Raw genomic sequence first — 57,098 nt, forward strand, 5'->3', positions numbered from 1 at the left:
CGGTTCCCGCGACGGGACCGTCGACATCGTCCCCACCGACTGGGTGGCCGACACCCTGGTGGAGATGCTCGCGAGGCCCGCCCTCGCCCACCGGACCTACCACCTCTCCGCCGGCACCTCGAGCCGCACCCGCTGGAGCGAACTCGGCCGCATTCTCGACCGCGTCGACCCGGCCGAGGGTCCGCGCCACTACGAGGAATTCTCCGCCCGCGACCGGGCGACCCTCCACAGGCGCTTCACCGAGGTCTTCGGCATGGACGAGGCGATCAAGGTGGCGATGTTCCGGGCGCTGCAGGCCTATTACCGGTTCTGCGAACTCGACGTGACCTTCGACAACACGCGCCTTCTGGCGGAGGGCTTCGCCTCTCCCCCCTCCCTTGCGCAGTATATCGGCCGCTGCATCGAGACCTCCGGCGAGATCGTCGACCAGTTCCGGGAGGATTTCGGGCAGTTCGCGGTCGGGTCTACGCCGCGGCGAGACGCGGCCCGCCCTGCGCCTGCGCTGCCCGAGACGATGCCGGCGCGGGAGATCAACACGCGACCGCCTTCCCAACGTCGCGGATCGATCTCCTCGTGACGTGCCCGTAATGGTCGGCCCGGCCCGGCGCGCGCCGGGCCGCGATGTCTCGCGGCGGACACTTGAGGTGAAAGACGGTGTTCCGAACGCGTGGAAGGTGCCATGAGCGGCGGTGACGCGGAACGTCTCGGCGCAGAAGGGAGCACCCGGCCAATGACAATGATCGAGTTCGTCCAGGACGGTGTTCTGAAAAAAACCTCCGGCAGTTACTTCCGCGGCGAGAATCCGAGCTTCTATCCGACCGACTCATCGCTGCAGCGCGACGACGCCGTAGCCGAGTATCTCGTGAAAGGCCTGATGCCCGAGCGGCCGTTCATCGACAAATCGGCGCCGATCGTCGCCTTCGGCTCCTGCTTTGCTTCGCACGTGGCGGATTATCTCCACGAGGCCGGCTACAACGTCACAAGTAAGAAGCGCAGCAAGGCCTATGTGACACAGATGGCGGATGGGATGGTCCATACCCACGCGATCCGCCAACAATTCGAATGGGCCTGGCTCGATCGCGTGCCGAGGCAGGCGCTCTGGCACGGCTACAAGTCGGAAAATTTCGGCTACGACGAGACAGCCCGGCTCGAGACGAAGCAATTGTTCGATGAGGCCGATGTCTTCATCATTACTTTCGGTTTGAGCGAGATCTGGTACGACGACGTCACCAAGGAAGTCTTCTGGCGGGCACCGCCGCGGGAGGTCTTCGATGGGACGAGACACAAATTCCGCGTCAGCGAGTTCGGGGAAAGTCTCGACAACATTCGAGCCATCCACGCGCTCATCCGGCGCTTCCGGCCTTCTGCGACGGTCATCTTCACCCTGTCGCCGGTGGCGTTGGCGGCGACGTTCCGTCCCCTTGCCTGCGAAGCCGCGAACTCCGTCTCAAAGGCGATCCTGCGCGCCGCGATCGACCAGCATTATCGCGAGACGAAGCCGGAGGACGACAAGCTGTTCTATTTTCCGAGCTACGAGATCGTCACGAGCAATTTTCTCAGACCGTTTCGGTCGGATCGGCGTCACGTCTGCCTGCCGGTGGTCGATCTCAATATGAAGATCTTCGAGAACTACTTCTGCCTGAACGACTTTCCTCAGGATTTCGTCGATGAGGCGTTCCGCGCGGCACTCCGCGAAGACAAGGGCATGGCCGGCAGCGATCGGACCTGGGACGAGATCGATCAGGGCAGGATCGACGACATCATCGAGCGGCGCCGAGCGCTGAGGATCGAGCTTAGGGCAGCCGAAGCCCAGCAGCGACGGGCCAAACGGATTCAGGAACGTCAGGCCGCCCGGCGCAAAGCTCCATGACCACCGCATGGCGAGCCGGAGCAGGTCGGTTCGACGGCTCGTCGATCCCGGGGTAATCGCTCCACCGCGCTCCCCCCCCCCCGTTTCTCGTGCCGGCCTCGATCTCCCGCGCCCGCCTCCGCGGCCTCAGGGCTTTCGTTTCCCTCGACGCGCGAGCCCCTCAGCGTTCGCTCTCCTCTCCCTTTGACGTAGCCAATGGGCCGGTCGGCCATTAACCTGAGCGAAGGGCGTCCGGCTCGGGCGCGGATCCAGGGTCACCACCATGCGGAAACGATCGAAGCTCGGCCTTGCGGCTCTGGCGGTGGTGCTTCTCGGCGGAGCGGCGTTCCTCCGCTTCGTCATCTACCCCGAGAAGGCCAGTCTCGAAGCCTCGGCCGGCATAGGACCCAACCCCACCCTGCCCGCGCCGAACCCGACGCTGATGCCCACCGTGAACATCGCCCGCGTCGCCCGCTGGGAGAACGGCGCCAAGCCGAAGGCGGCGGCGGGGCTTCAGGTCGCGGCCTACGCGGACGGGTTCGACCATCCGCGCTGGATGTACCTCCTGCCCAATGGCGACGTGCTGGTGGCGGAGGCGAACAAGCCCAAGACCGACGACCCCTCCACCGGCATCGCCGACTGGGTCGCCGACAAGGTGAAGAGCATGGCCGGCGCCGGCGTGCCGAGCCCGGACCGGATCGTCCTGCTGCGCGACAAGGACGGCGACGGTGTCGCCGAGGAGCGCCACGTCTTCCTCTCCGGCCTGCATTCGCCCTTCGGCATGGCCCTGGTGGGCGGCGACCTCTACGTGGCCAATGCCGATGCCCTGGTGAAAGTGCCCTATGCGCCGGGCCAGACCGAGATCGCGGCCAAGCCCGAGACCGTGGTCGCGCTGCCGTCCGGCATCAACCACCATTGGACGAAGAACGTCATCGCGAGCCCGGACGGCACCAAGCTCTTCGTCACCGTGGGCTCGAACAGCAATGTCGGCGAGAACGGTCTCGACAGGGAGACGGGCCGCGCCGCGATCTGGGAATACACGATCGCGACGAAGCAGATGCGCGAGTTCGCCACGGGGCTTCGCAACCCCAACGGCCTCGCCTTCGCGCCCAACGGCGGTGCCCTCTGGACGGCGGTGAACGAGCGCGACGAGATCGGCAGCGACCTCGTGCCCGACTACGTCACCTCGGTGAAGGAAGGCGGCTTCTATGGCTGGCCCTACAGCTACTGGGGCAAAAACGTCGACGAACGGGTGTCGCTGCAGAAGCCCGACCTCGTCGCCAAGGCCATCGCGCCGGACTACGCTGTCGGCACCCACACCGCGTCTCTGGGCATCGCCTTCTCCAACGGCTCGGCCCTGCCGGAGGCGTGGACAAGCGGCCTCTTCGTGGCCCAGCACGGCTCATGGAACCGCCGCCCGAAGAGCGGATACAAGGTGATCTACGTCCCCTTCAAGGACGGCAAACCCACAGGGCAGCCGGTGGACGCGCTCACCGGCTTCCTCGATGCCGACGAGAAGGCGCAGGGGCGCCCGGTGGGCGTGATCCTCGACAAGACCGGGGCGCTGCTCGTGTCGGACGATGTGGGGAAGGTGATCTGGCGGGTGAGCGGGGTGTCGCGGACGCAGTGATGGCGGCTAATGTAAAGAGCAACGACCGCTGTTTCAGACCTCGTAACTTGGTTGATTGAACTTACTAGCGGATGCTCGTGCCAGAGCGGGTCATCCCAGCATACCACCTCATCCTGAGGTGCCCTTTGCTTGAGCAAGGGGCCTCGAAGGAGCCTCCAGATGCCGATGCGATACCTGGAAGCCTCCTTCGAGGCCGCTACGCGGCACCTCAGGATGAGGTAAGGCTTTGGAAATACAAATCAAACAGGCTCTCAAAGCCCTCCGTTGCAGCGGGGGAGCACCATGGAGGCCGGCCAGACATGCCGAGTCGCCCTGCCCCTGCCCTACGCATCCTTATCGTGGGTCAATCGCAACTCGGCCGAGGCTGACAGGCGGGGAATGCACCGGCGGGGGCGCGCTTCGAGCGATGTGGTCTGCTTAACCCGCGTTTCAGCCCCTGAGGGCGGAGCGGACATAACCCCGCGAAATCAACCGGCTGGTCTCGCGCGCCCGGCGCTCGGCCTGCATCAGGTCGGACAGGGCGTCGGTGATGGCGCAGCGGAGGGCGATCTGCGCGTCCCCCGCCGTGCTGGTGAGATAGGCCTGGGCGATCTCCTCCACCGGGCAGTGAAGGCCCAGCGCCGCCTCATCCTCGTTCCTGATCCTGGTCAGCGTCTTCGGCATGGCCCGTCTCCGACTCGCGTTGAGAACGAAGACAGAACACGCCACGAGGGTTAACGGATCCTTAACGGGATCGATAGAAGCCTGTGGACATCCGCGAGACGGGTGTCCGAGCTCAGCTGTGGATCACCTTGCCGTAGGCATCGAGCACGCTCTCGTGCATCATTTCGCTCAGGGTCGGGTGTGGGAAGACCGTGTGCATCAGGTCTTCCTCGGTGGTCTCAAGGTTCATGGCGACGACGTAGCCCTGGATCAGTTCGGTGACTTCCGCTCCCACCATGTGGGCGCCGAGCAGCTGGCCGGTCTTGGCGTCGAACACCGTCTTCACCAGCCCGTCCGGCTCGCCGAGCGCAATGGCCTTGCCGTTGCCGGCGAAGGGGAAGCGGCCGACCTTCACGGAGAAACCCTGCTCCTTGGCCTTGGCCTCGGTGAGGCCGACGCTGGCGATCTGCGGCTGACAATAGGTGCAGCCGGGGATCTTGGCCTTGTCCATGGCGTGGGTGTGGAGACCCTTGATCGTCTCGACGCAGAGCACGCCCTCGTGCTCGGCCTTGTGGGCCAGCATCGGCGGTCCGGCGACGTCGCCGATGGCGTAGATGCCCGGCACGTTGGTCCGGCCGAGGCCGTCGGTGACGACGATCCCGCGCTCGATACCGATTCCGAGTTTCTCGAGGCCGAGATTCTCGATGTTGCCGACGACGCCCACCGCCGAGATCAGCTTCTCCGCCGTCAGCTGCTGGCTCTTGCCGTCCGTGGTCTCGATGGTGGCGGTGACGGAATCGGCCGCCTTCTCCACCTTCGTCACCTTGGCGCCCGTGAGGATCTTGATGCCCTGCTTCTCGAAGCGCTTGCGGGCGAGGCCGGCGATCTCGGCATCCTCCACCGGCAGGATCTGGGGCAGCAGCTCGATCACCGTCACCTCGGCGCCCATGGTGCGGTAGAACGAGGCGAATTCGATGCCGATGGCGCCCGAGCCCATGACGAGCAGGCTTTTCGGCATCGTTTCCGGCACCATGGCCTCGTAATAGGTCCAGATCTGCTTCTTGTCCGGCTCGATGCCGGGGATCGCGCGGGGGCGGGCGCCCGTGGCGACGATGATGTGCTTGGCCGAATAGGAGCCGGCGGCGAGCGCGCCCTTCGGCGCGGGCGCGCGGCTCGTCTCCTTCACCGTGACCGTGCCGGGCTCGTTACCCTTGGCGGCCGATTCGATGACGGCCTCGCCCCAGATCACATCGACCTTGTTCTTCTTGAGCAGCATGCCGACGCCGCCGTTGAGCCGGGTCGAGACCCCGCGCGAGCGCTTGACGATGGCGGCCGTGTCGAACCCGACCTTCTCGGCCGACAGCCCGTAATCCGAGGCGTGCTGCATGTAATGGTAGATCTCGGCCGAGCGCAGCAGCGCCTTCGTCGGGATGCAGCCCCAGTTCAGGCAGATGCCGCCGAGATGTTCGCGGTCCACCACCGCGGTCTTGAACCCGAGCTGCGCCGCCCGGATCGCGGCGACGTAGCCCCCGGGGCCGGCGCCGATGACGAGGATGTCGTAGGTGTTGGACATGGCGCGCTCCTACTCCCCTCCCCCTTGTGGGGAGGGGCCGGGGGTGGGGGTGGTTCCGCCAGACTGGCGGGCGACGGACGAGGCAGTGGCGAGGGCGGCGAAGACCGTGTCGAGGACGGTGTCGATCCGCTGCATCACATCGGCATTGGTGAATCTGAGAACGCGGAAACCTTGATCTTCGAGAGCGAGCGTGCGGGTCTCATCGTAAGCGGCAGCGTGGTCGTGGCTATGCTGCCCGCCATCGACTTCGACGATCAACCGTGCCGACAAGCAGCAAAAATCGGCGACGTACCGCCCCAGTGCAACCTGACGACGGAAATGCGAACCTTCGATCGGAAGGCGATCCCTCAGGTGCCGCCACAATCGCCTCTCCGCATCTGTCGACGTTCGGCGGAGGCTCTTCGCATTCAGTGCGGCGCGCGGAGAGACAGAGTGCCGAGGCGGTTCCTTCCATGGCATCGGCCGTCGCCTCCCGTGAACCCCACCAAGCTCGCGCACCTCCCTCCCCCTTGTGGGGAGGGATCGAGGGTGGGGGTGGTTCCACCGGACTCCGCAGTGGGTCACCCAGTCACCCCCACCTCCAACTCCTCCCCACAAGGGGGAGGAGGGCCAGTTCAGCCTTCCACAACGGTCACACCAGCATCCCCATCGGGTTCTCGATCAGGTTCTTGAAGGCCGAGATGAGTTCGGCGCCCAGAGCCCCGTCGAGCACACGGTGGTCGCAGGACAGGGTGGCGGTCATCACCTGAACCACCGCAGGCGCGCCGTCCTTCACCACGACGCGCTTCTCACCGGCGCCCACCGCCAGGATCGAGGATTGCGGCGGGTTGATCACCGCCGTGAAGTGCTTGATGCCGAACATGCCGAGGTTCGACACCGAGGTGACGCCGCCCTGGTACTCTTCCGGCTTCAGCTTCTTGGCCCGCGCCCGGCCGGCAAAGTCCTTCATCTCGTTGGAGATGGTGGACAGCGTCTTCTGGTCGGCCTTGCGGATGACGGGCGTGAACAACCCGCCGTCGATGGCCACCGCCACGCCGACCTCGGCATTGTTGAAGCGCAGGATCCGGTCCTCTGCCCAGACCGCGTTGGCGGCCGGCACGCGCATCAACGCGAGGCCCATCGCCTTGATGACGAAGTCGTTCACCGACAGCTTGAACAGCGGCTTGCCGTCCTTGGTGGTGCCAGCGCTCTTGTTGAGCTGTTCGCGCAGGGCCATCAGCGCGTCGAGCTCGCAATCCACCGTGAGGTAGAAATGCGGGGCCACCTGCATCGCCTCGGTGAGGCGCTTGGCGATGGTCTTGCGCATGCCATCGAGGGGAACCTCCTCGAAGGTACCCTTCTGGTAGAATCCGCGTACCTGATCGGTGGTGAGCCCCTGTGCGGCGGCCTTTGGTGCGGGCGCTGGCGCAGCGGGAGCCGGAGCGGTCGCAGGCGCTGCGGCGGGGGCGGTTGCCTTCGGCGCGCCGGCCTTGGCCGAGCCGCTGGCGATGGCGGCGCGGACGTCGCGCTCGATCACGCGGCCATGCGGGCCGGAGCCCGAGACGGCGGACAGGTCGATGCCTTCGAGCTTGGCGATGCGGCGCGCCAGCGGCGAGGCGACGATGCGGCCGCCCTGCCCGGCCTGCGGCGCGCTGTCCGGCTTGGCGCCGTCCGGCGCCGCGTCGACCCGCGCGTAGGATTTGTGGCCGTCGCCCGGAGTGGTGTTCAGCGCGGGCGTGTCGCTTTTGGGCGCATCGGCCTTGGGAGCCTCCGCTTTTGCGCCGCCATCGCCCGCGGTCCCTACGGTCTTCGGGTCTTCGCCCTCGGAGGCGATGATGGCGATGAGATCGTTCACCGGCACGTCGGCCGTGCCCTCGGCCACGACGATCTTGGCCAGAATGCCCTCGTCGATGGCCTCGACCTCCATCGTGGCCTTGTCGGTCTCGATCTCGGCGAGGACGTCGCCGGATTTGACGGCGTCGCCCTCCTTCTTGAGCCACTTGGCGAGGTTGCCCTTCTCCATCGTCGGCGACAGGGCGGGCATCAGGACGTTGATGGGCATCGTTGTGAATCCTGATCGTCAGCGGATGGGCGTGGCGGGGCGGTCAGTTGAGTGTGCCGCCGGGCGGCAGGTCGGGGTCGAAGCTCTCGGAATCGAGACCGGCGCGGATGCGCTCGAACGCCTCTTCCTCCGACATCTCTGTCTCCAGCGCGTAGACCCGGGCGGCCTGACGGGCGAGGTCGATGAGAAGGCGGCCCCAGGTATAGGGATCGTCGAAGGAGCGGCGCAGGGCCACGCTCACCGCGCCGTCCACCACGCTGGCACGCACGACCTCGATGCCGCCATTGTTCAGGGCGTCGGGGGGAGCGGAGAGTTCCTGGAACTTGTCGGTCATGGTGCTGCTCTACTCTCCTCCCCCTTGTGGGGAGGAGTTGGAGGTGGGGGTGGTTGGGCGATCCTCGACGTGCGGAGGCTGGCGGAAGCACCCCCACCCTCGATCCCTCCCCACAAGGGGGAGGGAAGTTGGCGTGGTAGGCTCACCGATAGCAAACCGCCTTCACCGCCTGGATCACCTCGGCGACGTTGGGCAAGGCAAGCTTTTCGAGGTTGGCGGCGTAGGGCATCGGCACGTCCTTGCCGGTGACCCGCAGGACGGGGGCGTCGAGGAAATCGAAGGCGTCAGCCATGAGGCGGGCGATGATCTCCGCGCCGATGCCCGATTGCGGGAAGCCCTCCTCGACGGTGACGCAGCGGCCGGTCTTCTTCACCGATTCCACGATCGTGTCGGTATCCATCGGGCGGAGCGTGCGCAGGTCAATGACCTCCGCGTCGATCCCCTCTTCGGCCAAAGCCTGCGCCGCCTTCAGCGCGTAGGTCATGCCGATGGAGAAGGAGACGATGGTCACGTCCTTGCCAGTGCGGTGGATGCGCGCCTTGCCGATGGGGAGCACGAAATCGTCGAGCTTCGGCACCGGGAAGCTCTGGCCGTAGAGGATTTCGTTCTCGAGGAAGATCACCGGGTTCGGGTCGCGGATCGCGGCCTTGAGCAGGCCCTTGGCGTCCGAGGCGGTATAGGGGGCGATGACCTTGAGGCCGGGCACGTTGGAGTACCAGGCCGAGTAATCGTGGCTGTGCTGGGCACCGACGCGAGCGGCGGCGCCGTTGGGACCGCGGAACACGATGGGACAGCCGAGCTGACCGCCGGACATGTAGAGGGTCTTGGCCGCCGAATTGATGATGTGGTCTATCGCCTGCATGGCGAAGTTGAAGGTCATGAACTCGACGATGGGGCGCAGGCCGGTGAAGGCGGCACCGGCCGCGATGCCGGCGAAGCCATGCTCGGTGATCGGCGTGTCGACCACGCGGCGGGCGCCGAATTCCTGCAGCAGGCCCTGGGTCACCTTGTAGGCGCCCTGGTACTCGGCGACTTCCTCGCCCATCACGAAGACGGAATCCTCGCGGCGCATCTCCTCGGCCATGGCGTCGCGGAGCGACTCGCGCACGGTCATGGTGACCATCTCGGTGCCGGCGGGGAACTCTTCCATCACCGGCGCGGGCGCCTTGTTGGTGATGACGGCCGGGGCGGCGGGAGCGTTCGCCTTGTCGTCGCCGGATTTCGCCGTGGCGGCCGGTGCCGAGGCCTGGCCCTCTGCCTGCATCGTCGGCGTGGGGGCCGATTGCGCCGGGGCCGAAGCCTCGGGCTTCGAGCCTCCGCCCGCCGCCGCCGCGGCCACGTCCTCGCCCTCACCGGCGATGATGGCGATCGGCGTGTTCACCTTCACGCCCTCGGTGCCTTCCTCGATGAGGATCTTGGCGAGGATGCCCTCGTCGATGGCCTCGACTTCCATCGTCGCCTTGTCGGTCTCGATCTCGGCGAGGACATCGCCGGATTTGACCGCGTCGCCCTCCTTCTTGAGCCACTTGGCGAGCTTGCCTTCCTCCATCGTCGGAGACAGCGCGGGCATGAGGATGTCGGTCGCCATGAGGTTTTTGATCCGTAGGTTGGCGGGCGGCCTTCTGGAGAGGAAGCGGCGGCTTCTCGGTCCCTCGCTGCGGCTCTCCCCGTGCCGTCATGGCACGGGAGATGTCCCGGGTGGGGGGAGCGTCGCGAGGTCGGCCTTAAGCGCGGGCTTCCAGCAGGATGTCGGTCCAGAGCTCGGACGGATCCGGCTCGGGATCGTGCGTGGCGAACTCGGCCGCGTCGTTGACGGTCTCGCGGACCTTGGCGTCCGTGGCCTTGAGGTCGGCTTCCGGCACCCCGTGCATCTCGATCAGGCGCTTGCGCACCATCTCGATCGGGTCGTGCTCGTCGCGCATCTTGGAGACTTCGTCCTTGGTCCGGTATTTCGCCGGATCGGACATCGAGTGGCCGCGATAGCGGTAGGTCTGCATCTCGAGGATGTAGGGGCCCTGGCCGGAGCGGGCATGCTCCACCGCGCGGCTCGCCGCCTCGCGGACGGTGCGGACGTCCATGCCGTCCACCTGCTCGCCGGGGATGCCGAACGAGATGCCCCGCTTGGAGAAGTCGGTCTGCGCCGAGGCGCGTGCCACCGACGTGCCCATGGCATAGCGGTTGTTCTCGATCACGTAGACCACAGGCAGCTTCCACAGCTGAGCCATGTTGAAGCTCTCGTAGACCTGGCCCTGATTGGCCGCGCCGTCACCCATATAGGTCAGGCTGACCTTGCCGTTCTTCTTGTAGGCGTCTGCGAAACCGAGGCCGGTTCCAAGCGAGACCTGTGCGCCGACGATGCCGTGGCCGCCGAAGAACTGCTTCTCCTTGGAGAACATGTGCATCGAGCCGCCCTTGCCGCGGGAATACCCGCCGCGCCGGCCGGTCAGCTCGGCCATCACGCCCTTCGGGTCCATGCCGCAGGCGAGCATGTGGCCGTGGTCGCGGTATCCGGTGATGGTCTGGTCGCCCTCGACCGAGGCCATCTGCATGCCGATGACGACCGCTTCCTGGCCGATATAGAGGTGGCAGAACCCGCCGATGAGGCCCATCCCGTAGAGCTGGCCGGCCTTCTCCTCGAAACGCCGGATCAGCAGCATCTCGTGATAGGCGTGGAGGTCTTCCTCCCGGGTGAACTGGGGCGTGTTCGGTGCGGGAGCATGCGTCGGGGCGTCTCCGCCCCCCGTCCCCAACTGAGCCGAACCCTGGGCCGAATCGGCTTTCGCCTGACCCGCTTCGTTGGCGGCATCCATCGGCTTTCCTCCCGTGAACGGCTTTTCTGGAACCGTTTCTAGGACAGGGTTTTGCGGAAAGCGAGGCCGTCCCGTCGACAGATCGGCCGAGTTGTCAGGCAGAATGCGACGGGAAAAACGCGATCGGGGTACGATCAGGGATTGATGATGACGACATCGTTCGCGTGGACGCGGCCGAGGACGATGCGGGCGCGTTCCTCCAGGAGATCCCGGTCGATCTGCTCGCTGCGCAGGAGCGCCACCCGGTGCTCCCAGATCGCCCGGTCGGCCTTGGCGGCGTTCAGTTCCTGCTTCAGACCGTAGGCCTGAATTTTCAGAGCGCGCTTGGCCTCCAGGCCGCGGTTGCCGCTCTCGGCCTGATGCACGAAATAGCCGACCACGAGCGCGGACACGGCGTAGAGGCCGAGCGGCATGAGGACGGAACGGACGCGGCGACGGACAACCATGTCCGAACCATCGCGCCACAGGGTTAAGGATGTGTTGCCGATGCCGGTCTCTTTCCCCATGCCCGCCTGCCCCATGCCCGCCTGCCCCATGCCCGCCCGATGATGCGGTTCGACCTCGTCGATCTCGGCCTGTTCCGCCATGTGGCCGAGGCGGGGTCGATCACGCACGGGGCGGCGCGCGCCAACCTCGCGCTCGCGGCCGCGTCGAGCCGGATCCGGGCGATGGAGGTGTCCCTCGGGGCGGCCCTCCTCGGCCGGAGCCGCCAGGGCGTCGTCCTGACGCCGGCCGGGCGGGCGCTCCTCGCCCATGCCCGCTCCCTGCTGGAGGGCGTCGACCGGATGCAGGGGGATCTCGCCGCCTATGCGGGCGGCGCGATCGGCCAGATCAAGGTGCTGTCGAACACCCACGCGCTCACCGAATTCCTGCCGGAGGCCCTGAGCGCCTATCTCGCCCTCCATACCGGCGTGAGCGTCGATATCGTCGAGCGGACCTCGGACGAGATCGTCGGTCTCGTGGCGGAGGGAGCCGCCGATCTCGGCATCGTCTCCGGCACGGTGGATACCGGCACCCTGGAGACCCACCCGTTCCGCCAGGACAGGTTCGTGGCGGTGATGCCCTCCGGCCATCCGCTGGGGGAGCGGGACGGCGTGCTGTTCGCCGATGTGCTGGATTACGACCTCGTCGGCCTCGATCGGGCGAGCGCCATCACCCGCTTCCTCGCCGACAAGGCCATGCGCACCGGGCGGCCGCTCATGCGGCTGCGGGTCCAGCTGCGCGGCTTCGATGCGGTGTGCCGGCTGGTGGAATGCGGCGTCGGGCTTGGGATCGTCCCCGAAACCACCGCCCGGCGCGCCGCGCGCTCCATGGGCCTCGATATCGTGCCGCTCCTCGACCCTTGGGCGGCGCGCGACCTCACCATCTGCCTGCGATCCCTCGAAGCGCTGCCGGTTTTCGCCCGGGAATTCGTCGCTCACCTGCGCGTGGGCGCATCACGGACCGGTTTAGGGCTCCCCTCGGGGGCCGGCCTTGGCTAAACACGGCTCGGGAACGGAATGGTCCGTGTCCGTGACACCGATGAAGCAAGGGGTGCCCGGCATCATGCAGGATTCGTCGCGATCCATGCCCGACGCCCCTCTGGTCGATCCGGACGTCCATGTGGAGAGCTTCCGGCAGGCCCGCGAGGCGCGCCGCCTCGAACTCGTGGAAGATTATGTGGAGCTGATCGCCGATCTGATCGGCGATGGCGGCGAGGCGCGGCAGGTGGATATCGCCGCGCGCCTGGGCGTCGCCCAGCCCACCGTCGCCAAGATGCTCAAGCGCCTCGCCGAGGACGGCCTCGTGCAGCAGCGCCCCTATCGCGGCGTGTTCCTCACCGAGAGCGGGCGCATGCTCGCGGTCCAGAGCCGCGAGCGCCATCGCATCGTCGAGCACTTCCTCTGCGCCCTCGGCGTCAGCGCCGAGACCGCGCGGCGCGATGCGGAGGGGATCGAGCATCACGTCAGCGCCGAGACCCTCGAGGCATTTCGCGACTTCACGGAACGCAAGGGCTGAGCGGAACGAGGCCCTGAGCAGGTTCGCGGTGGCACTCCACCGCGTCGGGCCGCTTGGCGCCTCGATGTGTCGCAGGTTTCTATCGTAGAACCGGGGACCGCTTCTGCGAAACCCGCTCAGGGTTTTCGCGCCGAGACATGCCGCGTCGAACGGCTCGACGGCAGCGACAAGGTCGTCTCGCGTTCGCGCGAGGGACGGGCGAGCCCGCCGATGTCCCCCCATCCGCCCAATCCGGTCGACCTCTTAAGGAGCGGGGATGCCTGGATGACGCCATCCGCCACGGAGAGGTGGCCGGTGGCGACGCCGCGGATCATCTCGGGGGCGTGTTGCCGGGCGGCGATCCCGTATAGGGAGATGCCTTTGCTGCCGGGCGCCAGGAGCGTGGCGAGGGCGCCCTCCGGCGGGTCACCGGCGAGACGCGTGATCCCCCTGCCGGAATCGAGCACGGCCGCCGCCGCCTCGATCTCGCCGAACGCCAGGAGCTTGCCGGCGCGGGTGATGCGCACCTCGTAGCCGTATCCGTCCCGGTCCCGATACAGGCGGGTCAGGCCGAGCTGAAGCGATTCGCAGATCATCTGGACGTGGTCGCGCGCATAGTCGTCGCTCGTCATGACGGTCGAGAAGACCTCCGGGCCCGACTGCGTGCTGGCGACGATGTGCTTGAGAAACTCGAGCTTGGTCGATTTATGCCTGACGGCGAGACCCCGTCTCAATCGGTCACCTCCCGCACCGCGTCCGAACGCTGCGGATTCTAATGGGGCGAGGGTTTCCGTTCCGTTGCGAAACTCGGCGGCTCTCGGCGGATCGGCATGCCGATGCCAGCCTGCTTCGGTCATGTTCGAATCGATTCCTCAACGGATGCCGATGCCTACGTGGATCATCCAATCCGACCACCTCATCCTGAGGCGCCCGCGTCAGCGGGCCTCGAAGGAGGTCTCCAGAACCCGGCGCGCGAACTGGACCCCTCCTTCGAGGCCTCCGCTTCGCTGCGGCGCCTCAGGATGAGGATTCTGCCGGGATGAGAATGGCTTGACGAGGCCGAAGTTCGCCTTCTCCCACCCGACCACCTCAGGATGAGGTCAGCCACTGGAGATACAATTCAAAATGGATTTGGGGCGATGCCGTGGCTCGTCAGGAGCCGGCTGTCCCATGAAGGCTTGCCGCGTCGTCAGTCCGCCGGCCGCCGCGCCGCGCCGCATTCGCGCGCCCTGCCCTCGTCCACCAGGAGCTCCGCCGGTGGCGGATGGCTGAGAAAGCCGGTGGGGCTCGCCGTCAGCCCGTAGGCGCCCGATTGCAGGACGGCCACGAGGTCGCCCGCCGCGAGGTCCGGCAGCGGCGTCGTGCGGGCCAACATGTCGAGGGGCGTGCAGAGCGGGCCGACCACGGCGCAGGGCGAACGCGGGCCGCCCCGGTCCACCACGCTCGTCACGGGGTAATCGCGTTTGACCACCTGTCCGAGATTGCCGGACGCCGCGAGATGGTGGTGCATGCCGCCATCGGTGATGACGAAGCGGCTGCCCCGCGAGAGTTTCACCGCCCTCACCCGCGCCACGTAGGCACCCGCCGGCCCGGCGAGGAAGCGTCCGGGTTCGAGCACGATCCGCGCCGCCCTGAGGCGGGGGTCGGACTTCACACGGGCGATGAGCGCCGGCATTCCGTCGCGGATGGCGTCGAGGTCGAGGGCGGTGTCGGTGGAGAAATAGGGGATGCCGAGGCCGCCGCCGAGGTCGATCGTCTCCAGCGGGCGGGCGATCCGGTCGGCCACCCGCTCCGCTAGGGAGAGACCGTAGGCCCATTGCGACAGAAGGGTCGCGGCGACGAGCCCCTGCGTCCCGGCAAAGAGGTGGATGCCGGAGAGATGCAGGCGCGGCTCGGCCTCCACCGCATCGACGACGGCCTCGAGTTCCTCCTCGTCGAAGCCGAAGGGCGAGGGCTTGCCGCCCATCCGCATGGCGCCTCCCTGTGCGTCGGGCCCCGGATTGATCCGGATCGCCACCCGCTGGACGGTGCCGTGGCGCTCCGCGGCCTCGGCCACGCGCCTCATCTCCTCGCCGTTCTCCAGATGGATCTCGCCGATCCCGCCGGCGACGGTGGCCTCGATGTCGGCGTCGCTCTTGCCCGGACCGGCGAACAGGATGTGGCGCGGATCGACACCGGCCGCCCAGGACGCGGCGAATTCCGCAGCCGATGCGATCTCGGCCCCCGCCCCCTCGTCGCGGAAGACGCGGATGATTGCGGGGGCCGGGTTGGCCTTCACCGAGTAATCCACCACCGCGAAGCCGGCGACCGCCCCCGCGAGGTCGCGATAGGCGCGGCGCAAGAGGTCGGCGTCGTAGACGAAGAACGGCGTGCCGTGGGTCTCGGCGAGGCCGCGAAGATCGAGGCCGCCCACATGGAGCACGCCGTCGCATCGCGAAAAATTCGCGGCGACGAGGCGGTCCGCGAGGCTGTCGCCGATCGGGTCAGACATAGCTCGTCCGTTCCGCCACCAGGCGCTTGTAATCGACCTTGCCGTTGGGCGTCGTGGGCAGGGCCGGGACGGTCTCGACGGCGCGCGGAACCATGTGCGGAGGCAGCGTCCGCCGCACGGCCTGCAGCACCTCGTCCGGAGCGGGGCCGCTCCCGGCCGGCACGGCGACGGCGTGGATGCGCTGCCCGAGGCCGGGATCGGCCAGACCGATCACCGCCACCGCCCGGAACGCGCCGGTCTCCATCAGCGCCTCCTCCACCTCGGTGGGGCTCACGCGGAAGCCGGCGCTCTTGATCATCGCGTCCTCGCGGCCGAGGAAGCGGAAATAGCCGTCCTCGTCCTCCACCACGAGGTCGCCGGAGCGGCAGACGAGGGTGCCGTCCTGCGGGGAACGCGGGTCAGGCACCAGGACGCGTGCCGTATCCTCCGGCCGGTTCCAGTAGCCGAGGGACACGGTGGGGCCGCGATGGTGGAGGATGCCGGGCTCGCCGGGCCGGGTCCGCCGCCCGTCGGCGTCCACGGCGAAGATCTCGGTCTCGGGGATGGCGCGGCCCATGGAGCCCGGCCGCGCGTCGATCTCGCCCGGAGGCAGGTAGGTGGAGCGGAAGGCCTCGGTGAGGCCGTACATCAGCACGATGTCGGTGTGCGGGAGCGCCCGGCGCAGGCGCGCCACGGTCTCCTGCGGCACCGCGCCGCCCGAATTGGTGAGGATGCGCAGGCTCGCCAGATCCGCCTTGCCGAGCCTCGGCGCCGCGCGGGTCAGCAGGGTCCACAGGGTCGGGACGCCGGCCAGGATCGTGATCCGGTGATGTTCGATGGCCTGCACCACCTCGTCGCCGAAGCGGAACTCGAGGAGGACGAGACAGGCGCCCTGCTCGACGCTCGTGAGGAGCTGGTTCAGGCCGTAATCGAACGAGAACGGCAGGACCGACAGGATGCGGTCCTCGGGCGCGATGGCGAGATAGCTGCGCACGATCCGCGTGCCGGCCAGGAGATTGGCGTGGCTCAGCATCACGCCCTTCGGCAGCCCGGTGGAGCCGGACGTGTAGAGGATCGCCGCGAGGCCGGGCGGCGGAGCGGTGACGGTGTCGGGGGCGAGCCTGACGATCAGCGGGTGGGCGAGCCCTCCCCCCTCTGCGGGGGGAGGGTCGAGGGCGGGGAGCAGGGTGGCGTCGGTGACGAGGAACCGTGCCCCGCAATCGGCGAGGATATGCCGGACCTGACGCGGGCGCAGGCTCGGATGGATCGGCACGACGACCGCCCCGACCCGGCCGACGGCGAAGATCGCCACGCATTCGGCGATGGATTTCGGAAGCAGGATGGCGATCCGGTCGCCGGGTCCGGCGCCGTCCTCGCGCAGCCTCCGGGCCAGCCGCTCGACCTCGGCCCGCAACCCGCCATAGCTCAGCCGTTGGTCGCCGGAGACCAGGGCGATCCGCTCGGACGCGCAGGCCGGACCGTCGAGGAGATCGTGAAGCAGGGCGGGCGCCGGCATGGTGCTAAGCGGGTTCGGCAAAAGGGGTCACCGGTCTTGCGTCCTCGGACCCGCTCAGGGCTGCGCCCCGACCCGCTTGGCCTCGACGAAGGCGGCCAGGGCGTCGACGCTCTCGAAATGCGCGAGGGCGAAGGCGTCCTCCTCGATCTCGAAGCCGAACCGGTCGCCGAGCTCCATCATCAGGTCGAGCACGCCGATGGAATCGAGGGCATCGCTGGTGACGAGGGAGGTCGATCCGGTCACCGCACCCGGCGCGAGGCCGGGATTGCGACCGGCGATGAAGGCGAGGATCGCCTCGCGCGCGGCGGCATGTGTCTCGACCACGTTCCGGTCCCCCATCGGCCGTCCCGTCGGCCGTCGCCGCCCATAGCGATGTCGGCCGGGCAAGTCCATGAGCCCCTCCCCGGCGCGGCCTTCGGGCGGTAAGCAACCTGCACAATAACGGCGTCGCCCATCGGCCGGTCCGATCGGATACGCCCAATGAGCGATTGCCAGGGGGCGTGGCGAAATCTAGGTTCCGTGCGTCAAGACCAAGGATAAAGCCGATTCTCGTGGTGTGAATACATGAGAATTTCTCCTGCATTCGAGCGGGGCTGCCATGACACATGACACGATCCGGCGATCGACGGCCGAGTTTTTCGGGACGTTCTGGCTCACCTTCGGAGGCTGCGGCGCGGCCATCGTCTCCGCATCCTACCCCGCCCTCGGCATCGGCTTTCTCGGCGTGGCCCTCGCCTTCGGGCTCACGGTGCTGACCATGGCCTATGCGGTGGGGCATATCTCAGGCGGCCATTTCAACCCGGCCGTCACCCTCGGCCTGTGGTCGGCCGGACGCTGCGCCGACCATCACGTGGTCCCCTACATCGTGGCGCAGGTCGTCGGAGCGGTGTTCGGCGCGGGCGTGCTCTACCTCATCGCCTCCGGCAAGGCCGGATGGGTGCCGGGCGGTTTCGCCTCGAACGGCTACGGCGACCTCAGCCCGGGCAAGTACGGATTGCTTTCCTGCTTCCTGGTGGAGGCCCTCGCCACCTTCTTCTTCCTGTTCATCATCATCGGAACGACGTCGAAGGGCGCGGCCACCGGGTTCGCCGGCATTCCCATCGGCTTCGCCCTGGTCCTGATCCACCTGATCTCGATTCCGATCACCAACACCTCCGTCAACCCGGCGCGCAGCAGCGGCCCGGCCCTGTTCGCGGGCGCGGAGGCCATGGGGCAGCTCTGGCTGTTCTGGCTGGCGCCGATCCTCGGTGCCGTCACGGCGGGCGCCATGGCGCGCTGGCTCTACGAGCCGGACACGCTCATCGAGACCACCATCGTGGAGAAACGGTCGGCGGCGTGAGGGTCGACCGGCCGAGCGGTTGGGCCTCGGGGCCGAGGTCCGCCCTCTCCCACCCGACGACCTCATCCCGGGGCGCCGCGAAGCGGCCTCCAGAACCCGGAGTGCCAGTTGGAGCCCTCCTTCGAGGCCTCCGCTTCGCTCCGGCGCCTCAGGATGAGGATTCTGGTGGGATGAGAATAGGATGACCGAGGCCGACATTCTCCTCTTCCCACCCATCCACCTCATCCTGAGGCGCCGCGAAGCGGCCTCGAAGGAGGCCTCCAGAATCCACGGCGCGAACGGGAAGCTCCCTCCCCTCTAACTCTGCCAGACCCGCGGCATCGGCATGCCCCGGTAAGCCACGAGGAGGCGCGCGGCCGTCGCCCGCAGGGCGTCGGGGGCGGCGCTCAGGAATCGGGCAACGAGGTGCCCGTTCCAGGCACTGGCGGCGACGTCGACCCCCGGTGACGCGAGCGCGTCCACGTGGGTGCGGAACGCCTCCAGCCGCGCCTCGGCATCGGGCGAGACGTCGAGGAGGGTCGCCATGGCCCGGGCGCCGCCGCCGAGGGCGGTCCGCTCCAGCAGGGCCGTGATCGGACCGTCGAAGGCGAGGGATTCGGCATAGGCCAGACGCCCGCCCCGGCGGATACGCCACGCATCCCGGAACAGGCCAGAGTCCAGGCGCTCGTGGCGGGCGGTGCGCCCGAAGACGACGGCCTCGAAAACGAGCAGGCGCGCATCCGCGGCGAGATCGGCCTCGAACCGCCGCTCCAGCCGCGCCCGGTCGAACAGGATGGTCTCCTGCGGCAGCCAGTCGAGGCGTGCCCCCTCGGCGAGCACCGCCCGCGTGCCCACGTGACTCGACGGTCCGTCGGATTTGTAGATCTTCTCGGCGGCGGTGGTGGTGAGGACGAGATGGGCGCCCGGGCCGATCTCCGCCTCGACCTGGAACCCGTCGCCGCAGGCGATGCCGCCCGCCGTGTTCAGGAGGACCGCCTCGCAGGCCCCCGCGGCGTGGCGCGGAAGCCGCAGGCGCAGGGGCCCGGCCTCGGAGAGGTCGGCCACATGCGTGCCGATTCCGTGGCGGACGACGCGCACGCGGACGCGCCCGTCGGAACGTTGCCGCGCCGGCGCCGCGTCGGGGGACGGCACGGCGATACGCGATCCGTCGATGCTCGATTCGTCTTGGGCCACGCGCGTGCGGGCTCGGTCGTTCGCCGCCTCAGGCCGGTCCCGTGGCGACGGGCCGCGCGGGGTCGACGCCCCATTCGGACCAGGAGCCGTCATAGAGCGCGCGGGGGGGATGACCGAGGGTCTCGAGGGCCAGGGCGACGATGGCCGCCGTCACGCCCGAGCCGCAGGTGGTGATCACGGGTCGGGCCGGATCGACGCCGGCATCGGCGAAGACCTTGCGCAGGGCCTCCGCGTCCTTCAGCCGGCCGTCGGCCTGGAGCGCGGAATAATGGACGTTGCGCGCGCCCGGCATGTGGCCGGGGCGCACGCCGGGGCGCGGCTCGGCCTCCTCGCCGCGAAAACGCGGGGCGGAGCGGGCATCGACCACCTGGGCCGAGCCGGTCTCGAGGGCGCGGGCGACGTCGGCGGCATCGGCCACGGCCCCGTGGTCGAGGCGCGCGGAGAAATGGCGCCGGTCGCGGCGGGGACCGTCGCCATCCTCGGTGGGACCGCCGGCGGCGAGCCAGGCCGGAAAGCCGCCCTCCAGGATCTGCACGTCGCGCACGCCGAAGGTGCGCAGCATCCACCAGACGCGGGGCGCCGAGAACAGGCCCATCCCGTCATAGACGACGATGTGCATGCCGTCGCCGATCCCGAGCTCGCGCATGCGCGAGGCGAAGACCTCCGGCCGGGGCAGCATGTGCGGCAGGGGCGAGGTCTCGTCGCTCATGGCGTCGATGTCGAAGCGGATCGCGCCGGGGATATGGGCGGCCTCGTATTCGGCTGCGGCATCGCGTCCCTGGGCGGGCAGGTACCACGACGCATCGAGCACGATGATGCCCGGTGCGCCGAGACGCTCCTTGAGCCAGCCGGTCGTGACGAAATGCGAAGGCGCCATGTCTGCTCTGTCCGATCATAAGGAGGTCGACGCCACTCAACCACATCCGCCCCCGGCTTGCCCAGTCGCCGGCTCGCCGGGGCGGCACCTTGCGCACGCCCCATCTTGCACAGGCGCCACGTTGAGGCGAAAGCTCCCCGCAATGACCAGCCATCGCCACAGACGTCATCCGGAGGCCGCCCGATCGTGACTCCGCGCGAGACGTTCCACATCGAGATCCTCGGCTCCGAGGACGAGGGCGAGGACCGCGTGCGCCAGCGCCTGTCGATCCGCACGAGCGGGGCGGAGAGCGCCACGGAGCGCGCGCTCCTGCTGTTCGCGCGGGCACGGGCGCCGCAGCGCTCCGGCGGACCGGCCGAGGCGGTGCGCGTCATCGACGGGGCCGGGACGGAGGTGTTCCACCGGACCCGCTTCGACGAGACCGCCTGACCATGCGCCTCCTCGCGGCCCTCGGCGCGATGCTGCTGTTCGCCGGCCTGTTCGTGCGCAGCTACACCGTGCCTCCGGCTCCCGACCGGCGGGGCGGCACCACCCTGGCCCTGGCCTATCCGAACCGCGCCCTGTTCGGCAGCCCGCGCGGCGATTGCGTCGGCACGCCCCCGGACGAGGTGGTCATCGCCTGCCTGATCGGCTCCGTATCCCGGTTCCGCGCCGAATCGATGCCCCTCGTCCAGCTCCCCTTCTGCGGCACCTGCTACGGCCTGTCCCAGAGCCTCGCCGCCCTCGGCCGCGACGAGAATGCGGTCCGGGCCAAGCTCGATCAGATGGCGCGATACGGCTGGTAAACCCCCGCGCCCGGCGAATGGCTCGGGCACCACGTTGACTTCGCAGGCGCGAAAGCGCATATCGCAGTTGCAGCGTCAGCGGCCGTGACAGGTTCGCTTGAGAGGGCTGCGTGACGGATCGCCGATTGCGCGTCAGCGCGGCCCAAGCGACCTGAGCCCCTCTCTTCAACGTGCATGCACCCGGATCGCCCCATCACGCGGGCGGCCTCCAGCTCAACGGACCAGCCCCTTCGACAAGACGGCCATCGTTTCGGTGGTGTCCGGCCGGTCCCGCTGCCTGAAAGTCTACCCTTGACCCAATTCACCGATTTCGGCCTCGCAGAGCCCGTTCTGCGCGCCCTGGATGAGGCCGGCTACAAGACCCCGACCCCGATCCAGGCCCAGGCCCTCCGCCCCGCCATGGAAGGCCGCGACCTCTGCGGCATCGCCCAGACCGGCACCGGCAAGACCGCGGCCTTCGCGCTGCCGATCCTCCACCGCCTCGCCCAGAACCCGCGCAAGGCCATCCGTCGCGGCTGCCGCGTGCTGGTGCTCTCGCCCACCCGCGAGCTCGCCAACCAGATCGCCGAGAGCTTTTCCGACTACGGGAAATACCTGTCGTTCACCAACACCGTGGTGTTCGGCGGCGTCACCATCTCCCGCCAGGAGAAGGCGCTCGCCAACGGCGTCGACATCCTCGTCGCCACGCCGGGCCGCCTCATGGACCTCATCGAGCGCCGCTCGCTGACCCTCGAAGCCGTCGAGATCCTCGTCCTCGACGAGGCCGACCAGATGCTCGACCTCGGCTTCATCCACGCCCTCAAGCGCATCGTGAAGATGCTGCCGAAGGAGCGCCAGAGCCTGTTCTTCTCGGCCACCATGCCGAAGAACATCGCCGGCCTCGCCGACCAGTATCTCCGCGACCCGGTGCAGGTCGCCGTCACCCCCGTGGCGACCACCGCCGAGCGCGTCACCCAGGAAGTCATCTTCGCCCATACCGGGGCGAAGCAGGCCCTGCTCAACCACATCCTGCGCGACCCGAAGATCGAGCGCGTGCTCGTCTTCACGCGGACCAAGCACGGCGCCGACCGCGTCGTGCGCGGCCTGGAGAAGGTCGGGATCAACGCCTCCGCCATCCACGGCAACAAGTCCCAGCCGCAGCGTGAGCGGGCTCTCGCCGCGTTCAAGGACGGGTCCTGCCGGGTGCTGGTCGCCACCGACATCGCCGCCCGCGGCATCGATGTCGAGGCGGTGAGCCACGTCATCAACTACGACCTGCCCAACGTGCCCGAGAGCTACGTCCACCGCATCGGCCGCACCGCGCGCGCCGGGGCGAACGGGCTCGCCATCTCGTTCTGCAACGACGAGGAGAAGGCCTACCTGCGGGATATCGAGCGCACCACGCGCCAGAAGATTCCCGTCGGCGCCTTCCCCGAAGGCTTCAACCCGCCGACCCGCCAGGAGGCCGCCGAGGCCGCCCAGGCCGAGGAGCGCCGTCCGGCGCCCCAGGGCCAGCGTCCCGGCCAGCGCCAGGGCCAGCGTCCCGGCGGCGGTCGTCCCGGCGCCGGTGCCCGTCCGGGCGGCGGTCGCGGTGGTCAGCCCGCCGGGCAGGCCAGGTCCGGCCGTCCCCAGGAGGGCCGCGGCGATCGCCCGTCGGACGGACAGGGCCGCGGCCCCCGTCCCGACCAGCGCGGCGACAACCGCGCTCCGCGCCAGGGCGAGCGCCCGCGCAGCGGCGGCGCCGGCAGCAATGCCGGCGGCGAAGGCCGTGCCATCGGCTGGCTCGATCGCTTCCCGCGTTCCTGATCTCACTTAACGCTTCGACGGTCGGGTTCGCCCGGCCAAGCAGGTTCGCGTTGGTAAGCCAACGCGAACCTGCTTGGTTTTCTGGTGTGGCGCAGGTTTTGGTCGCAGAACCGGCGGCCACTTCCGCGAAACCTGCTTAGACGCCGCCCCGGATCATCCGGGGCGGCGTTGTCGTGTCCGGGCTCGCTGCCGGGACGGGATTGCCGACGGGCGATTCCGCGCCATCTGACCCTATGGCGGTCATCGCCGCGAGGGAGGCGTGGACATGCGTTTCGAACTCTACCGGGATTCGGGTGGCGAGTGGCGCTGGCGCCTCCGGGTCACGAACGGCAACGTCATCGCCGATTCGGCCGAGGGTTATGCCCGCCGGGAAGATTGCGAGCGCGGCATCACCCTGGTGAAGGGCTCGGCCGAGGCCAGCGTGGTCGACATGACGCTGAAGATCGCCTGACCCATCCACGCGGTCCCGCTCGGGCGAAGGCCGTTCGCCACAAGGCTAACCGTTAAGCGTGCCGGCAGGGGGCATGAAACGGTTTGCCGATTCCGTGCGTTCGGCTGACGGCCAAGCATGCATTCCCGCGCATGCCGTCGTATCATCACCGTCGTTCGATCATCCGAGGAGTCATGAACGTGTTGAGGAAACTCCTTCTGGCCGCATTGCTGGCCCTGGGCTTCGCCGCCCTGGCCCCCCAGGGCGCTTCGGCCGCGCCCATCGGCCCGGTTTCCGCCCTTCAGAGCGAGGCCGCACCGGCCGTCGTCGAGAAGGCGCAGTATTACTACCGCCGGCCGTATTACCGTCGCCCGTTCTACCGTCGCCCCTATTACGCCCGCCCGTATTACCGTCGTCCGTACTTCGCGCCGCGTCCGTTCTACCGTCGCCCGTACTACGCCCCGCGCCGGTTCTACGGCCCGCGTCGCTTCTACTACTGAGTCGGCCACGCCGGCCGGTTTCGAGGCCCGGTCGTCCCCTTCGGGACGGCCGGGCTTTTTCTTGACCTGACGCCACCTCTCGGCCGATGCAGGAGGCCAAGCCGCGCCTCGGACGAACCAAGGCCGCGCCTCGGACGAACCAAGGCCGCGCCTCGGACGAACCAAGGCCGGCGGCGATCAGGGGGGAGACCGCAATGGGCGAGACCAGCGACCCGCGTGGGGACCTCACGGTGCGCACCATCGCGATGCCGGCCGACACCAACGCCAACGGCGACATCTTCGGCGGCTGGGTGATGTCGCAGATGGACCAGGCCGGGGGCATCGCGGGCGTCGACCAGGCGCAGGGCCGCGTGGTCACGGTGGCGGTCGATGCGATGACCTTCATCCGCCCGGTGCGGGTGGGCGACGTGCTCTGCGTCTACACCCGGGTCGAGAGCGTCGGCCGCACCTCCATGAAGATCCAGGTCGAGGCCTGGGCCCGGCGCTTCCGCACCAAGCTGCGCGAGAAGGTGACCGAGGCCACCTTCACCTTCGTGGCCATCGACGACGACGGCCGCCCGCGCCGGCTTCCCAAGCCGGAGCCGGAGAGTTCTTCGCCGGAGCCGTGAGGCCCTGAGAGGCGGGCATCAAACGTTCGGAGGGGCCACGCGCTGGCGCAGGCCGGTGATGACGGCCTTCAGGACGTCGGAATCGACCTGATGCCCCGTGGCCGAACGGACGGCGTCGACCCGGTCGTGGACGAAGGCGAGCTTGGCGATGACGGCCGGGGTCAGCTTGAAGGGATAGAGCGCCGGCTGCCCCATGCTCCGGCTGAGGGAATTCACCGCGTAGGTCAGCGGCAGCCAGACCGAGACCAGCCGGTCGAGGTCGGGGGACTGGTATGGATCGAAATCGATCACCACGGCCTCCGGCGCGCTGCTGCGCAGGCGCGGCCGCAGGTGGAGCTCGAAGGCGCTCGCCGTCTCCACCGTGTCGACGATGTGGAGGTAATGCGCCCAGGTCTCGGCGAAATCCTCCCACGGGTGGCTGGTGGCGTAGGCGCTGACGTAGGATTCCTGCCAGTCCGGCGGCGCGCCCTGGGCGTAGTAGCGCTGCAGCGCCATGCCGTAGCTGGCGCGCTCGTCGCCGAACAGGTCGCGGAACGCCCAGATGCTCGGGTCGTAGCGGACCAGGACGTTCCAGAAATAATGCCCTATCTCGTGGCGGAAATGCCCGAGCAGCGTGCGGTAATACTCGCCGAACAGCATCCGCCGGCGTTCGCGCTCGACGTCGTCGGCCTCGGCGATGTTGAGGGTGATCAGGCCGCTGCGATGCCCGGTGAGGACGGGCGGGCCGACGCTGTAGCTCTCGGCCGGATCCACCAGGAAATCGAAGGCGAGGCCCGTGGCCGGGTTCTCCTCCCGCGTCATCAGGGGCAGGTCCAGGCGCAGGAGCGAGTAGAACAACCGGTGCTTGGCCGCCTCGATCTGGCGCCAGCGGGTGAGGTTCCAGTCGAGGGTCAGGTCCGGGACAACGCGGTTGTGCCGGCAGGAGGTACAGTAGCGGTCCTGGCTGTCCTCCGGCACCAGCCAGTTGCACGCGTGGTAATCGGCATTCGCGCAGAAGCGGTATTTTTGGGCCGGGTCGGCATAGGCATGCCAGACCGAACCCGAGGGTTCGAGGGCCGACATCTCATGCGACTGGCAGACATAGCCGAGCCGCCGCTGGCAGCTGTCGCATTCCGTGCTCTCGAAGCTCACCGGCTGGTCGCAGGCCTGGCACTGAAAGACCTTCATCGGGCGGCCGCGCCCGCCGGACGGACGCCGCGGAGGGCGAGCGGGAGCGTGTCGCGGCGGCGTCCCGCGCCACGATGCACGGAATTTGCTTCGTGCCCGGCGACGGGCCGCATCGCCACGCCGTATGTCTGAACTGCCAGGGCCAAGATCCTCACGCGATGAACGTCTTCGCCTTCCACCACCCGGTCGGGCAACGTCGCTGTAGACTAGCACCGAATTCGACTGCCGTCGGCGCTGTTCCCGGCCTATGGTCATTCGGCCTCGAAACGCCGATGACAGCCGGGATGCGCTTCGGCGATGCGCTCCGGCTTCCCGCCGCCGGCGCGCGTTCATCGCGCGCCCGGCACCACGTCTGAACCAGCGGGAGTCCCCGTGTCCATCAAAGCCGCCCTCCACCACGTCACCCACTACAAGTACGATCGGCCGATCCAGCTCGGACCACAGGTGATCCGCCTGCGCCCCGCGCCGCATACGCGCTCGTCCGTGCCGGCCTATTCCCTGAAGATCCTGCCGGAGAACCACTTCATCAACTGGCAGCAGGACCCGAACGGGAACTGGCTCGCCCGTCTGGTCTTCCCCGAGCGGACCACCGAGCTGAAGATCGAGGTCGATCTGATCGCCGAGATGGCGGTGATCAATCCGTTCGACTTCTTCGTGGAGGACTACGCCCAGACCCGCCCCTTCGCCTACGAGAGCGACCTCACGGCGGAGCTGAAGCCCTATCTCGTCACCGACGACGCCACGGGACCGGAGATCGACGCGCTGCTCGAGCGGCTGCCGGAACAGCCCAACACCGTGCTCTTCCTCGTGGCCCTCAACGCCATGATCGCCTCCGAGGTGACCTACGGCGTGCGTATGGAGCCGGGCGTCCAGACGCCGGCCGAGACGCTAACCCTGAAGAGCGGCTCCTGCCGCGACTCCGCCTGGCTCCTCGTCCAGGTGCTGCGCCGCATCGGTCTCGCAGCACGGTTCGTCTCCGGCTACCTGATCCAGCTCATTCCCGACACGACGGCGGTGGACGGCCCGGCCGGCACCTCCACCGACTTCACCGACCTGCATGCCTGGGCCGAGGTCTACCTGCCGGGCGCCGGCTGGATCGGCCTCGACGCCACCTCCGGCCTCCTCTGCGGCGAGGGTCACATCCCGCTCGCCGCCACCCCGCACTACCAGTCCGCCGCGCCGATCTCGGGCCTCGCCGAGCCCGCCGAAGTGGAGTTCGGCTTCGAGATGACGGTGACCCGCGTGGCCGAGGCGCCGCGCATCACCAAGCCCTTCTCCGAGGAGGTCTGGGCCAAGATGGATGCCCTGGGCGAACGGATCGACGTCGATCTCGCCGAGCAGGACGTGCGCCTGACCATGGGCGGCGAGCCGACCTTCGTCTCCATCGACGATTTCGAATCGGCCGAGTGGAACGCCGCCGCCGTGGGGCCGACCAAGCGCGGCCTCGCCGACAAGCTGATCCGGCGCCTGCGCACCCGCTTCGGGCCGGGCGGCATGCTGCATTACGGCCAGGGCAAGTGGTATCCGGGCGAGAGCCTGCCGCGCTGGGCCTTCGCCCTGTACTGGCGCCGGGACGGCAAGCCGATCTGGAGCAATCCGGACCTCGTCGCCAAGGAGGATGGCCCGCGTGACGCCACCTCCAGCAAGGCGAAGGCGCTGATCGACGGTGTCGCCAAGCGCCTCGGCCTCGAAACCTACGTGTTCCCCGCCTTCGAGGACCCGATCTACTGGGAGGAGAAGCGGGAGGAGCTGCCGATCAACGTCACCACCTCGGACGCCAAGTTCCCGAACCCGGAGACCAATGCCCGCATCGCGCGGGTGTTCGACCGCGGCCTCGGCGAGGCCGCCGGCTATGCCCTCCCCCTGGCGAGCCTGCCGCTCGGCAAGGACGATCCCGACGACCGCCGCTGGATCTCGGAACCCTGGCAGTTCCGCCGCACCCACGCCTTCCTGACGCCGGGCGATTCACCGGTGGGGTATCGCCTGCCCCTGAGCTCGCTGCCCTTCGTGCCGCCGGAGCACTACCCCTACTACCAGCCCCAGGATCCGCTTGAGGAGCGGGGCGCCCTCCCCGAGGGTCATCCCGGCACGAAGACCGAGAACGGATCGGGCGTCACCGGCGTCGCCGTGCGCACGGCCCTCGCCGTCGAGCCGCGGGACGGGGTGCTGCGGGTGTTCATGCCGCCACTGCAGCGGGTGGACGAGTATCTCGAACTCATCGGCCATCTCGAGGCCGTCGCCGCCGAGCTGAAGCAGCCCCTGCATATCGAGGGCTACGAGCCGCCGTTCGATCCGCGCCTGAACGTCATCAAGGTCACGCCCGATCCCGGCGTCATCGAGGTCAACGTGCATCCCGCCACCTCCTGGCGCGAGGCCGTGACCATCACGAGCGAGCTCTACGAGGATGCCCGCCAGATCCGCCTGGGCGCGCAGAAGTTCATGACCGACGGCCGCCATACCGGCACCGGCGGCGGCAACCACGTGGTGCTGGGCGGCGCGACGCCCAACGATTCGCCGTTCCTGCGCCGGCCCGACCTGCTCAAGAGCCTCGTGCTCTACTGGCAGCGCCACCCCTCGCTCTCCTACCTGTTCGCCGGCCTCTATATCGGCCCGACGAGTCAGGCGCCGCGCATGGACGAGGCCCGGCACGACGGGCTCTACGAGCTCGAGATCGCCATGGCGCAGGTGCCCAAACCCGACGAGCCCAACATCCCGCGCTGGCTGGTGGACCGGATCTTCCGCAACATCCTCGTGGACGTCACCGGCAACACCCACCGCTCCGAGATCTGCATCGACAAGCTCTACTCGCCGGACGGCCCCACCGGCCGCCTCGGCCTCTTGGAGTTCCGCTCCTTCGAGATGCCGCCGGACCCGCGCATGAGTCTGGCCCAGCAACTCCTGCTACGGGCCATCGTCGCCTGGGCCTGGCGCGAACCGCAGGAAGGCGGCTGTGTCCGTTGGGGCACGGGCCTGCACGATCGCTTCATGCTGCCCCACTTCCTCTGGACGGACTTCCTCGGCGTGCTGGAAGACCTCCGCCAAGCCGGTTACGACTTCGATCCGGCGGCGTTCCAGGCGCAGTACGAGTTCCGCTTCCCCGTCTTCGGGACGGTGGAGCAGGGCGGCGTCAAGCTGGAACTGCGGCAGGCATTGGAGCCCTGGCACGTGCTGGGCGAAGAGGGGACGATCGGTGGAACGGTGCGGTACGTGGACAGCTCGGTGGAGCGTCTGCAGGTCAAGGTCCAGGGCTTCGTCCCCGGCCGCCACATCATCAGCTGCAACGGCCGGCGCCTCCCGATGACGAGCACCGGCACGGTGGGCGAAGCGGTGGCGGGCCTGCGCTTCAAGGCGTGGCAGCCGGCCTCCTCGATGCATCCGACGATCCCCGCGCATTCGCCCCTCACCATCGACATCCTCGATGCGTGGAGCGGACGCTCGATCGGCGGCTGCCGCTACCATGTCAGCCATCCCGGCGGGCGCAACTACGAGACCTTCCCGGTGAACACCTACGAGGCCGAGGGGCGCCGTCTCGCGCGCTTCCAGGCCCACGGCCACACCCCCGGCAAGGTCGAGATGCCGGCCGAGGAGATCAGCCGCGAGTTCCCGCTCACCCTCGATCTCAGAACGCCAGCACCCCGATGACCCAAATGGCCGAGGCGCAAGCCGGAGGATCGGCGTCGCATGTCGCGCGCTGGACCTCGGACTACCGACCCCGGCCAGGAATCCCGGACGAGTTCGCGGGGCCCGACGGCCCTCGCGAAGGGCCTTGCAAAGGGGCCTGGCCGCGCCTGCTCGACCGCCTCGGCGCCCTGAGCGGCGCCGAGATCACCGCCCGCTTCGCCTCGGCCGAGCGGCACATCCGCGATACCGGCATCTCGTATCGGATCTACGGCGACCAGCGCGAGCATGCCTGGCCGCTCAGTTCCCTGCCCCTGGTGATCGAGGGCGCCGAATGGCGCGCCCTCAGCGCCGGCATCGTCCAGCGGGCCGGGCTGATGGAATCCATCGTCTCCGACATCTACGGCCCCGGCCGGATGGTGTCGGAAGGGGTGCTGCCGGCCGCCCTCGTGGCCGGTGCGCCGGAATTCCTGCGCCCGCTCTCGGGGGTGACGCCGCCGGGCGGGCGCTGGCTCAAGCTCTATGCCGCCGATATCGGCCGGGGGCCGGACGGGCGCTGGCGGGTGCTCGCCGACCGGACCCAGGCTCCCTCCGGCCCCGGCTACGCGCTGGAGAACCGGATGGTGCTGACCCGCGCCTTCCCGGACCTCTATGCCGACCTTCATGTCGAGCGCCTCGCCCCGTTCTTCCAGGCGTTTCGCGACGGCCTGGTCATGGGCGCGCAGCGCAGCGACCCGCGCATCGGCCTGCTGACGTCCGGCCCCTTGAGCTCGACCTATGTGGAGCAGGCGGCGTTGGCGCGCTATCTCGGCCTGCTGCTGGTGGAGGGCGACGACCTCGTGATGCAGGACGGGGTGCTGCATGTGCGCACCGTCTCCGGCCTCAAGCGCATCGACGCCCTGTGGCGGCGCATCGACTCCGACTATCTCGACCCGCTCGAACTCAACCCGGCCTCGCGCCTCGGCGTGTCCGGCGTGCTGGAGGCCCTGCGCGACGGAAGCTTGGTCGTCGGCAACATGCCGGGTTCCGGCATCCTCGAATCGGGGGCGCTCGGGGCCTACCTGCCGCGCATCGCACGCTACTTCCTCGGCACCGACCTCAGCCTCCAGGGGCCGAAGAGCTGGTGGTGCGGCGATCCCGAATCCCTCGCCCATGTGCGCGACAACCTCGAACGGCTGGACCTGCGGCCGGTGGCGACCCCGACCAAGGGCATGGGGCGCGACGCCATCCTCGGGCCGCACGCCATCGTCGCCGAGCGCGAGCGCGTGGTGGCCGCCCTGCGCGACCGTCCGTTCGACTACGTGGCTCAGGAGCACGCCCCCCTCTCCACCATGCCGGGCTGGGAGCCCGGCCCCGACGGGATGCGCCTCGTGCCCCGCCCCTTCGTGCTGCGCGTCTTCGCGGCGGCGACGCCCGACGGCTGGCGGGTGATGCCCGGCGGCTTCTGCCGCATCTCCGAGCGGCCCGACGTGAACCCGATCGAGATGCGGGCCGGGATCAAGTCGGCGGATGTGTGGGTGCTCTCGGACGGCCCGGTGGAGCCCGTCTCGCTGATGCATCCGGGCGCGCCCCGCGTGCGCCGCATCGCCGGCCACCTGCCGTCCAGGGCGGCCGACAACCTGTTCTGGTTCGGCCGCTACGTGGAGCGGGCGGAGGCGGTGATCCGCCTCGTCATCGCCCATCTCGGCAGCGTCGGGAACGCGGTGATCGCCGACATGGCCGGCACCGAGAGCGCGCCCACCGCGCTCCGCATCCGCGCCCTGCTGGACGAATGGGGCGCCATCGAAGCGCCCGACCTGCCGACGGCGAAACTCGCACAGGAGGCCCTGAGCGGGCGGGCGACCTACGGGTCCGCCCTATCGCACAGCCTGTCGGCGCGCCACAACGCGGCGTCCCTGCGCGAGCGGCTGTCGAGCGAGGCCTGGCGTGCATTGGCCGACCTCAAAGACCTCCTCGACCTCGACGAGGCCAGGGAACTGGCCGAGGCCGAGCTCCTCGGGCTGGCGGAGCGGGCGCTCGGCCATATCGCCGCCCTGGCGGGGCTGGCGCAGGAGAACATGAACCGCACGGCGGGCTGGCACTTCGTCGATCTCGGCCGCCGGATCGAGCGGGCGATCAACACCTGCTCCTTCGCCGCCCGGTTCGCGGGGGACGAGGCGACGGCCGAGGACCTCGGCGTCATGCTGTCCCTCTGCGATTCGCACGTCTCCTTCGGCGCGCGCTACATGCAGGGCGTGGCCATCGACCCGGTGCGCGACATGGTGCTCCTCGATCCCTTCAACCCGCGCTCCGTCGCCTTCCAGATCGAGGCGATCTGCCGGCATCTCGCCGACCTGCCGGCACTGCGCGTCGACGGCCTGCCCGAGTCGCACCGGCGCCTCGCCCAGAAGCTCGCCGCGGAATTCACCACGGCCGAGGCGTCGGAGCTCGACGGGGCGGCCCTGTCCCGCCTCGAGAACACCTTCGAGGGCCTGGCCGACGCGATCGTCACCCGCTACTTCCCCAACGGACCGCATGCCATGCGGCCGGAAAAGCTGGTGGGGCTCGCGTGATCTATACGCTGCGCCACCTCACCACCTACCGCTACGGCAAGCCCGTCCGCTACGCCCGCTGCGCCCTCAGGCTGCAGCCGCGCGACGGGGAGGGGCAGAGCGTCCTGTCGAGCGAGCTCACCATCTCGCCGACGCCGCGCACCCGCACCGTGCGGCGCGACTATTTCGGCCTCGACGTGGTGACCTTCCTGATCGACTCCCCGCACAGCGAATTGCGGGTCGAAGCCCTGTCGCGGGTGGAGGTGAAGCGGCCGCCGCTGCCGGAGCCCGAATCCGGCATGCCCTGGGAGACGGTGCGCGACACGGCGATCTCCGGCCGCTCGATGGCGCCCGACGCGCCCGTGCATTTCGTGTTCCCGAGCGTCAGGGTTCCCCTCGATCCGGACGTGACCGACTATGCCCGGGCCAGTTTCACCCCCGGCCGGAGCGCGTATGGCGGCGCCGTCGACCTGATGCGGCGCATCCGCACCGACTTCACCTTCGACGCCAAGGCGACCACCGTCCACACGCCGCTGGCCGAGGCCTTCGCCCTCAGGGCGGGGGTGTGCCAGGATTTCGCGCATATCATGATCGCCGGCCTGCGCGGCCTCGGCCTGCCCGCCGCCTATGTCAGCGGCTACATCCGCACCATCCCGCCCGCCGGCCGGCCGCGCCTGCGGGGCGCCGATGCCAGCCATGCCTGGGTCTCGGTCTGGTGCGGGGATGGCTGGATCGGCCTCGATCCCACCAACAACATCGGCGCCTGCGACGACCACATCGTGGTGGCGCGGGGCCGCGACTACACCGACGTCTCCCCCATCGACGGCATCGTCTCCTCCTCCGGGCCGCAGAAGCTCAAGGTCGAGGTGGACGTGATCCCCGACGGCGAGGCGATGCCGGAGGCGGCGGGCGAGCCGGAGGCCGAAACGGCCTGAATCCGGGCCTCGAAGGAGAGGTCCACTTCGCGCTCCGAGTTCTGGAGGCCTCCTTCGAGGCCGCTTCGCGGCGCCTCAGGATGAGGTGGTCGGGTTAGGAGAAGCCAAACCTCGGCCCCGGCAACCAATTCTCATCCCACCAGACTCCTCATCCTGAGGTGCTGCAGCGAAGCGAAGGCCTCGAAGGAGGCATCCAGCCCGCACAACGGTGCTGGAAGCCTCCGTCGAGGCGGTACCGCCGGGCGAAGCCTCAGCCGCCCTCCCCCTGGAACGGATGGATCGGCGGGATCAGCGCCGCGGCGAGTTCCAGCCGGCCGGAGATGACGCCGCGCTCGGTGATCATCGTGTCGGCGATGGTCTGCAGCGTAGCCGCCGGCCCCTGGACCAGGACCACTTCGAGGGTCTGGTTGTTCATCAGGTGGACGTGGAGCGAGGAGATCACCTCGGCGATGTAGCGCCGCTGCAGGTCGGCCAGACGCTGCTGCACGCCCGGCGCGAGATGATCGTAGAACAGCGTGATCGTGCCCACCATCACCCGGTCGCCGACCTTGTGTCGGTGCTCCACGAGCGAGCGGTGGAGGATCGTCGCCACTGCCTGGGAGCGGCTGGCGAAGCCCCGCTCACCCACCATGGTGTCGAGTTCGCAGAGCAGGTCCTCGGACAGCGACAGGCTGATCCGGCTCACCGGCTTGCGCCGCCCGCCCGCGCCCTCCTCCGGGACCGCCCCGTCATCGGCACCCATCTCGGTCTCGTCGCCACCGGCCATCGGGCCTCTCCTCCATGCCGGGCCGAACCTGGCACGTCTCTTGTATGGGTGAAACGCAATCGGTATTACGATTTCCAGCGATCGTACTACGCGGTTCGGAGAATGCAGATGCACCTTTCCACGATCCTGACCGCCGGACGCAAGGCCGTCACGGGCTGCGCCCTCGCCCTGGGCCTCCTCACGGCCTCCGCCTCCATCCCCGTGGCGCACGCCGCCGAGCCCCTGCGCATCGGATACAGCGATTGGCCCGGCTGGGTGGCCTGGCAGGTCGCCATCGAGAAGGGCTGGCTGAAGGAAGCCGGTGTCGACGCGAAGTTCGAGTGGTTCGACTACTCGGCCTCCATGGACGCGTTCTCCGCCGGCAAGCTCGACGCCGTCACCTGCACCAACGGCGATGCCCTGGTGATGGGCGGCAACGGCGCCAAGAACGTCATGATCATGCTCACGGATTACTCCAACGGCAACGACATGATCGTCGGCAAGCCCGGCGTGAAGGCACTGGCCGACCTCAAGGGCAAGAAGGTCGGCCTCGAAGTCGGCCTCGTGGAGCATCTCCTCCTCATCAACGGCCTGACCAAGCTCGGCCTCAAGGAGACGGACGTCACCCTGGTCAACGCCAAGACCAACGAGACCCCGCAGGTGCTCGCCTCCGGCGACGTCTCGGCCATCGGCGCGTGGCAGCCCGTCGCCGGGCAGGCGATGAAGGGCGCGGCCGGCGCCAAGCCGCTCTACACCTCCGCCGACGAGCCGGGCCTGATCTACGACGTGGTCACCGTCTCGCCGGCCAGCCTGTCGGGACGCCGGTCCGAGTGGATCAAGTTCGTCGGCGTCTGGAACAAGGTCGTCGCCTATATCCAGGACCCGAAGACGCAACCCGACGCGGTGGCGATCATGGCGGCCAAGGTCGGCATCGACGCGCCCACCTTCACGCGCTTCCTCAAGGGCACCAAGCTCCTCACCCTGGCCGAGGGCGCCAAGGTGATGAAGGATGCCGACGGGTTCGGCTCCCTCTACGGCTCCAGCCGCTACGCCGACGCCTTCAACGTCAAGTACGAGGTCTACAAGACCGCCCAGGACGTGAAGAGCTACATCGACCCCGCGCTGACCGACGGCAAATGAGCGCGGAGATGCGCCAGGGCGTGGAGCGAGCGCCCCTTCTCCCCCCTGCGGGAGAAGGTGGCCCGCGCAGCGGGTCGGATGAGGGGAGCGCCATTTCCGGAGAGGTCACCCCCTCTCCCGGTCGCTCCGCGACCACCCTCCCCCGCGAAGGGGGGAGGGACGCGCCGGCCCTGCGGCCGTCCCCGCGCCGTCGCTCCTGGGTCGGCGTGGCCCGGCCGCTCTCGCCGCGCCGGCGGACGAGCCTCGCCATCCTGTCGTTCCTGATCCCGCTCCTCGCCTGGGCGGCGGTCTCCTACGTGCCGTTCCTGTGGCATCCCCTGGTGGAAGTGACCGAGCCCGGCGACATCGCCTGGATGGAACCGGGGATGCGCGTGCCGAAGGCCGCCTTCGCGGAGGAGGTCGCCTCGGCCAAGGCCGCCGGCACCGCGGAGCCCGCGGGCAGGCCCGCCAACCCGGTCTACCTCCCCGCCCCGCACGAGGTGGCCACCGCGTTCTGGACCTCGCTGACGGCCCAGCCGACCCAGCGCGACGCCATCCGCCTGCCCTTGAGCCTGTGGCACTCGATCCAGATCATCGCCCTCGGCTTCCTGCTGTCGTCGCTGATCGGCGTGCCGCTGGGAATCCTCTGCGGCGCCCAGCCGACTTTGGCGCGCCTCACCGAGCCGGTCATCGAGTTCGTGCGCTACATGCCGGCCCCCGCCTTCGGTGCGCTGATGGTGGCGATCCTCGGCATCTATGACGGGCCGAAGATCGCGATCATCGTCATCGGCACCTTCTTCCAGCAGGTGCTGGTCATCGCCAACACCACCCGGCGGATCGAGCCGCTGCTGATCGAGGCGGCCCTGACGCTCGGCGCGCGGAATCTCCGCCTCATCCGCCGGGTGATCGTGCCGGCGATGCTGCCGCAGCTCTACCGCGACCAGCGCATCCTCCTCGGCTGGGCCTGGACCTACCTCATCGTCGCCGAACTCATCGGCACCTCGTCGGGCATCACCTTCTTCATCACGCAGCAGGCCCGCTACCAGCATTTCGACAACGTCTACGCCGCGATCCTCATCATCGGCCTCGTCGGTTCGGCCACCGATCTCGCCCTCGCCTGGCTCGGCCGCCGGCTGTTCCCCTACGACAGGAGCGAAGCGTGAACTCGGTCTCTCCCGTCTCCTCGCCCGTCGCCTCTCCCGTCGTCCTGCCGATCGAGGCCTGCGACTACCGCACCCAGTGCGAGCCGGTCCGTGCCCGGTTCGAGAAGCTGAAGAGCCGCGAGGTCGCCCTCCGGGTCGAGAAGCTGACGAAGACCTTCCGCAAGCCGGACGGCGGCACCACGGTGGCCCTGAAGGACATCGACCTCGTCACCCACCGGCGCGAGTTCCTCTGCGTCGTCGGGCCTTCGGGCTGCGGCAAGTCCACCTTCGTGCGCATCCTCGCCGGGCTCGAGACTTCCACCTCGGGCGTGGTCAGCGTCGAGGGCGTGCCGGTCTCGGGGCCGGGGGCCGACCGGGGCATGGTGTTCCAGGGCTACACCCTGTTCCCCTGGCTCAGCGTGCTGCGCAACGTCGCCTTCGGGCTCGAAGAGAACGGGACGCCGCGTCGGGAAGCGGAGCGCGAGGCCCGGCAATGGCTGGCGCTGATCGGGCTGGAGGCCTTCGCCGACAGCTACCCGCACCAGCTCTCCGGCGGCATGAAGCAGCGCGTGGCCATCGCCCGGGCGCTGGCCACCCGGCCGCGCATCCTGCTCATGGACGAGCCGTTCTCGGCCCTCGACACCCAGTCGCGCGCCCGGATGCAGGCCTATCTCATCGAGATCTGGAAGAAGATCGACATCACCATCGTCTTCATCACCCACGATCTCGACGAGGCGGTGCATCTGGCCGACCGCATCCTCGTCCTCAGCGCCCATCCGGGCGAGGTGGCCGAACTCATCGAAGTCCCGGTGCCGCGCCCGCGCAGCCACAACCAGGCGCTCACCCCCGAATTCCGCGCCACCCGCGCCCGCCTCGATGCGCTGATCCACCCGCCGAAGGACGAGGCCGAAGACAGCGTCGCCCCCGACGTGGTGACGCGCATGACGTCTGCCGGGGACGAGGTGGAATGATGTATCGCGCTCATTCTCCCGGTGTCGTGCGCATCCCCCTCTCCCCGCGTGCGGGGAGAGGGCTTCCTGCCCCCTTGTCGGGGCAGGAAGCGAGGCGGCAGCCGACGGTGAGGGGGCGGTTCCGGTTGAGCCACATCCGTCGACACCCCCTCACCCTCGCTTCGGCTTCGCCTGCGCTACCCGCCGGCACGACGGGGTGCCTGCGGGCCTCTCCCCCCGTCGACACCCCCTCACCCTCGCTTCGGCTTCGCCTGCGCTACCCGCCGGCACGACGGGGTGCCTGCGGGCCTCTCCCCGCCCGGCGGGGAGAGGGGAGCGCGCCTGTGTCGTCGATCTTCGGGCATCTCGGACATGACCACACCCTCCCCCCTCCTCTGGGCGAACCGCATCTGGGACGAGATCCCCGGCGACCTCGCCGCCGTCTCGCGTGCGGCTGAGCGCATCCCCCTCTCCCCGCGTGCGGGGAGAGGGCTTCCTGCCCCCTTGTCGGGGCAGGAAGCGAGGCGGCAGCCGACGGTGAGGGGGTGGTTCCGGTTGAGCCACATCCGTCGACACCCCCTCACCCTCGCTTCGGCTTCGCCTGCGCTACCCGCCGGCACGACGGGGTGCCTGCGGGCCTCTCCCNGGTTCCGGTTGAGCCACATCCGTCGACACCCCCTCACCCTCGCTTCGGCTTCGCCTGCGCTACCCGCCGGCACGACGGGGTGCCTGCGGGCCTCTCCCCGCCCGGCGGGGAGAGGGGGTCGCGCCTGCGTCGTCGACCTTCAGGCATCCCGGCCATGACCACACCCTCCCCCCTCCTCTGGGCGAACCGCACCTGGGACGAGATCCCCGGCGACCTCGCCGCCGTCGCCTATGCCGCCATCCTGCCGGTGGGGGCCACCGAGCAGCACGGGCCGCATCTCGGCACGGGCATGGATTTCGTCCTGGCCGAGGCCCTGACGCATGCGGTCTCGGCGCGGACCCGCGTGCCGGTGCTCCCCACCCTGCCCTATGGCTGTTCCCTCGGGCACAGCCGGCGCTGGCCGGGCACCATCACCCTCGATCCCGTGATGATGACGCGGCTCGTGGCCCAGATCGGCACCTCGGCCTACCAGTCGGGCGTCCGCCGGCTGTTCATCGTCAACGCCCACGTCACCAACGCCGCGCCCCTGCGCTGCGCCCTGGAGATGCTGCGCGCCGCCCATGACGACCTCATGGTCGCCCTGGTGAACTCCGCCACGGTGAGCGAGCGCGTCCGCGCCGCGCATTTCGCCGACGCCGACGACTGGCACGCCAACGCCGCCGAGACCGCGCTGATGATGGCGACGGCGCCCGATCTCGTGCGCCCGGACCGCATCGCCGATGCGGACGATCCCGACCGGACGGAGGGGCTCGTCTTCTCCCATCCGGTCAACCGGACGAGCCTGAACGGCGTCACCGGACGCCCCTCGCAGGCGAGCCTCGAAGACGGGGAGCGTCTGTTCGGCTGGATGGTCGAGGACCTGTCCGCCCTCGTCCTGCGGGGCCTCTCCGAGACCCCGCCGCTGCCCCATTCCTTCTCCGTTTCCGCTTAAAACCAAGGAGCCGCCCGATGGCGCATGCCACCGAAATCGATCCCGCCATTGCCAAGCTGCAGGACGACCTGCGCGCCAAGGGCGTGAAATACGTCATCGGCGCCTATGTCGACATCCATGGCGCGCAGAAGGCCAAGGTGGTGCCCGTCGACCACCTGCCGCAGATGGCGGCGGGGTCCGAGCGCTATACCGGCTATGCCCTCGACGGGCTCGGCCAGGCCCCGAACGAGGACGAGCTCGCCTCGGTGCCGGACTTCTCGCAGCTGATCCAGCTGCCCTGGGAATCGAAACTGGCCTGGTGCCCGGCCGACCTCACCTTCCAGGGCCAGCCCTACCCGCTCTCCACCCGCGTCGCCCTGAAGACCGTGCTGAAGGATGCCGAGGCCATGGGCTTCGGCTTCAACCTCGGCATCGAATGCGAGATCTTCCTGCTCAAGCAGGAGGCGGACGGCTCGCTGCACACGCCGATCCCCGACGATAAGCTGGTGAAGCCCTGCTACGACGTGCGCGGCTTCGTCGACAACTTCACCTGGCTCGACAAGGTCGCCACCACGATCAACGATCTTGGATGGGACTTGTATTCCTTCGACCACGAGGATGCCTGCGGCCAGTTCGAGTTCGATTTCAACTATGCCGACGCCCTGACCATGTGCGACCGGCTCACCTTCTTCCGCATGATGGCCAAGCACTATGCCAAGGAAGAAGGCCTCATCGCCACGATGATGCCCAAACCCTTTGCAGATCGCACCGGCAATGGCGCGCATTTCAACATGTCCCTCTCCGACAAGGAGACGGGCAAGAACGCCTTCGCCTGCGACCCATCGGCCGATCCGCGCGGCCTCGGCCTCACCGAGACCGGCTACCACTTCATCGGCGGCGTGCTGAAGCACGGGCGGGCGCTCTGCGCCGCCTTCGCGCCGACCGTGAACAGCTACAAGCGCCTCGTGCGCCAGGGCTCCATGGCCGGCTTCTCCTGGGCGCCGGTGTTCAACTCCTACGGTTCGAACAACCGCACCAATTCGGTGCGCGTGCCGGCCGGCGGCGGACGCTGCGAGAGCCGCAACGCCGACGGCGCGGTGAACCCCTACCTCGCCGCCGCCCTGGTCCTGGCGGCGGGTCTGGAGGGCGTGCGCGAGCGGATCGATCCGGGGGCTCCCAACGAGGACAACCTCTACGACCTCACCGACGCCCAGCGCGCCGAGCGCGGCATCGAGTTCCTGCCCCAGACCCTCGCCGAGGCGGTGGACGCCTTCGCCGCCGACCCGCTGGTGGAGAAGACCCTGGGCAAGGCGCTCCGCGACGAGTTCATCCGCTACAAGCGCGCCGAGTGGGAGGAGTATCACCTCACGGTCAGTGCCTGGGAGATCGAGCGCTACAGCCATCTGTTCTAGGCAGGCTCAACAAACGTGGTCGCCGGTTTTGCATCGTGACACCGGCGACACGTCAAAGGCCCGGGCGAGGTGAAGCATTGGCGGGCCGATACGAACCTCGCTTGTCGTTAACCCTCGCTCGAAGCGGATTCTCAACACACTCATGCTTCTCTCCCGCTGTCATTATTGGTATTCGCAAGGGTGGCCGGGATTCGGCCGGCCGCGGATGCGGTTGCGGGGGAGATGGTCCGGTGGAGATTGCGCGACTGCTTCATACGTTCGGCGGTCCGTTGCTCGCCCTGTTCGGCGGAATTGGCGCGCGGTCGATGGGGACGCTCGTGACCGGCATGGGCAGCGGCGTCCGGACCGTGGATTTCGCCGGGTCGCCCCGCCCCTGCAAGCCCTACCGGCCGGACCCGGGCCGGATCGTCTCGGGCGATCCGGCTCAGACGGTGAGCGTCGCCTACCAGAGCGACGACGGTCTCTTCTCGGCCGGAACCTGGACCTGCCAGCCGGGCAAATGGCACATCGAGTTCGCCCAGAACGAGTTCGTGCACATCCTCGAAGGGGTGGTGGTGGTCACGGACGGGGACGGGCTCGCCAAGACCTACCGGGCGGGGGACGCCTTCGTCTCTCCCGCCGGTTTCTCCGGCACCTGGGACGTCAGGGAGCCGGTGCGCAAGTACTTCACACTCGGTGGTCCGCCGGGTTAAGCAGCACCCCTAACGACGCATGCCCGCCGGGACGACCCGGCCGCGCCAGGGCTGTTTTTCCGGGACGACCCGGAGAACAGCCTTGAGGAGACGGGCATGACCGACACAGCCAGCATCATCGCCGAGAACCGGCGCCGCTACGAGGAACTGAAGGCGCAAGGGCAGGGGCATGCCCCGCGCACCCTGCCGCCGCCCTCCGCGCGGGACTTGCCCCTCGACGAGGCGGCGATCCTCCACACCGAGACCATTCCCGGCGGCTGGTATCGCACCTTCGAGCTCAATGCCGGCGAAGCCCTGCGGATCGGCCTCGAACATGGCCCGTCGAGCGTCGCCCTCGTCGCCTGGAACGCCGCCGAGACCTCGGAACGCCTGAACTACGCCGACACCGTGAAGGTGCAGTGGACCGCCGCCCTCCAGCGCGGCCGGGTGCTGTTCTCCGACATGGGCCGGGTGATGCTCTCGCTGATCGAGGATTCCTGCGGCGCGCACGACGCGCTCGTCGGTGGTTCCAACGCCGCCTCCAATGCTGCGCGCTACGCGGGCGGCCCCCATCGCAACACCCGCGACAACCTCGTCCTCGCAGCCCTCAAGGCCGGGCTCGACCGGCGCGACATCCCCGCCTGCATCACGCTGTTCGCCCCCGTCTCCGTGGGCGCGGAGGGGCGCTTCGCCTGGAACGAGGCCGGCCGCCGCGCGGGCGACTTCGTCGATCTGCGCGCCGAGCTCGACCTCCTCGTCACCCTCTCGAACTGCCCCCACCCCCTCGACCCGAACCCGGATTACGCGCCCAACCCCGTGGTGGTCACCCGCTTCCGGGCGCCCGTCCCGGCGGTGGACGATCTCTGCCGCAACGCCACGATCGAGGCCGTGCGCGGCTTCGAGAACAACGCCGCCATCGGCTTCTGACGGGAGGACGCACCATGACCGACGACACCACGCTTCTCCTCGACGAGGTCGTGCCCGCCCAGGCGCCCTGGTCCGGCCTCGTGCGCAAGGGCCAGATTCTGCGCATCACCGATACCGACGGCTGCCAGGCGGTGGACACCCTGTTCTACCGCGCCGGCGACATGGGCGAGCGCTATTCCTCGCAGGACACCCTGCGCGTCCAGGGCTCGGCCTATGTGACGACGGGCACGCGCCTCGTCTCCAACGAGGGCCGGGTGATGGCCACCGTCACCGCCGATTCCTGCGGCCGGCACGATACCTCGGCCGGGGCCTGCTCCTGCGAGGCGAACACCGTCCGCTTCGGCCACGCCACCCGCTATCTCCATGCCTGCCGCGAGAATTTCGCCCTGGAAGTCGCCAAATACGGCCTCTCGAAGCGCGACATCCCGCCCAACATCAACTTCTTCATGAACGTGCCCATCGAGCAGAACGGCGAGCTCGCCATCGTCGACGGCGTCTCCGCTCCCGGCGACTACGTCGAGGTCACGGCGGAGATGGACGTGATCTGCGTGATCTCGAACTGCCCGCAGATCAACAACCCCTGCAACGGCTTCAACCCGACGCCGATCCACGTCTCCATTCGGGACGCGCGCTGATGTTCGGCAAGATCCTCATCGCCAATCGCGGCGAGATCGCCCGGCGGATCGCCCGCACCTGCCGGCGCATGGGTGTCGCGTCCGTGGCCGTCTACTCGGATGCCGACCGGTTCACCCGCGGCGTGCTGGAGGCGGACGAAGCCGTCCGCCTCGGCCCCGCGCCGGCCGCCGAGAGCTACCTGAACGTCGAGGCCGTGATCGCCGCCTGCAAGGCGACGGGGGCGCAGGCCGTCCATCCCGGCTACGGCTTCCTGTCGGAGAACGTGGCCTTCGCCGAGCGTCTGGCGGCCGACGGCATCGTCTTCATCGGCCCGAAACCCGAGCACCTGCGCGCCTTCGGCCTCAAGCACACCGCCCGCGACCTCGCGCGGGCCAGCGGCGTGCCCCTCCTGCCCGGCACCGGCCTGCTGCCGGATCTCGACGCCGCGATCGCAGCCGCCGAGACCATCGGCTACCCGGTGATGCTCAAGAGCACCGCCGGCGGCGGCGGCATCGGCATGCGCCTCTGCGCCTCGGCCGACGAGCTCCGCGAGCACTATACCAGCGTGGAGCGCACGGCCCGCGCCAGCTTCGGCGATGCCCGCGTCTATCTCGAACGCTTCGTCGGCGAGGCGCGCCATGTGGAGGTGCAGATCTTCGGCGACGGCGCGGGCCGCGTGGTGGCGCTGGGCGAGCGCGACTGCTCGCTCCAGCGCCGCAACCAGAAGGTCATCGAGGAAACGCCGGCGCCGGGCCTGTCGGACGCCGTGCGCGAACGCCTCCACGCGGCCTCGGTGGCCCTGGGGACGAGCGTCGCCTACGCCTCGGCGGGGACGGTGGAGTATATCTACGATCCCGTCCGCGAGGATTTCTCCTTCCTCGAAGTGAACACCCGGCTCCAGGTCGAGCATCCGGTCACCGAGGCGGTGTTCGGCATCGATCTCGTCGAATGGATGATCCGCCAGGCGGCGGGCGAGGACGTGATCGCTGCCGCCGGCCCCCTGGTCCCGCAGGGTGCCGCCATGGAAGCGCGGCTCTATGCCGAGATCCCCCACGCCAACTTTGCCCCGAGCGCCGGCCTCCTCACCGAGGTGCGGTTCCCCGCCGAGGCCCGGATCGACGGCTGGATCGAGACCGGCACCGAGGTCACCACCAACTACGACCCGATGCTCGCCAAGATCATCGTGACCGGGCAGGACCGCCCGGCGGCGCTCGCCGCCTTGCGCCAGGCCCTCGACGACAGCGCGGTCTCGGGGATCGAGACCAATCTCGATTATCTGCGCGCCATCGCCGGTTCCGAGCTCTTCGCCTCGGGCCGGGTCGCGACCACGGCGTTGCGCGACTTTCCCTATGCGCCGCGCAGCATCGAGGTGCTGGTCCCCGGCGCGCAATCGAGCCTGCAGGAACTGCCCGGCCGCATCGGGCTCTGGCATGTGGGCGTGCCGCCGAGCGGGCCGATGGATGCGCGCTCGTTCCGCGACGCCAACGCCCTCGTGGGCAACCCGCCCGACACCTGCGCCCTCGAACTCACCGTGTCCGGGCCGACCCTGCGCTTCCATGCCGCCGCCACCGTGGCGCTCGCCGGGGCCGCGATGACCACGCGCCTCGACGGGGTCGAGCAGCCTCACGGGAAGGCTTTCGCGGTCGAGCCCGGCCAGACCCTGAGCGTCGGCGCCATCGCCGGCCCCGGCCAGCGCAGTTACCTCGCCCTGCGCGGCGGTTTCGCCGCGCCGGTCGTCCTCGGCTCGCGGGCGACCTTCGCGCTCGGCGCCTTTGGCGGCCACGCCACCGGCGTGCTCAAGGCCGGCGACGTCCTCCACCTCGGCGATGCGCCCGAGGTCGAAGCCTCGATGCCCGAGCCCGCGCCGCTGACCCATGCCTGGGAGATCGGCGTGGTCTACGGGCCGCACGGCGCGCCGGACTTCTTCCGGGACGAGGACATTTCGGACCTGTTCTCAGCCTCTTACGAGGTTCACTTCAACTCGGCCCGCACCGGCGTGCGCCTCGTCGGCCCGACCCCGCTCTGGGCACGCAGCGACGGCGGCGAGGCGGGGCTGCACCCGTCGAACCTCCACGACAACGCCTACGCCATCGGCTCCATCGACTTCACCGGCGACATGCCGATCCTCCTGGGGCCGGACGGCCCGAGTCTCGGCGGCTTCGTCTGCCCGGCGGTGATCGCCCGCGACGAGCAGTGGAAGATGGGGCAATTGCGGCCGGGGGATACGGTGCGGTTCAGGGCGGTGGCGCGGGTGGGGGACGATTCCTTCGTCCTGTCCCAACCACATCCTCATCCTGAGGCGCCGGAGCGTAGCGGAGGCCTCGAAGGAGGGCTCCAGAGAACGCCGCGCCCCCTGGAGGCCTCCTTCGAGGCCGCTTGCGCGGCACCTCAGGATGAGGTCGTTGGATTGGGGGGAGGGAAAGATCGCGCCGGCTCGCCTATCCTCGCCACCGACTCCTCCGGCCCCGTGCCGGTGGTCTACCGCCGCCAGGGCGACGACAACCTGCTGGTCGAATACGGGCCGATGGCCCTCGATATCGGCATCCGTCTGCGGGTCCACCTCCTGGCAGAGGCGGTGGCCGAGGCGCGGTTGCCCGGTCTCATCGACCTGACGCCCGGCATCCGCTCGCTCCAGATCCATTACGACGGCACCACGCTGCCGCGATCCCGTCTCCTCGGGCAGTTGCGCGAGATCGAGGCCGCCCTGCCCGCCGTCGAGGACGTCACGGTGCCGAGCCGCGTGGTCCATCTGCCCCTGTCCTGGAACGACCCCCAGGCCGAACTCGCCATGCGCAAGTACCAGGAGCTTGTGCGCCCCAACGCGCCCTGGTGCCCGTCGAACATCGAGTTCATCCGCCGCATCAACGGCTTGGAGTCGGAAGCTGACGTAAAACGCATCATCTTCGATGCGAGCTATCTCGTGATGGGGCTGGGCGACGTCTATCTCGGCGCGCCGGTGGCGACGCCGGTGGACCCGCGCCACCGCCTCGTCACCACCAAGTACAACCCCGCCCGCACCTGGACGCCGGAGAACGCGGTGGGCATCGGCGGCGCTTATATGTGCATCTACGGCATGGAGGGGCCGGGCGGGTACCAGCTCTTCGGCCGCACCATCCAGATCTGGAACACCTGGCGGATGACGAAGGAATTCGTCCCCGGCCATCCCTGGCTGCTGCGCCCGTTCGACCGCATCCGCTTCTTCCCCGTGAGCCACGACGAGCTGACGGAGGCGCGCGCCGCCTTCCCGCACGGGGCCTACCCGCTGAGGATCGAGGAGGGCACGTTCTCCTATGCCGAGCACCGGGCCGAGCTCGCCCGCAACGCCGTCGAGATCACGGCCGCGAAACTGCGCCAGCAGACCGCCTTCGAGGCCGAGCGGCAGCGCTGGCAGGATGAGGGGCTCGACAGTTTCGTCGCCGACGAGGGCGCGCCCGTGGGCGAGGAGGATGCGGTGCCGGCCGGCCATGTGGGCGTGCCGACCACCGTGCCGGGCAATGTCTGGAAGGTGCTGGTCGAGGAAGGCCAGAGCGTCGCGGCCGGCGAGACGGTGGCGATCCTCGAATCGATGAAGATGGAGATCGCCGTGTCCGCCCCGGTGGCGGGAATCGTGCGTGAGGTCCGGGTGAAGCCGGGCCGCACCCTGCGCGGCGGCGATCTCGTCGCCATCCTCGAAGAGATCTGAGCAGGTGAGAGAGCCGACCGACATGCTGCCGACCATCCTCGACCTGTCGACCCTGCGCGCCCTTTACGCGTCGGGCCGTGCCACCCCCGTCACCGTCGCTGAGGCCGTCGCCGAAAGGATGGAGGCGTCGACGGACCCCGCCATCTTCATCACCGCCCTCGACCGGGAAGCGTTGGTGAACGCGGCGCGGGATCTGATGGCGCGCTACCCCGAGCCGAACTCCCTGCCGCTCTGGGGCGTGCCCTTCGCGGTGAAGGACAATATCGACGTCGCCGGCCTGCCGACGACGGCGGCCTGCCCGGCCTTCGCCTACGATGCGAAAGCCGATGCCGAGGTGGTGGCGCGCCTGAAGGCGGCGGGTGCGTTCTGCACGGGCAAGACCAATCTCGACCAGTTCGCCACCGGCCTCAACGGCACCCGCTCGCCCTACGGCGCGCCGCGCAGCGTGTTCAGTGCCGCCCATGTCTCGGGCGGGTCGAGCTCCGGCTCGGCGGTCGCCGTGGCGGCGGGGCTCGCGAGCTTTTCGCTGGGCACCGACACGGCCGGCTCCGGCCGCGTGCCGGCGATGTTCAACAACCTCGTGGGGATCAAGCCGACGCCGGGCCTGTTCAGCACGACGGGCCTCGTCCCCGCTTGCCGCAGCCTCGACTGCATCAGCATCTTCGCGGCGACGGTCGGCGACGGTCTCGCGATCCGCCGCATCGCGGAAGGTTACGATGCCGCCGATCCGTTCTCGCGGCGGGCGGTGCCGCATTCCCTCCCTGCCCAGGGCCTGCGCTTCGGCGTCCCGACCCCGGCCGAGCGCGAGTTCTACGGCGATGCCGAGCGCGAGGCGCTCTACGATGCGGCCATCGCCCGCCTCGAAGCGCTGGGCGCCGTGGCGGTGCCGTTCGATTACGCGCCGTTCCGCGAGATCGCGACCCTGCTCTATAACGGGCCGTGGGTCGCCGAGCGCCTGGCCGCCATCGCCGGGTTCTTCGCCGGGAATGCCGACGCCCTCGACCCGAGCGTGAGGAGCATCGTCGAGTCCGCCAAGGGCTACAGCGCCGTCGATGCGTTCGAGGGCCGCTACGCGTTCGAGGCCCTGCGACGGCGCACCGAGGCGACCTGGGCGGAGGTCGACATCCTGCTCCTGCCGACCTCGCCCACCACCTACACGGTGGAAGAGATGCTGGCCGACCCGATCCGCCTCAACAGCCATTTCGGGCATTACACCAACTTCGCCAACCTTCTCGGCCTCGCCGCGATCGCGGTGCCCGGAGGCTTCGGCGCCGATGGATTGCCCGGCGGCGTGACGCTCGTCGGCCCCGGCTTCAGCGACGAGGCTTTGGGCCACTGGGCCGACGCGCTCCACCGCGCGGCGGCGTGCGGAATGGGCATCGCGCGCGACGCGGTTCTGCCCGAGGCCAGCCGGGTGCCGGCCCCGGAGGCGGACGAGATCGCCATCGCGGTGGTGGGCGCCCATCTCACGGGCCTGCCCCTCAACCACCAGCTCATCGATCTCGGCGGCAGGAAGGTGCGGGCGGCGCGGACCTCGGGCGCGTACCGCCTCTACGCCCTGCCCGGCACCCGGCCGGCCAAGCCCGGCCTGGTCCACGAGCCGGGCTTTGCCGGCGGCGGGCTGGAGGTCGAGATCTGGGCTCTGCCCCCGGCGGGCTTCGGCCGCTTCACCGCCGCGATCCCCGCCCCCCTCGGCATCGGCAAGCTCACCCTGGAGGACGGCTCGGACGTCTCCGGATTCCTGTGCGAGTCCCATGCGGTGGCGGGCGCCGAGGACATCACAGTCCACGGCGGCTGGCGCGCCTACCTCGCCTCCCGCTGACGCGGCCCGTCAGGGCGCGGGCTGCGATCCGGTCTCCGGCGAAGCGGGAATCCCGCCCGCCGGCGACCACAGCCTTTCGCAGAAGAAGCGCTCGCGCAGGAGCATCACCAGAGCCGCGCGCTTGTGCGGGAAATCGAAGGTCTTGATCCGCGCGAAGCCCGACCGTTCCAGGTTGCGCAATTGCTGGACATGGTCGGCCTTGGGCTCGCCGACGATCCGCTCCGTGCGCGGGTCGTCGAGGAAGAGCGCGTGCATCAGCGAGGGCAGCCAGGCCGAGATGTAGGCCTTGCCGCGAAACCGGCTCTCGCCGATCAGGACATGCCAGCCGCGATCGTAATCCTGCACGTCGTAGAACGGGGCGAGGCGGTTCTCCTTGGCCCAGTAGATCTCGAAATAGCCGAACGGCTCGCCGCCGATCGTCCCGATCAACGGGACCATGTGCGGATCGGCGATGAGGCCGGCGAGATAGGCCTCGTGCTTGTCGCGCGCGCCGGCCTCGCCCCAGGCGGCATCGACCACCGGATCGTTGAACCAGCGATGCAGGCTATCGACGTCGTCGATCGTGGCGGCGCGGAACGCCACGGCCTGGCCGAGCCAGGGGATGAAGCGGGAATAGATCACGCCCTTGGGCTTCGGCGGCCGCTGCGGATGGCGCTTGCCGGCGCTCATCACCGGCCGCGCCGGAAAATCGCGCGCGGCCAGGTTGGCGAGCCAGGGCTCGGGGCGCTGCCACAGCATCGTCGGATCGACGCCGAGGCCGTCTCCCTCCCGCACGGCGAGGCCGCGTTCCATCAGCGGATCGGCGAGGCCGGCGAAGCTCGCGGGATCGAGCCCGATCCACCCGGCCTCGGGATGGGTCGCCGAGACCATCTCGAAGGCTGCCGTGACACCGGCGAGGACGTCTCGCGGGTCGGGTCTCACCGGCTCCTCGATGGAGAGATGCGGGCCGGCTCCCCCCTGGAGGCGCAGGCGGAGACCGACCCGGCCTTCCGCCACGACGCTGAGCCGGTCGCCGTCGCGATAGACTTCGAGGGGACGGCCCATCGCCTCGCCGCATCGAAAGGGTGCTGTCGTCCGGAGCATCGCGTCTCGTCGTTGGCTGGAACAGGCATCCGCGAAGCGGGACGCCCTTTTGGGAGAGGACGACCGGCGGCGCGGTAAATTTAGTGGCGTGCACGAAACTCCCGCCGATCGCCCGCGGCCCGGCCGGACGACCCGGCACCTGCCGGTCCACGTCCTCACCTCACACGACCTATCTAACGCTCTGCGGGTAAGATATTCTCGATACAACCGATCACGATCCGAAGATGTCGCCGCTCATGCAATGGACGATCCGCGGCCATGCAAAGCCGCGATTCGGGCGGGTGCGGTGTCTTGCGGCAGCATAAGTCCTTCCCAGTGAGCCTAAATCTCCACCAAACCGTGATTATCGACTATCCGATACGAGTTTAGAAGACTTCTAATTCAAATATTTTCTGACAAAAGCGCCCTTGTAAGTCTGTGAAATTTCCCACTTTAGCCTCGTTATCTGAGGTGGGGGTGGCACTTGCCCGGCTGTTTGGCGCGGCGGGGTGGCTTCGCCCGGTTTCGTCCTGGCCTGCACATTCGAAGAAGGTCGTCCATGGGACAACGTCATACGCACGAGACGCGCCGCGACATCGACGCTCCGCTCCTGGCCGTTCTCGTCGCCGAACAATCGGGCCTGGTCGCCTACGCGACGCAGATCCTGCACGATCGCTCGGCGGCCGAGGACGTGGTGCAGGAGGTGGTGCTCAAGCTTTGCGAGGAGCCGGCCGCCGACCTGCGGCAGGGCCGCCGCATCGAGGCGCCGGTGCCTTACCTGCGGCGGATGGTGCGGAACGCCGCCATCGACTGGGCGCGCCGGACCTTGCGCGAGCGCTGCCGCTTCGTGCCGGACGAACTGGCCGAGGCCGTCGCCGCTCCCTGCGCCTGCCCTCAGGATCGTCTCGAACAATGCCAGGCCCTGAAGGCCGCCCTGGCCGCACTGGAGACGACGTCGGAGCGCACCCGCCGGGTCTTCCTCGCCCACAGGATCGACGGCGTGCCGCAGACCGTCCTCGCCCGCGAGAACGGCGTCTCCCCGACGCTGGTGAATTTCATGATCCGCGACGGCACTGCCCTGTGCCGATCCGCGGCGTCCTGAGCAGGTCTCGCACCGGTACGGGCCACCGCCATCCGGCAGGGGACGCTTTCAGGGAAAGGAGGGTCGGATGGCGCTCGAAGCGACGTCCGATGGCGCTCGAAAGCACCGTCTCGTGGCGGTGGCGATGACGCGCGCCACGATCGTCACAAGATCGTTGTTCACCAGGGACTTGAAAGAAACCTGGTGGAGCTGAGCGGGATCGAACCGCTGACCTCCGCAGTGCGATTGCGGCGCTCTCCCATCTGAGCTACAGCCCCGTTCCGAGGTGCCGGCCTTGTAGGCGCGCGTACCTCGACCTGTCAATTCCGGAATTCCCGACGTTAGACCCGAGCCTGACAAGGCGGGGCGAACGAGGACATCAGACCGCGCATGTATGCTCTTCTCTGGCTCTTCGACACCGTCGTGCAGCTCTTCATCTATGTGCTCATCGCCAGCGCCGTGCTGAGCTGGCTCGTGGCCTTCAACGTGGTCAACGTGCGCAACCCGATCGTCTCCCAGATCGGTGAGGTGCTGTATCGGCTGACCGAGCCGGTCCTTCGCCCGATCCGCAGCATCCTGCCCAATCTGGGCGGCATCGACCTGTCGCCGATCGTCCTCGTGCTCCTGCTGCTCTTCGTGAGCCGCCTCCTGCACGAGGTCATTCCGCCCCAGACCGTCGTCTATGGCGGCTGAGGCCGCGCCGCGCTGAAGGCACAAGAAACACTCCGAGGGACGACCAAGAGATGAAGACCAATCCCGGCCGATTCTTCGAGGATTACCGCCTCGGCGAGACCATCCGCCATGCCACGCCGCGCACGGTGACGAGCGGTGACGTCGCGCTCTATACCTCGCTCTACGGGCCACGCTTCGCGGTGCAGTCCTCGGATGCTTTCGCCAAGGCGATCGGCTACCCGCAGAGCCCGCTCGACGACCTCCTCACCTTCCACGTCGTGTTCGGCAAGACGGTGCCGGACATCTCCTTGAACGCACTCGCCAATCTCGGCTACGCCGAGGGCGGCTTCCGCCGGCCGGTCTATCCCGGCGAGACCCTGTCCACGGTCTCCGAGGTGATCGGCCTCAAGGAAAGCTCGAACCGCCAGACCGGCGTGGTCTACGTCCGCTCCACCGGGTCCGACGCCAACGGCGAGACGGTTCTGAGCTATTGCCGCTGGGTGCTGGTCAAGAAGCGCGATCCGGAAGCGAAGATCGAGCAGGAGCACGTCCCGACCTTCGCCAAGGTTGTCGACCCGGCCGATCTCGCCGGCGCCCTGCCGCCGCTGAACGTCGGCGCCTACGATCTCGACCTTGCCGGCTCTCCGCACCGGTTCGGCGACTACGTGGTCGGCGAGAAGATCGACCATGTCGATGGCATGACCGTCGAGGAGGCCGAGCACCAGATCGCCACGCGCCTCTACCAGAACACCGCCAAGGTGCATTTCGACGGCTTCGCCGCCAAGGATACCCGGTTCGGCCGTCGCCTGATCTATGGCGGCGTGGTGATCTCGCTGGCCCGCGCGCTGAGCTTCAACGGCCTCGGCAACGCCTTCGCGCTGGCCGGCATCAATGCCGGTCGCCACGTGGCGCCGCTCTTTGCCGGTGATACGGTCTATGCCTGGAGTGAAGTGCTTGAAGCCGCAGAGCTTCCCGGCCGTTCCGATATCGGCGCCCTGCGCCTGCGTACCGTGGCTACCAAGAACCAGCCCTGCGGCGCCCATCCGGACAAGACCGGCGACGGCTACGACCCCGCCGTGATCCTGGACTTGGATTACTGGGCCTTCATGCCGCGCTGACGCCCGCTCTCAGCTCCCGGCGAACAGGCCCATCACGGCTTGCCGCAGCGGGTTCTCGGGGTTCGACAGCAACCGGATCGCCATCGCGCAGGCGATGGTGACCAGCAGCGGCCGGATCAGCTTCGCACCGAGGCGGATCGCCAGGATCGAGCCGATCTGGGCCCCGATGAAGGCTCCGAAGGCCATGGCGATGCCGATGGTCCAGACCACATGGCCCGAGGCCGCGAACAGGGCGAGGCTGCCGAGGTTGCTGGCGGCATTGGCGAGCTTGGTATGGGCGGTGGCGCGCACCACGCCGAGGCCGAGGAGCGTCACGAACCCGATCATGTAGAACGCGCCGGCGCCCGGGCCGAACACACCGTCGTAGAAGCCGACGGCGGGCGCCCAAGTGAGCGCGAACAGGCCGGGCCGCATCCGCGCCGCCGCGTCCTCGCTGCTCATCCGCCGGGCGAAAGCGAAATAGAACGCGATCCCGATCAGCAGCACAGGAACGGCCGCGTCGAGGACCGGTCGCGGCAGTAGGCTGACGCAAAGCGCACCGCCGATCGAGGCAAGACCGGCGGCGAGCGCGATCTTCCAGGCCGCCGGCCAATGGATGTGGCCCCGCCGCGCGAAAGCGATGGTCGATGAGACCGCGCCGGCGCTGCCCTGAAGCTTGTTGGTGGCGATGGCGCTCACCGGATCGAGTCCGGAGAGGAGCAGGGCCGGCACCGTGATGAGGCCGCCGCCGCCCGCGATGGCATCGACACACCCGGCCGCCACGGCCACCGCGAACAGGCCCGCGACGAGGCTGATGTCGACACCCAAGATCATTCCGCTCTCTCCTCCGTCCGGTCGCGACCGACCGAATGCCGGCTGGAGGCGGATGGGTCTTTTAGTTGCGCACGATCACCTTCGTGCCGACCTTCACCCGGTCGTAGAGGTCGACTACATCCTTGTTGGTCATGCGGATACAGCCCGACGAGACGGCGGCGCCCATGGTCTCCGGCTCGTTGGAGCCGTGGATACGGTAGAGCGAGGAGCCGAGATACATCGCCCGTGCGCCAAGGGGGTTGTCCTGGCCGCCGGCCATGAAGCGAGGCAGGTCGGGCCGCCGCGCCAGCATCTGCGCCGGAGGGCGCCAAGCCGGCCATTCCTTCTTCATCGTCACCGACTTCTGGCCGGACCAGGAGAAGCCCTGACGGCCCACGCCGACCCCGTAGCGCACAGCCTGGCCACCGCCGAGCACATAGTAGAGCCGCCGCTGACTCGTCGAAACCACGATGGTGCCGGGCTGCTCCGCCCCCTTCCACGCAACCGTCTCGCGCGGGATCGCCTGCTCCTTGAAAATGTTCATGAAGTCGGCGATCGGCCCGCTGTCGAACGGGTTGCCGGCGCTGGCGCCGCCGCACGTGGCGAAGCCCATGCCCATCGCGAGAATTGTGGCGGCGAAAAGGGAGCGCGTGCCCATTGTAATCGTCTCCGTCCGGACCTGGACAGGCGGCGCGTTGCACCCCGTCTCCCATTCCGGCGAGGTCCAGCCTCGATGAGCCGGACTTCAGATGATCGGGCCGGCAGACTTGGCCGGATGGTTAAGGACGGTCAACCCGCTGCGATGCGAACGGAATATGCTGTGGGATTGGAGCAACGGCTGTGATTCGAACTGCCATTCGACTGTTTGACAGAATGTCGCAGGTTATTGCGTTGCGGGAACTTCCGCACCACCCTCAGTTTCGTGACCTCATCGCCGACCAGTTCCGCCGCTGCCCCTCTGGAGGCAGGATGCTTCGCTTCGACCGCCCCGCAAGGGCGGGCGGTCGTCCGTCTGCGCTCGGCGCTGTCGACCATGCTGGTGTTGCTCTCCCTGCTCGTGATGGTGCTGTCGAGCCTCCCGCAAGGGTTGTGGGCCGGTGGCGTCGGGGCGCCGGTCTCGAGCCAGTGGCCCGATGGTTTCACGAGCCAGGGCGAAGCGCCTTCGACCGGTTCCGCATCGCATCTGGAGATCGACGACGCTGTGACGCCGTCCTCCCTGTCTGGATCGCGGCTCCTCGGTGAAGCCTTGGAGCCGGCCTTGCGAGGCCGTTCCGCCCTGTCGCTCGGGATCAGCGCGGATGCACCGCTCTACCGCCCTCCCAGGACTACGGCGTGAGAGCTTGGCCGCGGCGTTTTGACCACCCGGCCGCGTAGATCGTCCTTTTACCGGCTCGCGTCGCGCGATCGCCAAGATTGTGAACGATTTCTGAAGCCGTGATGTGTGTGGTCGGCCCCTAGTCGGCCGACGCATGCCCAATGACGCCATGGCCGCCTCGCGTGGCCCAGCGATTGCCACGGTGCCGAAGTCGCTTCGCGGATCTTCGCCCGGGACTTGAGTGTCAGAGCTGCCAATCCGCCGGGCGGGTTGCGATCGACCGCGTATCGCACAGGAGCGAAATCATCGTGACGTCTACTGCCCTCCGTACCCGACGTGTCTGGCCGGCCTCCCTGGCTGCTGCCTCCGTCATGGTCGCCCTGTCCGCCTGCAATCAGAAGCAGCAGGCCGCAGCTCCGGTTCCGAGCCCACCCGCCGAAGTGAGCATCGTCACCGTCCGCGAGCAGCCGATCCCTTATCTCCGCGACCTCCCCGGCCGCGTCGCGCCCCTGCGCATCGCCGAAGTGCGTTCCCGCGTCTCCGGTCTCGTGGTCAAGCGCACGTTCGAACAGGGCAGCTTGGTCAAGGAAGGCGACATCCTCTACAAGATCGATCCCGCCCCGTTCGAGGCGGAACTCGCCAGCGCAGAGGCAGCGCTCGCCCGCACGGAGGCCGCCCAGGTTCTCGCCGGCCAGCAGGCAGACCGACTCGAGCAGCTCCTGTCCCGCCAGACCGCGAGCCAGGCGCAGTACGATAGCGCCTATGCCGGCCTGAAACAGGCCCAGGCCGAAGTCGCCGGCGCCAAAGCCGCCCGCGACCGGGCCAAGCTGAACCTCAACTATACCGACGTCCGCGCCCCGATCTCTGGCCGGATCGGCCGCGCCCTTCTCACCGAGGGTACGCTGGTGGAACAGGGGGCCACCGCCAACCTCGCCACGATCCAGCAACTCGATCCGATCTACGTGGACATCACCCAGTCCGTCGGCGAGCTGAACAAGCTCCGCAGGGACCTCGCCAGCGGCGAACTCTCCCGCCTGTCCAACGACACCGCCAACGCGCATCTGATCATGGATGACGGTTCTCTCTACGGCTCGGCCGGCAAGGTGCTGTTCTCCGATGTCACCGCCGATCCGAGTACCGGACAGGTCACCCTGCGCGTGCTCTTCCCGAACCCGCATGACGAGCTGTTCCCGGGCATGTATGTCCGCGCCCGCATCAAGCAGGGCATCGACGTCGATGCCATCGCGGTGCCTCAGCAGGCGATCCAGCGCACCAATGACGGCAAGGCCGAGGTCTGGGTGGTCGGCAAGGACGACAAGGTGATGCTCCAGCCTGTGGAGGTCGGACCCGTCGTCGATTCCCAGTGGGTCATTCGCGACGGGCTCAAGTCCGGCGACCGCGTCGTCGTGGAGGGCGTCCAGAAGATATCGGTCGGTTCGTCGGTCAAGACCGTCGAGATGAAGGTGGCTGCCCAGGCGGAGGCCAAACCCTACGATACCGATCTCGACGACAAGTCGGCCGCTGCGCAGCCCGCTTCCGCTCAGGTGCGCTGACCCATGGCCCGCTTCTTCATCGATCGCCCGATCTTCGCATGGGTCGTTGCGCTTTTCATCTGCCTCGGCGGGATCCTGTCGATTCCGAGCTTGCCCGTGGCGCAGTATCCCGTCATCGCTCCGCCCTCGATCGCCCTCTCCACATCCTATCCCGGAGCGTCGGTCGAGAACCTCTATACCGGCACCACCCGCCTCATCGAGGATGAGCTCAACGGCGCGGCCAACATCCTCAGTTTCGAATCCGCGAGCGATGCGTTCGGCGTCATCGAAATCACGGCGCAGTTTCAGCCGGGCACGGATTCGAGTCTCGCGGGCGTCGAGGTTCAGAACCGCCTCAAGCGCGTCGAGGCGCGCCTGCCGGCCGAGGTACGCCAGCAGGGCACGCTGGTGGAGGAAGCCTCAGCCGCGACACTGAACATCATCACCCTGATCTCGCCCGACAAGTCGATGGACGAGATTGCGCTGGGCGACTTCCTCATCCGCAACGTCATCAACGAGATCCGCCGTATCCCCGGGGTGGGTCGCGCAACGCTCTACTCCACCGAGCGCAGTCTCCGCATTTGGATCGATTCCGACAAGCTGCGCGGCCTGTCCCTGAACGCGTCCGACGTCTCGAAGGCTATCACCAACCAGAACGTCCAGATCGCATCGGGCGCCGTCGGCGCCATGCCGAGCCCAGCCTCGAACACCGTCAACTTTCCCATCATCGTCAAGGGTCAGATGACGGCGCCCGAGGAGTTCGGCGCCATCGTCCTGCGAGCCAACCCGGACGGGTCGAATGTGCGCCTGCGCGACATCGCCCGGATCGAGCTCGGCGGTGAAGACTACAAGTTCACCACCCGGCTGAACGGCGGTGAAGCGGCGGGCATCTCGGTGACCCTGGCGCCGGACGGCAACGCCCTCGAGACCGCCTCCGCCATCCGCGCGAAGATGGAGGAGCTGTCGCAGTTCTTCCCGTCCAACGTGCAATGGGACATCCCCTACGACATCACGCCCGCCGTCGAGGCCTCGATCAAGAAGGTGCTGATGACGCTGGTGGAGGCCGTCATCCTCGTCTTCGTGGTGATGTTCCTGTTCCTCCAGAACATCCGTTACACCCTGATCCCGACCATCGTCGTTCCGATTGCCCTCATGGGGACCTGCACGGTGATGTTGCTCGCCGGCTTTTCGGTGAACGTGCTGACGATGTTCGGCATGGTACTGGCCATCGGCATCCTCGTCGACGACGCCATCGTGGTCGTCGAGAATGTCGAGCGCATCATGAACGAGGAAGGGCTGTCTCCGAAGGAGGCGACCCGAAAGGCGATGAGTCAGATCACCGGCGCCATCATCGGCATCACCCTGGTGCTGATCGCCGTCTTCATCCCGATGGCGTTCTTCCCCGGCTCGGTCGGCATCATCTACCGTCAGTTCTCCATTGCCATGGTGACGTCCATCGGCTTCTCGGCGCTTCTCGCCCTGACGCTGACGCCGGCTCTCTGCGCCACCCTGCTCAAGCCCATCCAGAAGGGCCACGGCCATTCCAAGGGCGGCGTGTTCGGCTGGTTCAACCGGATCGTCGACCGCGAGACCGCGCGCTACGGCCGCGGCGTGGCAGGGATGATCCAGCGCTCGGGCCGGGTGATGATGGTCTACCTCGCCCTCGTCATCGGACTCGCCTTCGCTTTCGTGCGGATGCCGGAAGGCTTCCTTCCGGTGGAGGACCAGGGCTTCTTCACGGTCGATATCCAGACGCCTCCCGGCTCGTCCTTCAACCGCACCCTCAACGCCGTGAAGGCGGTGGAGGAGCACCTGATGGCCCAGTCCGGCGTCGCTACGGTGACGGTCGTCAACGGCTTCTCGTTCTCCGGTCAGGGCCAGGTGACGAGCCAAGCCTTCGTGACGCTGAAGCCCTGGGGTGAGCGCGATGCGGCGAACTCGGCGGCTGCCTTGGTGGAGGGGACCAACAAAGCGCTCGGCACCTATAAGGACGCCGTGATCCAGGCGCTTGAGCCGCCGCCGATCGACAACCTCGGCAACGCTTCGGGCTTCAGTTTCCGCCTTCAGGATCGTGCCCAGAAGGGCTACTCGGCCCTGATGGCTGCACAGGAGCAACTGCTCTCCCTCGCGAAGAAAAGCCCGATCCTGCAGAAGGTTTATGTCGAGGGGCTACCTCCGGCACCGCAAGCGGAACTCGTCATCGATCGCGAGAAGGCGGCGGCCCTGGGCGTCGACTTCGAGGAGATCAACAACACGATCCAGGTCAATCTCGGTTCGGTCTATACCAACGACTTC

Annotated in this window: 51 protein-coding genes, 1 tRNA gene and 1 pseudogene (2 of these 53 cut by a window edge); 33 read left to right on the plus strand and 20 right to left on the minus strand. The window is 68.6% G+C overall.

Annotated elements, in window-relative coordinates; all coding sequences use genetic code 11:
* From ASF34_RS00235 to ASF34_RS00245, 3 genes are all read left to right on the plus strand, one after another.
* Window positions 1-577, plus strand: the final stretch of a protein-coding gene (locus tag ASF34_RS00235; RefSeq protein WP_244478849.1) for an SDR family oxidoreductase. It extends 653 nt beyond the left edge of the window; the window shows 577 of its 1,230 coding nt (coding positions 654-1,230); the start codon falls outside the window, past its left edge; it ends in the stop codon at window positions 575-577.
* 102 nt (window positions 578-679) lie between these two features.
* Window positions 680-1,870, plus strand: coding sequence for a GSCFA domain-containing protein (locus ASF34_RS00240; protein ID WP_244478850.1), 1,191 nt, complete (start codon window positions 680-682; stop codon window positions 1,868-1,870).
* 262 nt (window positions 1,871-2,132) lie between these two features.
* Window positions 2,133-3,479: a PQQ-dependent sugar dehydrogenase gene (locus ASF34_RS00245; protein ID WP_056157486.1), complete on the plus strand. Its 1,347-nt coding sequence runs from the start codon at window positions 2,133-2,135 to the stop codon at window positions 3,477-3,479.
* Window positions 3,480-3,908: 429 nt separating this feature from the next.
* On the opposite strand, the gene ASF34_RS00250 is transcribed toward ASF34_RS00245, so the two are convergent.
* From ASF34_RS00250 to ASF34_RS00285, 8 genes are all read right to left on the minus strand, one after another.
* Window positions 3,909-4,142, minus strand: coding sequence for a hypothetical protein (locus ASF34_RS00250; protein WP_056157489.1), 234 nt, complete (start codon window positions 4,140-4,142; stop codon window positions 3,909-3,911).
* Between the two features lie 112 nt (window positions 4,143-4,254).
* A complete protein-coding gene (gene lpdA, locus ASF34_RS00255) occupies window positions 4,255-5,694 on the minus strand; it encodes a dihydrolipoyl dehydrogenase (RefSeq protein WP_018043100.1) in 1,440 nt (479 codons plus the stop codon).
* Between the two features lie 9 nt (window positions 5,695-5,703).
* The gene (locus ASF34_RS00260) at window positions 5,704-6,153 is read right to left on the minus strand and encodes an endonuclease domain-containing protein (RefSeq protein ID WP_082473037.1); all 450 of its coding nucleotides are present in this window, start codon (window positions 6,151-6,153) and stop codon (window positions 5,704-5,706) included.
* Window positions 6,154-6,325: 172 nt separating this feature from the next.
* On the minus strand, window positions 6,326-7,735 hold the full coding sequence (locus ASF34_RS00265; RefSeq protein ID WP_056157491.1) for a pyruvate dehydrogenase complex dihydrolipoamide acetyltransferase: 1,410 nt from the start codon (window positions 7,733-7,735) through the stop codon (window positions 6,326-6,328).
* A gap of 43 nt (window positions 7,736-7,778) precedes the next feature.
* Window positions 7,779-8,069 carry a DUF5076 domain-containing protein gene (locus ASF34_RS00270; protein ID WP_018043098.1) on the minus strand — a complete coding sequence of 97 codons (291 nt, stop codon included), beginning with the start codon at window positions 8,067-8,069 and terminating at the stop codon, window positions 7,779-7,781.
* A gap of 142 nt (window positions 8,070-8,211) precedes the next feature.
* The gene (locus tag ASF34_RS00275; protein ID WP_018043097.1) at window positions 8,212-9,657 is read right to left on the minus strand and encodes a pyruvate dehydrogenase complex E1 component subunit beta; all 1,446 of its coding nucleotides are present in this window, start codon (window positions 9,655-9,657) and stop codon (window positions 8,212-8,214) included.
* A gap of 136 nt (window positions 9,658-9,793) precedes the next feature.
* Entirely contained in the window at window positions 9,794-10,879 is a 1,086-nt protein-coding gene (gene pdhA / locus ASF34_RS00280) for a pyruvate dehydrogenase (acetyl-transferring) E1 component subunit alpha (protein WP_018043096.1), read from the minus strand.
* A gap of 134 nt (window positions 10,880-11,013) precedes the next feature.
* Window positions 11,014-11,325, minus strand: coding sequence for an FtsB family cell division protein (locus ASF34_RS00285; protein WP_026175812.1), 312 nt, complete (start codon window positions 11,323-11,325; stop codon window positions 11,014-11,016).
* A 99-nt stretch (window positions 11,326-11,424) separates the two neighbouring features.
* On the opposite strand from ASF34_RS00285, the gene ASF34_RS00290 reads away from it, so the two are divergent.
* Both ASF34_RS00290 and mntR read left to right on the plus strand, forming a co-directional pair.
* The gene (locus ASF34_RS00290) at window positions 11,425-12,360 is read left to right on the plus strand and encodes a LysR substrate-binding domain-containing protein (RefSeq protein WP_198290813.1); all 936 of its coding nucleotides are present in this window, start codon (window positions 11,425-11,427) and stop codon (window positions 12,358-12,360) included.
* A 64-nt stretch (window positions 12,361-12,424) separates the two neighbouring features.
* Window positions 12,425-12,877: a manganese-binding transcriptional regulator MntR gene (mntR, locus tag ASF34_RS00295; protein ID WP_026175811.1), complete on the plus strand. Its 453-nt coding sequence runs from the start codon at window positions 12,425-12,427 to the stop codon at window positions 12,875-12,877.
* Between the two features lie 116 nt (window positions 12,878-12,993).
* Here the strand turns inward: mntR and ASF34_RS00300 are convergent, their stop codons facing one another.
* The 4 genes from ASF34_RS00300 to ASF34_RS00315 all read right to left on the minus strand — a co-directional run bounded on the left by ASF34_RS00300 (window position 12,994) and on the right by ASF34_RS00315 (window position 17,166).
* Window positions 12,994-13,590: a hypothetical protein gene (locus ASF34_RS00300; RefSeq protein WP_056157493.1), complete on the minus strand. Its 597-nt coding sequence runs from the start codon at window positions 13,588-13,590 to the stop codon at window positions 12,994-12,996.
* Between the two features lie 455 nt (window positions 13,591-14,045).
* A complete protein-coding gene (locus ASF34_RS00305) occupies window positions 14,046-15,347 on the minus strand; it encodes a type III PLP-dependent enzyme (protein ID WP_056157495.1) in 1,302 nt (433 codons plus the stop codon).
* A complete protein-coding gene (locus ASF34_RS00310; protein WP_056157497.1) occupies window positions 15,340-16,842 on the minus strand; it encodes an AMP-binding protein in 1,503 nt (500 codons plus the stop codon). Before ASF34_RS00310 ends, ASF34_RS00305 begins: the two co-directional genes overlap by 8 nt.
* Before the next feature lie 54 nt (window positions 16,843-16,896).
* A complete protein-coding gene (locus ASF34_RS00315; RefSeq protein WP_238254079.1) occupies window positions 16,897-17,166 on the minus strand; it encodes an acyl carrier protein in 270 nt (89 codons plus the stop codon).
* Window positions 17,167-17,440: 274 nt separating this feature from the next.
* On the opposite strand from ASF34_RS00315, the gene aqpZ reads away from it, so the two are divergent.
* On the plus strand, window positions 17,441-18,181 hold the full coding sequence (aqpZ, locus tag ASF34_RS00320) for an aquaporin Z (RefSeq protein WP_018043088.1): 741 nt from the start codon (window positions 17,441-17,443) through the stop codon (window positions 18,179-18,181).
* Window positions 18,182-18,478: 297 nt separating this feature from the next.
* Here aqpZ and ASF34_RS00325 read toward each other — a convergent pair whose 3' ends face one another.
* Together ASF34_RS00325 and sseA are read right to left on the minus strand one after the other, a co-directional pair.
* Window positions 18,479-19,312, minus strand: coding sequence for an urease accessory protein UreD (locus ASF34_RS00325; RefSeq protein ID WP_056158825.1), 834 nt, complete (start codon window positions 19,310-19,312; stop codon window positions 18,479-18,481).
* Window positions 19,313-19,382: 70 nt separating this feature from the next.
* On the minus strand, window positions 19,383-20,231 hold the full coding sequence (gene sseA, locus ASF34_RS00330; protein WP_056157500.1) for a 3-mercaptopyruvate sulfurtransferase: 849 nt from the start codon (window positions 20,229-20,231) through the stop codon (window positions 19,383-19,385).
* A gap of 186 nt (window positions 20,232-20,417) precedes the next feature.
* Between sseA and ASF34_RS00335 the strand changes: the two genes are divergently transcribed.
* The 6 genes from ASF34_RS00335 to yciA all read left to right on the plus strand — a co-directional run bounded on the left by ASF34_RS00335 (window position 20,418) and on the right by yciA (window position 24,339).
* The gene (locus ASF34_RS00335) at window positions 20,418-20,660 is read left to right on the plus strand and encodes a hypothetical protein (protein ID WP_056157503.1); all 243 of its coding nucleotides are present in this window, start codon (window positions 20,418-20,420) and stop codon (window positions 20,658-20,660) included.
* 2 nt (window positions 20,661-20,662) lie between these two features.
* Window positions 20,663-21,016, plus strand: coding sequence for a hypothetical protein (locus tag ASF34_RS00340; protein ID WP_056157506.1), 354 nt, complete (start codon window positions 20,663-20,665; stop codon window positions 21,014-21,016).
* Window positions 21,017-21,307: 291 nt separating this feature from the next.
* Window positions 21,308-22,801 (plus strand): DEAD/DEAH box helicase, encoded by a 1,494-nt coding sequence (locus ASF34_RS00345; protein WP_018043082.1) that lies wholly within the window; start codon window positions 21,308-21,310, stop codon window positions 22,799-22,801.
* Window positions 22,802-23,066: 265 nt separating this feature from the next.
* Complete coding sequence (locus ASF34_RS00350) at window positions 23,067-23,252, plus strand: YegP family protein (RefSeq protein WP_056157507.1); 186 nt, start codon at window positions 23,067-23,069, stop codon at window positions 23,250-23,252.
* 179 nt (window positions 23,253-23,431) lie between these two features.
* Window positions 23,432-23,731: a hypothetical protein gene (locus ASF34_RS00355; protein ID WP_026175810.1), complete on the plus strand. Its 300-nt coding sequence runs from the start codon at window positions 23,432-23,434 to the stop codon at window positions 23,729-23,731.
* 194 nt (window positions 23,732-23,925) lie between these two features.
* Window positions 23,926-24,339: an acyl-CoA thioester hydrolase YciA gene (gene yciA / locus ASF34_RS00360; RefSeq protein ID WP_018043079.1), complete on the plus strand. Its 414-nt coding sequence runs from the start codon at window positions 23,926-23,928 to the stop codon at window positions 24,337-24,339.
* Window positions 24,340-24,357: 18 nt separating this feature from the next.
* Here yciA and ASF34_RS00365 read toward each other — a convergent pair whose 3' ends face one another.
* Window positions 24,358-25,506: a zinc-binding metallopeptidase family protein gene (locus ASF34_RS00365; RefSeq protein WP_056157510.1), complete on the minus strand. Its 1,149-nt coding sequence runs from the start codon at window positions 25,504-25,506 to the stop codon at window positions 24,358-24,360.
* Between the two features lie 372 nt (window positions 25,507-25,878).
* On the opposite strand from ASF34_RS00365, the gene ASF34_RS00370 reads away from it, so the two are divergent.
* The 3 genes from ASF34_RS00370 to ASF34_RS00380 are packed head-to-tail and all read left to right on the plus strand — an operon-like array spanning window position 25,879 to window position 32,590.
* The gene (locus ASF34_RS00370; RefSeq protein ID WP_156465558.1) at window positions 25,879-29,148 is read left to right on the plus strand and encodes a transglutaminase family protein; all 3,270 of its coding nucleotides are present in this window, start codon (window positions 25,879-25,881) and stop codon (window positions 29,146-29,148) included.
* Complete coding sequence (locus ASF34_RS00375; RefSeq protein ID WP_056157515.1) at window positions 29,145-31,676, plus strand: circularly permuted type 2 ATP-grasp protein; 2,532 nt, start codon at window positions 29,145-29,147, stop codon at window positions 31,674-31,676. Before ASF34_RS00370 ends, ASF34_RS00375 begins: the two co-directional genes overlap by 4 nt.
* Window positions 31,673-32,590, plus strand: a complete 918-nt coding sequence (locus tag ASF34_RS00380; protein WP_056157517.1) for a transglutaminase family protein — start codon at window positions 31,673-31,675, stop codon at window positions 32,588-32,590. Before ASF34_RS00375 ends, ASF34_RS00380 begins: the two co-directional genes overlap by 4 nt.
* A 250-nt stretch (window positions 32,591-32,840) precedes the next feature.
* On the opposite strand, the gene nikR is transcribed toward ASF34_RS00380, so the two are convergent.
* A complete protein-coding gene (gene nikR, locus ASF34_RS00385; protein ID WP_200913181.1) occupies window positions 32,841-33,356 on the minus strand; it encodes a nickel-responsive transcriptional regulator NikR in 516 nt (171 codons plus the stop codon).
* Between the two features lie 102 nt (window positions 33,357-33,458).
* Here nikR and ASF34_RS00390 point away from each other — a divergent pair, with 102 nt between their 5' ends.
* From ASF34_RS00390 to atzF, 11 genes and pseudogenes are all read left to right on the plus strand, one after another.
* Entirely contained in the window at window positions 33,459-34,475 is a 1,017-nt protein-coding gene (locus tag ASF34_RS00390) for an ABC transporter substrate-binding protein (RefSeq protein WP_156465559.1), read from the plus strand.
* A complete protein-coding gene (locus tag ASF34_RS00395) occupies window positions 34,472-35,617 on the plus strand; it encodes an ABC transporter permease (RefSeq protein ID WP_156465560.1) in 1,146 nt (381 codons plus the stop codon). The genes ASF34_RS00390 and ASF34_RS00395 overlap by 4 nt, the downstream gene beginning before the upstream one ends.
* Window positions 35,614-36,567 (plus strand): ABC transporter ATP-binding protein, encoded by a 954-nt coding sequence (locus ASF34_RS00400; protein ID WP_018043071.1) that lies wholly within the window; start codon window positions 35,614-35,616, stop codon window positions 36,565-36,567. The genes ASF34_RS00395 and ASF34_RS00400 overlap by 4 nt, the downstream gene beginning before the upstream one ends.
* A 351-nt stretch (window positions 36,568-36,918) precedes the next feature.
* Window positions 36,919-37,191, plus strand: a pseudogene (locus ASF34_RS23270) (hypothetical protein); the annotation flags it as partial.
* Window positions 37,192-37,346: 155 nt separating this feature from the next.
* Window positions 37,347-38,123 (plus strand): creatininase family protein, encoded by a 777-nt coding sequence (locus tag ASF34_RS00405; RefSeq protein ID WP_056157521.1) that lies wholly within the window; start codon window positions 37,347-37,349, stop codon window positions 38,121-38,123.
* 17 nt (window positions 38,124-38,140) lie between these two features.
* A complete protein-coding gene (glnT, locus tag ASF34_RS00410; RefSeq protein WP_056157524.1) occupies window positions 38,141-39,514 on the plus strand; it encodes a type III glutamate--ammonia ligase in 1,374 nt (457 codons plus the stop codon).
* Window positions 39,515-39,744: 230 nt separating this feature from the next.
* Entirely contained in the window at window positions 39,745-40,206 is a 462-nt protein-coding gene (locus ASF34_RS00415; protein WP_238254073.1) for a cupin domain-containing protein, read from the plus strand.
* Between the two features lie 96 nt (window positions 40,207-40,302).
* Window positions 40,303-41,112: an urea amidolyase associated protein UAAP1 gene (locus ASF34_RS00420; protein ID WP_056157526.1), complete on the plus strand. Its 810-nt coding sequence runs from the start codon at window positions 40,303-40,305 to the stop codon at window positions 41,110-41,112.
* Between the two features lie 14 nt (window positions 41,113-41,126).
* Window positions 41,127-41,747: an urea amidolyase associated protein UAAP2 gene (locus ASF34_RS00425; protein ID WP_056157529.1), complete on the plus strand. Its 621-nt coding sequence runs from the start codon at window positions 41,127-41,129 to the stop codon at window positions 41,745-41,747.
* Complete coding sequence (uca, locus tag ASF34_RS00430) at window positions 41,747-45,409, plus strand: urea carboxylase (protein WP_056157532.1); 3,663 nt, start codon at window positions 41,747-41,749, stop codon at window positions 45,407-45,409. Before ASF34_RS00425 ends, uca begins: the two co-directional genes overlap by 1 nt.
* A 22-nt stretch (window positions 45,410-45,431) precedes the next feature.
* Window positions 45,432-47,231, plus strand: a complete 1,800-nt coding sequence (gene atzF, locus ASF34_RS00435; RefSeq protein WP_056157535.1) for an allophanate hydrolase — start codon at window positions 45,432-45,434, stop codon at window positions 47,229-47,231.
* Window positions 47,232-47,240: 9 nt separating this feature from the next.
* Here atzF and ASF34_RS00440 read toward each other — a convergent pair whose 3' ends face one another.
* The gene (locus ASF34_RS00440; protein ID WP_056157539.1) at window positions 47,241-48,275 is read right to left on the minus strand and encodes a GNAT family N-acetyltransferase; all 1,035 of its coding nucleotides are present in this window, start codon (window positions 48,273-48,275) and stop codon (window positions 47,241-47,243) included.
* Between the two features lie 577 nt (window positions 48,276-48,852).
* Here ASF34_RS00440 and ASF34_RS00445 point away from each other — a divergent pair.
* Complete coding sequence (locus ASF34_RS00445) at window positions 48,853-49,395, plus strand: sigma-70 family RNA polymerase sigma factor (protein WP_018043062.1); 543 nt, start codon at window positions 48,853-48,855, stop codon at window positions 49,393-49,395.
* Window positions 49,396-49,462: 67 nt separating this feature from the next.
* On the plus strand, window positions 49,463-49,588 hold the full coding sequence (locus ASF34_RS23560; RefSeq protein ID WP_274533734.1) for a hypothetical protein: 126 nt from the start codon (window positions 49,463-49,465) through the stop codon (window positions 49,586-49,588).
* On the opposite strand, the gene ASF34_RS00450 is transcribed toward ASF34_RS23560, so the two are convergent.
* Window positions 49,577-49,652: transfer RNA gene (locus ASF34_RS00450), tRNA-Ala, on the minus strand. The genes ASF34_RS23560 and ASF34_RS00450 overlap by 12 nt on opposite strands.
* A gap of 112 nt (window positions 49,653-49,764) precedes the next feature.
* Here ASF34_RS00450 and ASF34_RS00455 point away from each other — a divergent pair.
* Both ASF34_RS00455 and ASF34_RS00460 read left to right on the plus strand, forming a co-directional pair.
* Window positions 49,765-50,067: a YggT family protein gene (locus tag ASF34_RS00455; RefSeq protein ID WP_018043061.1), complete on the plus strand. Its 303-nt coding sequence runs from the start codon at window positions 49,765-49,767 to the stop codon at window positions 50,065-50,067.
* 50 nt (window positions 50,068-50,117) lie between these two features.
* Window positions 50,118-51,164 carry a MaoC family dehydratase gene (locus ASF34_RS00460; RefSeq protein ID WP_056141443.1) on the plus strand — a complete coding sequence of 349 codons (1,047 nt, stop codon included), beginning with the start codon at window positions 50,118-50,120 and terminating at the stop codon, window positions 51,162-51,164.
* A 9-nt stretch (window positions 51,165-51,173) separates the two neighbouring features.
* On the opposite strand, the gene ASF34_RS00465 is transcribed toward ASF34_RS00460, so the two are convergent.
* The gene (locus ASF34_RS00465; protein WP_422395380.1) at window positions 51,174-51,977 is read right to left on the minus strand and encodes a TSUP family transporter; all 804 of its coding nucleotides are present in this window, start codon (window positions 51,975-51,977) and stop codon (window positions 51,174-51,176) included.
* 61 nt (window positions 51,978-52,038) lie between these two features.
* Window positions 52,039-52,575 (minus strand): L,D-transpeptidase, encoded by a 537-nt coding sequence (locus ASF34_RS00470; RefSeq protein WP_056158834.1) that lies wholly within the window; start codon window positions 52,573-52,575, stop codon window positions 52,039-52,041.
* 414 nt (window positions 52,576-52,989) lie between these two features.
* Between ASF34_RS00470 and ASF34_RS00475 the strand changes: the two genes are divergently transcribed.
* The 3 genes from ASF34_RS00475 to ASF34_RS00485 all read left to right on the plus strand — a co-directional run.
* Window positions 52,990-53,292, plus strand: coding sequence for a hypothetical protein (locus tag ASF34_RS00475; protein ID WP_056141439.1), 303 nt, complete (start codon window positions 52,990-52,992; stop codon window positions 53,290-53,292).
* Window positions 53,293-53,642: 350 nt separating this feature from the next.
* Window positions 53,643-54,824, plus strand: a complete 1,182-nt coding sequence (locus ASF34_RS00480) for an efflux RND transporter periplasmic adaptor subunit (RefSeq protein ID WP_018043056.1) — start codon at window positions 53,643-53,645, stop codon at window positions 54,822-54,824.
* A 3-nt stretch (window positions 54,825-54,827) separates the two neighbouring features.
* A protein-coding gene (locus ASF34_RS00485) for a multidrug efflux RND transporter permease subunit (protein WP_056157542.1) crosses the window boundary here: on the plus strand, window positions 54,828-57,098 show its 5' portion. It continues 891 nt past the right edge of the window; 2,271 of the gene's 3,162 nt are visible here — the first part of the coding sequence; it begins with the start codon at window positions 54,828-54,830; its stop codon lies off the right edge, out of view.

The organism is Methylobacterium sp. Leaf106 (genome assembly GCF_001422895.1).
Lineage (GTDB): Bacteria > Pseudomonadota > Alphaproteobacteria > Rhizobiales > Beijerinckiaceae > Methylobacterium > Methylobacterium bullatum.

Bases quoted from the DNA above. Each gene is read 5' to 3' on its own strand.
- ASF34_RS00240 (WP_244478850.1), top strand. From the start codon at position 680: ATGAGCGGCGGTGACGCGGAACGTCTCGGCGCAGAAGGGAGCACCCGG.
- ASF34_RS00245 (WP_056157486.1), top strand. From the start codon at position 2,133: ATGCGGAAACGATCGAAGCTCGGCCTTGCGGCTCTGGCGGTGGTGCTT.
- ASF34_RS00250 (WP_056157489.1), bottom strand. From the start codon at position 4,142: ATGCCGAAGACGCTGACCAGGATCAGGAACGAGGATGAGGCGGCGCTG.
- lpdA (WP_018043100.1), bottom strand. From the start codon at position 5,694: ATGTCCAACACCTACGACATCCTCGTCATCGGCGCCGGCCCCGGGGGC.
- ASF34_RS00260 (WP_082473037.1), bottom strand. From the start codon at position 6,153: ATGCCATGGAAGGAACCGCCTCGGCACTCTGTCTCTCCGCGCGCCGCA.
- ASF34_RS00265 (WP_056157491.1), bottom strand. From the start codon at position 7,735: ATGCCCATCAACGTCCTGATGCCCGCCCTGTCGCCGACGATGGAGAAG.
- ASF34_RS00270 (WP_018043098.1), bottom strand. From the start codon at position 8,069: ATGACCGACAAGTTCCAGGAACTCTCCGCTCCCCCCGACGCCCTGAAC.
- ASF34_RS00275 (WP_018043097.1), bottom strand. From the start codon at position 9,657: ATGGCGACCGACATCCTCATGCCCGCGCTGTCTCCGACGATGGAGGAA.
- pdhA (WP_018043096.1), bottom strand. From the start codon at position 10,879: ATGGATGCCGCCAACGAAGCGGGTCAGGCGAAAGCCGATTCGGCCCAG.
- ASF34_RS00285 (WP_026175812.1), bottom strand. From the start codon at position 11,325: ATGGTTGTCCGTCGCCGCGTCCGTTCCGTCCTCATGCCGCTCGGCCTC.
- ASF34_RS00290 (WP_198290813.1), top strand. From the start codon at position 11,425: ATGATGCGGTTCGACCTCGTCGATCTCGGCCTGTTCCGCCATGTGGCC.
- mntR (WP_026175811.1), top strand. From the start codon at position 12,425: ATGCAGGATTCGTCGCGATCCATGCCCGACGCCCCTCTGGTCGATCCG.
- ASF34_RS00305 (WP_056157495.1), bottom strand. From the start codon at position 15,347: ATGTCTGACCCGATCGGCGACAGCCTCGCGGACCGCCTCGTCGCCGCG.
- ASF34_RS00310 (WP_056157497.1), bottom strand. From the start codon at position 16,842: ATGCCGGCGCCCGCCCTGCTTCACGATCTCCTCGACGGTCCGGCCTGC.
- aqpZ (WP_018043088.1), top strand. From the start codon at position 17,441: ATGACACATGACACGATCCGGCGATCGACGGCCGAGTTTTTCGGGACG.
- sseA (WP_056157500.1), bottom strand. From the start codon at position 20,231: ATGGCGCCTTCGCATTTCGTCACGACCGGCTGGCTCAAGGAGCGTCTC.
- ASF34_RS00340 (WP_056157506.1), top strand. From the start codon at position 20,663: ATGCGCCTCCTCGCGGCCCTCGGCGCGATGCTGCTGTTCGCCGGCCTG.
- ASF34_RS00350 (WP_056157507.1), top strand. From the start codon at position 23,067: ATGCGTTTCGAACTCTACCGGGATTCGGGTGGCGAGTGGCGCTGGCGC.
- yciA (WP_018043079.1), top strand. From the start codon at position 23,926: ATGGGCGAGACCAGCGACCCGCGTGGGGACCTCACGGTGCGCACCATC.
- ASF34_RS00365 (WP_056157510.1), bottom strand. From the start codon at position 25,506: ATGAAGGTCTTTCAGTGCCAGGCCTGCGACCAGCCGGTGAGCTTCGAG.
- ASF34_RS00375 (WP_056157515.1), top strand. From the start codon at position 29,145: ATGACCCAAATGGCCGAGGCGCAAGCCGGAGGATCGGCGTCGCATGTC.
- nikR (WP_200913181.1), bottom strand. From the start codon at position 33,356: ATGGCCGGTGGCGACGAGACCGAGATGGGTGCCGATGACGGGGCGGTC.
- ASF34_RS00390 (WP_156465559.1), top strand. From the start codon at position 33,459: ATGCAGATGCACCTTTCCACGATCCTGACCGCCGGACGCAAGGCCGTC.
- ASF34_RS00395 (WP_156465560.1), top strand. From the start codon at position 34,472: ATGAGCGCGGAGATGCGCCAGGGCGTGGAGCGAGCGCCCCTTCTCCCC.
- ASF34_RS00405 (WP_056157521.1), top strand. From the start codon at position 37,347: ATGACCACACCCTCCCCCCTCCTCTGGGCGAACCGCACCTGGGACGAG.
- glnT (WP_056157524.1), top strand. From the start codon at position 38,141: ATGGCGCATGCCACCGAAATCGATCCCGCCATTGCCAAGCTGCAGGAC.
- ASF34_RS00420 (WP_056157526.1), top strand. From the start codon at position 40,303: ATGACCGACACAGCCAGCATCATCGCCGAGAACCGGCGCCGCTACGAG.
- ASF34_RS00425 (WP_056157529.1), top strand. From the start codon at position 41,127: ATGACCGACGACACCACGCTTCTCCTCGACGAGGTCGTGCCCGCCCAG.
- uca (WP_056157532.1), top strand. From the start codon at position 41,747: ATGTTCGGCAAGATCCTCATCGCCAATCGCGGCGAGATCGCCCGGCGG.
- atzF (WP_056157535.1), top strand. From the start codon at position 45,432: ATGCTGCCGACCATCCTCGACCTGTCGACCCTGCGCGCCCTTTACGCG.
- ASF34_RS00440 (WP_056157539.1), bottom strand. From the start codon at position 48,275: ATGGGCCGTCCCCTCGAAGTCTATCGCGACGGCGACCGGCTCAGCGTC.
- ASF34_RS00445 (WP_018043062.1), top strand. From the start codon at position 48,853: ATGGGACAACGTCATACGCACGAGACGCGCCGCGACATCGACGCTCCG.
- ASF34_RS23560 (WP_274533734.1), top strand. From the start codon at position 49,463: ATGGCGCTCGAAGCGACGTCCGATGGCGCTCGAAAGCACCGTCTCGTG.
- ASF34_RS00455 (WP_018043061.1), top strand. From the start codon at position 49,765: ATGTATGCTCTTCTCTGGCTCTTCGACACCGTCGTGCAGCTCTTCATC.
- ASF34_RS00460 (WP_056141443.1), top strand. From the start codon at position 50,118: ATGAAGACCAATCCCGGCCGATTCTTCGAGGATTACCGCCTCGGCGAG.
- ASF34_RS00465 (WP_422395380.1), bottom strand. From the start codon at position 51,977: ATGATCTTGGGTGTCGACATCAGCCTCGTCGCGGGCCTGTTCGCGGTG.
- ASF34_RS00470 (WP_056158834.1), bottom strand. From the start codon at position 52,575: ATGGGCATGGGCTTCGCCACGTGCGGCGGCGCCAGCGCCGGCAACCCG.
- ASF34_RS00475 (WP_056141439.1), top strand. From the start codon at position 52,990: ATGCTGGTGTTGCTCTCCCTGCTCGTGATGGTGCTGTCGAGCCTCCCG.
- ASF34_RS00480 (WP_018043056.1), top strand. From the start codon at position 53,643: ATGGTCGCCCTGTCCGCCTGCAATCAGAAGCAGCAGGCCGCAGCTCCG.